Here is a 55027-nt window from a genome sequence, read left to right on the forward strand (position 1 = left end):
ATCAAAGGCCGTCTGAAATTCAGACGGCCTTTTTGAATCATGAATGCATTTCTTGTTCAAACGACAGCAGAATCTGTTTTACTTCATCCGCTTCTTTGACGGCGCGGATGCGGTCAAACAATACCTGCGCCTGTTCAAACTCTTTTTTCATCATGCCCAGCCACTGTTTCAAACGGGCAACCGGATATTTGTTGTTGGCTTCTTTAGCAAGGCATAAGTCGAAGAATTGGACTATCCATGAGGAGACTTCGGCAAAGTCGGTGTCTTTCACTGTTTCGCCGTTTTCATATTGTTTGATTTGCCGCGCCAAGTCGGGACGGATCACCGCGCCGCGCCCGAGCATCACGCTGTCGCAGCCGCTGACGGTTTTAATATCGAGATAGTCTTGAAGGCTGAACACATCGCCGTTGGCGGTAACGGGAATACTGACTGCATCACGGATTTTGCGCACCCATTCCCAATGTGCCGGCGGTTCGTAGCCTTCGACTTTGGTGCGCGCATGGACGGTTAACGCGCATGCGCCGCCATTTTCAATCGCGGAGGCGCATTCCAATGCCAGACTTTTGTCTTCATAACCGAGCCGCATCTTGGCAGTCAGCGGAATGTGTTGCGGCAGGCGCTGGCGCAGGGTGTGGACGATGTGGTAAATCAAGTCCGGCTCTTTGAGCAAGACTGCACCGCCTTTGTGTTTATTGACCGTCGGCGCGGGACAGCCGAAGTTAAGGTCGATTTTGTCCGCACCGAAACGCACGGCTTCCAAAGCATTGACGGCCATGTTTTCCGCATCGCTGCCCAAAAGCTGGACAGTGCAGGGCGTGCCGGCCGGCGTGCGGTTGGCATGGGCGATTTCGGGAACATATTTAAGCCAAGTGGCGCGTGAGTGGACCGTGTGCGTAATGCGGACAAATTCGCTGACGCATTCGTCAAATCCGCCGATACTCGTCAACAGGTCGCGCATCACATCGTCCACCAGCCCCTGCATGGGGGCAAGAATAAGCTGCATGGGTCAGGCCGTCTGAAAAAAAGGAGGACATATTGTAGCGGTATATCGGTTAAAATACAGCTTCCTTTTTCAGACGGCCTTTTTATGATGCACACAATTCCGGCAACCGCCGCCATGTTGGTAAAAAATTCAGAACGTTATCTTTCAGAAGTTTTGAGTGCGCTGAAAGACTTTGACGAAGTCCTGCTGTTGGACAACAGCTCGACCGATCGTACTTTTGAAATTGCCAAGGGATTTTCCAATGTCAGCTATTACAAGCATGACTTTATCGGGTTTGGCCCGATGAAAAATCTGGCGGCCAGACTGGCGCAAAACGATTGGATTTTCAGCATAGACAGCGATGAAGTGGCGGATGAGGCTTTAATCGAATCCATTCGTGCGGCCGTTTTGGAAAATGAGAAGGAGCATATTTTTTCACTTTCCCGTCTGAACCATTACCACGGCAGACTGATTAAAGGCTGCGGCTGGTATCCAGATATTATTCCACGCCTTTATCATCGCAGATTTAGCCGTTTTTCCGACCGTCAGGTGCATGAGTCTTTGGTGTTGCCGCAGGAAGCTAAGGTTAAACAACTCGATGGCCATCTGAAACATTATTCTTTTGAAAACGCCGAAGGGCTGATTCAAAAAATGCAGCAGTATAGCTCGCTGTATGCGGCAGAAAATCGTTTTAAGAAAGACAGTTCGCCGTTTAAGGCTTTGCTGCATGGCGGCGTATCGTTTGTGAAAAATTACCTGCTCAAGCGCGGTTTTGCCTATGGCGCAGACGGCCTGACGATTTCGGTTTCCAACGCACAAGGTTCGTATTACAAATATGTCAAACTCTACGAGCGCAACCGCACGATAACCGTCTCCCTCATCATCACCACCTACAACCGCCCCGATGCTTTGGAGCTGGTGTTGAAATCGGCTTTATCGCAAACCCGTCTGCCGGATGAGATTATTGTCGCGGATGACGGCTCAAGGCAGGAAACTGCCGAAGTGGTTGATTTTATCCGCCGCAGGACAAGTATTCCCGTTAAGCATTCATGGCAGCCGGATAGAGGCTTTCGTGCCGCAGAATCGCGCAACCGTGCGCTGGCGCAGGCGAAAAGCGATTATATTGTGTTGATTGACGGCGATATGGTTTTGGATCCGTCTTTTATCGCCGATCATTTGAAGATTGCCCGCAAAGGCCGTCTGATACAGGGTTCCCGCGTGATTTTGACTGAGGATAAAACGCAGGATATTTTAGACGAAGGCGATTTGCCTGCCTTGTCTATGTTCAGCTCGGGGATAGAAAAACGGCTTTCCGCCCTGCGCTGCCGTTGTTTGGCCAAATTGGCAGGCCGAAAAGGCAACCGCAAACACAAAGGCATCAAAACTTGCAATATGGGCTTTTTCCGCAGCGATGCGCTGGCCGTCAACGGGTTTGACAATAGCTTTGTCGGTTGGGGCAGGGAAGACAGCGAATTTGTCGCCCGTTGCTATCATAACGGGATGAAACGCCATAATTTGAAATTTGCCGGCATTGCGTATCACCTCTGGCACAATGAGGCAGAACGCGATTCCTTGCCGCAAAACGATGCTTTATTGGAGGCAACGTTGTCGGAACGCAAAATCCGCTGTGTCCATGGCGTATCGGATTTTATAAAAGATGAAGAAGTAGCCGGAAAATAACCTTATCATCTTTTTGAATCATAAAGGCCGTCTGAAAATCTTCAGACGGCCTTTTTTGTGTTTTTAAAAACCTAACGGTTAAATGAGAATATTATTTATTTGATGTAAATCAGTATGTATAGTTCGGTAAAGTATGGTTAGGAAAGAGGGTTTGCTCTATAATTTGACCGTTTGTAATTTTATTTCGGTTAATGCCGGATTTTGGGAGTTGTGATGTCAACTATGTTTTTTATCCAGTTTGCCGTTGTGCTGCTGTGTATCCTGATTGGTGCGCAGGTTGGCGGTATTGGTTTGGGCGTGCTCGGCGGCATCGGCTTGGCCGTATTGTCTTTTGGTTTCCATCTTCAGCCGACCAGCCCGCCGATTGATGTGATGCTGATGATTATGGCGGTAGTGTCTGCCGCGGCGGCGATGCAGGCCAGTGGCGGTTTGGACTATATGATTAAGATTGCCACGCGCGTGTTGCACCGCAATCCGAAATACATCACCTTTATCGCGCCGGCGGTAACTTACACCTTTACCGTCTTGGCAGGTACGGGCCATGTGGCTTACTCGGTCTTGCCCGTGATTGCCGAAGTCAGCCGTCGCAATGGCATCCGTCCTTCCCGTCCGCTGACGATGGCGGTTATCGCTTCCCAATTTGCGATTGTTGCCAGCCCGATTGCCGCCGCGGTTGTTGCCTGCGTTACCATGCTTGAGCCGCAACACATCACGATGGCAGACGTGTTGAAAGTAACCGTTCCGTCCACGATTTTGGGTATCGGTTTGGCTTGCGTGTTCGTAAACAAACTGGGCAAAGAATTGAAAGACGATCCGCATTATCAGGCTTTGCTGAAAGACCCGAACTATGTGAAAGAATACATTGATGTGGAGGAACAACAAACCGATGTTGCCATTTCGCCGAAAGCCAAATTGTCGGTCGGTATTTTCTTGACTGCGGCATTGCTGGTGGTTGTGATGGGTGCACTGCCTGAACTGCGTCCTGCTTTTGAACACGATGGCGCGATTAAGCCTATGGGCATGGCGCATACGATTGAAATCGTGATGTTGTCTGCTTCTGCGCTGATTATTTTGGCGTGTAAACCCAATGGCGATGCGATTACCCGAGGTTCGGTATTCCATGCCGGTATGCGTGCCGTGATTGCGGTATTTGGCGTGGCTTGGTTGGGCGATACCTTGATGAACGGCCACTTAACAGAAGTAGAATCGACCGTCAGCCATTTGGTTGAGTCTGCACCATGGACCTTTGCCTTTGCCCTGTTTGTCTTATCGGTATTGGTCAACAGCCAAGGCGCGACAGTGGCGACGCTGTTCCCAATCGCCATCAAACTGGGGATTCCAGCGCCCATCATCATCGGTACATTTGTTGCGGTAAACGGCTATTTCTTCATTCCGAACTACGGTCCGATTATTGCCGCTATCGACTTCGATACAACCGGCTCGACCAAAATCGGCAAATTCATCTTCAACCACAGTTTCATGATTCCGGGCTTGTTGAGCATGGCATTTAGTCTGGCGTTCGGTTTGTTGTTGGTTCAACTGTATTATTGATGGACTGAAAAATGAAGGCCGTCTGAAATTAAATTTCAGACGGCCTTTTTGATATTGTTATTTGGGAGCTTAATTGCAGTATTTATTAACGTCGTTTTGGTATTGCTTAATCAGGCTGTCGCGATTGGCCAAGCGTGCGCTTTCGGCGACTTGGCGGTTGATTTTGGCGATTTTGCAGTTTTCCAGCTTGTTTTGGCGGTTTTGCTCTTCGATTTTTTTATTGCGCTCTTCGATTTGTTTGTTTTGTTCCGCGACCTGTTCGTTGGGCTGCTCGGCAACCGGTTCAGATGCTGCAACAGCAGGCGCAACGGCAGGTTTGACGTTGTGCGTGCGGATGTTGACCACGCCGGAACGCTTCGGTTGCAGACGGTTTGGCGTATCGGAATAGCTGTTGCCCGATGTGCCTTTCCAAGTGTAAACCTCGGCCGCGCCGGTCAGGGCGGCGGAAGAGAGAAGGGCTGCTATCAGACAGGTTTTGAGTACGGAAGATTTCATGGGTTTCCCTTATGTAAATGATGTTCTCATGCGGCTTATTTTACTTGAAACTGCAATGCGTTGGCATATTTTTGTACGCCAAATCAAATCATGTAAAAAAATAACGTTAAAACGTGTATTGCCAATGTTAGCATCAAGCCGGTGTGATATAATGCCGTGCATCTTGCACAAACTGAAAGACCGAGCATCATGCGTATTGTAGAAAAAGCCTATACTTTCGACGACGTTTTGTTGGTTCCAGCGCACTCAAACGTGCTGCCTCGAGATGTCAAACTTCAAACCAAACTCACCCGCGATATCACGCTCAACCTCCCTCTACTTTCTGCTGCAATGGATACCGTTACCGAAGCGCGTCTGGCCATCTCTATGGCTCAAGAAGGCGGCATCGGCATTATCCATAAAAACATGACGCCGGAGTTGCAAGCGCGTGCCGTTTCCAAAGTGAAGCGCCATGAGAGCGGTGTGGTGAAAGATCCCGTTACCGTTGCGCCGACCGCATTGATCCGCGAAGTCTTGGAAATGCGCGCACAACGCAAACGCAAAATGTCCGGTCTGCCTGTTGTTGAAAACGGCAAAGTGGTCGGTATCGTGACCAACCGCGACCTGCGTTTTGAAAACCGTGTCGATCTGCCGGTTTCTGCTATCATGACTCCCCGTGACCGTTTGGTTACCGTTCCTGAAGGTACCAGCATCGATGAAGCCCGCGAAATCATGCATGCGCACAAAGTTGAGCGCGTTTTGGTGTTAAATGACCAAGACGAACTCAAAGGTCTGATTACAGTTAAAGATATTCTGAAAACAACCGAATTCCCTAATGCCAACAAAGATGCCGAAGGCCGCCTGCGCGTCGGTGCCGCGGTGGGTACCGGCGGCGATACCGAAGAGCGCGTCAAAGCATTGGTAGAAGCAGGCGTGGACGTGATTGTGGTTGATACTGCCCACGGTCATAGCCAAGGCGTTATCGATCGCGTGCGCTGGGTAAAAGAAACCTACCCACACATCCAAGTCATCGGCGGCAACATCGCGACTGCTAAAGCTGCTTTGGATTTAGTCGCTGCCGGTGCGGATGCCGTTAAAGTCGGTATCGGCCCGGGCTCGATTTGTACGACCCGTATCGTGGCCGGCGTGGGCGTGCCTCAACTGACTGCGATTCACAATGTTTCCGAAGCCCTGAAAGGTACAGGCGTTCCCCTGATTGCTGACGGAGGTATCCGCTTCTCCGGCGATATTGCCAAAGCTCTGGCAGCAGGTGCATACAGCGTCATGCTGGGCGGTATGTTTGCCGGTACGGAAGAAGCTCCGGGTGAAATCGAACTTTACCAAGGCCGCTCTTACAAGTCTTACCGCGGCATGGGTTCGTTGGGTGCGATGAGCCAAGGCTCTGCCGACCGCTACTTCCAAGACAAAACCGACAGCACAGACAAATATGTTCCTGAAGGCATCGAAGGCCGCGTTCCTTACAAAGGTCCGATCGTGAACATCATCCACCAGCTGACCGGCGGCCTGCGCTCCAGCATGGGTTATTTGGGTTGCGCCAATATTGCTGAAATGCACGAGAAAGCAGAATTTGTGGAAATCACTTCTGCCGGTATGAGCGAATCTCACGTTCACGACGTACAAATCACCAAAGAAGCGCCTAACTACCATCGTTAAACGAGTATAAAAAGGTCGTCTGAAAATATTTCAGACGGCCTTTCTGTTTTTATAAGGTTTTAAAAATGAAGCAAATATTGCTTGCTGCCGTTATGCTTAGTATTTGGGGTGTGGTATTTGCCGAATAATTGGGAAGACAAACGCTTCACGCGCTCGAGCCAGAGTGCATCTGTTGAAATAATATGTATCAACCAGTACGTTCTGATCTAGGCGATTAAACCGAGTTTCAGACGGCCTTTTAAAAATCGTATTACAATAAGCCAAAATTAAAAACACATTCCATTATGTCCAAAAAAATCCTGATTATTACCCCAAGCTGGATTGGGGACTGCGTCATGACCCAACCGCTTTATCGCCGTTTGCATGAGCTGCATCCCGGCTGCACTATTGATGCTTTTGCGCCCAAATGGTCGATGGCCGTATTTGAGCGTATGCCTGAAATCAACCGTGTGATGGAAAACCCGTTTGGACATGGTGCGTTGGAATTGAAAAAACGCTGGCGTATCGGGCATGAATTGGGAAAAGAAGGCTATGATCAAGTGATTGTTTTGCCCGGTTCGCTCAAATCCGCCATTATTGCCTTGGCTACGGGCATCAAGCAGCGTACGGGCTACGTCGGCGAGTCGCGCTATTTTTTACTGAACGATATCCGCAAGTTAGATAAGGTCGCGTTGCCCCTGATGGTTGACCGCTATACTGCGCTGGCGCATCCGACCCAAGCGGATTTTAACGGGCATTCCGATAATCCGTGTTTTAAGATTGATCCCGAAAGCCGTCAAGCCGCTTTGGCAAAACATGGTTTGACGACAGATAAACCGATTTTGGCATTTTGTCCCAGTGCGGAATATGGCCCAGCCAAGCGTTGGCCTGCGCGTCATTTTGCCGAACTCGGCCGCCGATATTTGGCTAAAGGCTGGCAGGTTTGGCTGTTTGGTTCGCAAAAAGATTTTGATATTGCAGATGAAATCAACCGACTTTCAGACGGCCTTTGCACCAATCTTTGTGGCAAAACCAATCTTTCTGAAGCCATTGATTTGTTGTCTTGCGCCGATACGGTTGTGTGCAACGACAGCGGTCTGATGCATCTTGCGGCCGCGCTTGATCGGAAATTGGTTGCGGTTTACGGCTCATCCAGCCCTGACCATACGCCGCCTCTCAGCCAAAAGGCAAAAATCGTCAGCTTGAATTTGGATTGTTCACCTTGTTTCAAACGTGAATGTCCGTTGGGGCATACGGATTGTTTGAACAAGCTGACGCCGGATAGGGTGCAAAAAGCAGCGGAAGAGCTGGCTCGTTCGGCGTAATCTAATAAAGGTTAGATGGAAAACAGTAAAGGACAGATTTGAGTCTGTCTTTTTAATCTTTCGTTTCTTTTATTTTTTAACAAAAGGCCGTCTGAAAATCATATTTCAGACGGCCTTTTTTGGTTTGAAATCAATACATCTGATTATTTTTGATGCAGATTATAAACGTATTCTACTTCTTCGCGGCTGCCCATGGATACGGCAACACGTTGGTGCAGGCCGGTAGGTTGAATGTCGAGCATGGCTTCGATGGCGTTGTTTGATGCACCGCCGGCTTGTTCCATAATCAGGCTCATCGGGTTGGCTTCGTACATCAGGCGCAGTTTGCCCGGTTTGGATGGGTCGCGTTTGTCTTGCGGATACATGAATACGCCGCCGCGCATCAGGATGCGGTGGATTTCGGCAACCATGCTGGCTACCCAGCGCATATTGTAGTTTTTGCCGCGTACGCCGGTTTCGCCTGCCAGCAATTCGTCAATGTATTGTTGAACAGGGGCGAACCAATGTCTTTGGTTGGACATATTGATGGCAAATTCTTTAGTAGATTCTGGAACGCGCGGATTTTCTTTGGTCAGCAGGAATTGGTTGGCATCGTCCAGAGTGAAGACGAACACGCCGTGACCGACAGTCAGTACCAGTTGGGTTTGAGGACCGTATAAAACATAACCTGCGGCCACTTGGTCGCGGCCTTTTTGCAGGAAGGATTCGGTAGTCAATGCGCCTTCAGGTTTCGCCAAGATGGAGAAGATGGTGCCGACGGAGATGTTGACGTCGATATTGGAAGAGCCGTCCAACGGGTCAAACAATACCAAATAGCCGCCGTTTTCGTGTGTGGCGACATAGGTGTCTTCTTCTTCGCTGGCAAGGCCTGCGATGTTGGCATTGGCTTTTAAAACATCAATCATGATGTTGTTGGCAATGACGTCAAGTTTCTTTTGGTCTTCGCCTTGGATGTTGCCGGTACCTGCCATGCCCAAAACGCCGGAAAGCGCGCCGAGGCGGACTTTGGCGTTGATGTCCAAACAGGCGGCGGCTACGGATTCCAGTACGCTGGCCAGCTCTTGCGGCAGTTTGTGTTCGGGCAGGTGTTGGGCTAAGAATTGGTTCAGTGTCTTCATGGTTTCACTCTTTTCCTAAGTTTGAATCGAATATTTTTCAATTTCAGGCCGTCTGAAAACGGCGTGTTCATTTGGTTTTGCTCTCGGCCATGCCTAAAACTTCTTTAGTGCAGGCGATGCTGGTGTCTTTGATGCGTTTTTTCAGCTCGTCGCTCATGGAGTCGCTGCCGCCCAAAAGCGATGTCGCTTCTTCAGGATTGATTTGGTCGACTGTTTTTTCGCCGATGCAGCGGCAGATTTTTTCAGTGGTCGCGGAATCAAACGGGCTTTTTCCGGAGGCTTTTTCCACGCAGGCTTCGGTTGCCGAGCGGACAAATTCGGTGCGGAAACTTTGGGTAAATTCTTCTTTAAATTCGTTTTTTGCTGATTCGCTGCACGCGCAAAGCAGGAGCGTGCAGGCTAGGGGTGTGCGTATATTCATGAGTGGACGGCCGTTAATTGTTATGTTGTGAATTGTAGTGGAAAAAGGCTTAAGTATAAAGGGTTAAGGCCGTCTGAACGGGTATGGCGGCAAAATCGAAGCGCTTGGTATGCGTTCAGACGGCAGCGCTTATTTCGTTTTGCTTTCCAATACATAATGCGCGCCGGCATTTTGCGCCAAAATTTTGGCAAGTTCGGGCAGATTGTTTTGCAACTGTTCGGCAAGCATATAGGGCGGGTTGATGACGAACATGCCGCTGCCGTGCATACCGAAGCCGTCGCTGCGCGGCGTATGGACATGAAGCTCGGCGTGCAGATAATTGTCGGGAGCGATTTTTTTGAGTTCGTCCGGAAGTTTGCGGCTTTCTTCGCGGCTCAAGCAGGGATACCAAACCATGTAGCAGCCGGTTTCAAAGCGTTTTAAAGCATCTTTCAAGACTTGGACGACACGGCGGTAGTCTTGTTTTTCTTCGTAGGGCGGATCAATCAAGACGGCGGCGCGGCGCGGCGGAGGAGGCAGAAGTGAAATCAAACCTTGATAACCGTCCGCTTGGCTGACCTGCACTTTACGCGCAGGGCGAACTTCGCGCATATTGTTTTGTAAATGGACAAAATCGGCAGGGTGCAGCTCAAAGAGGCGCATTTTGTCGCTGTCGCGCGTGAGCGCCTGTGCTAGCCAAGGCGAGCCGCAGTAAAGGTTGTCTTGCGGCAGTATTTGTTTCAGACGGCCCACAAATTCGGCCAATTCGGCAGGCAGCTTGTCAGCTTGTTCCAAGAGCACAAAGCCTTGTTTGTATTCGCCGACTTTTTGCGCTTCATCGCCGCTCAAATCATACAAACCGGCACCGCTGTGCGTATCGATATACCAATAGGGCTTGTCTTTGCGGTTGAAATATTCGAGGACGAGGAAGAGGGTAAAGTGCTTGAGCATATCGGCATGGTTGCCGGCATGGAAGGCGTGGCGGTAGCTGAGCATGATCGGGCTGCGGAAATAAAAATTCGATTATACCCCAAACCATCGCCATCACCGCTTTCAGACGGCCTTTGTGCCTGGAAAATGCTACAATATCCGCCTTATCGTACCATCGGAAAGAAGACATCATGTTTACAGGCATCGTACAAGGTATGGGCAAAATTACAGACATCGCCCAACCTTCGCCCGACTTTCGTACCCACACAGTTGAGCTGCCCCCCGAAATCGCCGACAATCTGCAAACCGGCGCCTCTGTCGCCAACAATGGTTGCTGCCTGACCATTACCCGAATCGACGGCAACAAAGTCAGCTTTGATTTGATGGACGAGACCTTACGTAAAACCAATCTCGGCAGCTTGAAAGTCGGCGACAGTGTCAATTTGGAACGCGCGGCGCGGTTTGGCGACGAAATCGGCGGTCATGTGATGAGCGGCCATGTGATGGCGGTTACCCGAATTTCCCGTATCGAATCCAGCGAGTTCAACCGTACCGTTTGGTTTGAGCTGCCGGAAAATCTAAAGCCCTATATCCTAACCAAAGGCTTTGTCGGTTTGGACGGTTGCAGCCTGACCATAGGCGAGGTCAGCGACAGCGAATTTTGCGTACACCTGATTCCGGAGACTTTGGAGCGTACCCTGTTTGGCAGCCGCAAAGAAGGCGACCTCATCAATATTGAAATCGATCCGCAAACCCAAGCCGTTGTCGATACCGTGATGCGAGTATTGGCACAAAAGGCCGTCTGAAAAAAAGAAAGCCAAAATGAAATTATCCAATTTTTTGAAAAAAGCTAATTCCGTTTTAAACCGGCTGGATTTAATCCTGCCTGACGAAGCCGGTAAAACCGACTGGCGCGCTTTGGCCTACCGTTGGCACAGCGTGGGAAAAAAAGGCATTTTGGAAAGCCTGCCGCGTCCGCATACGTTTCCTTTGAGTAGATTGGCGGCAGTCGGTTCGCAAACCGACAGGCTGAAACGTAATACCGAGCAATTTTTGGCAGGCCGTCCGGCAAATAATGTCTTGATGACCGGCGCGCGCGGTACGGGTAAATCCTCCTTGGTTAAAGCGTTGTTGCACGAATACGCCGAGCGCAGCCTGCGACTGATTGAGGTGGATAAAAGCGATTTAATCAGCTTGCCGGCTTTGTTGACGCTGTTGTCCGAACGTCCCGAGAAATTTATCGTTTTCTGCGATGATTTGTCGTTTGAAACCGGCGATGAAACCTATAAAGCCTTGAAAACTGCTTTAGACGGTGGACTGTCGCAACGTTGCACCAATGTTTTGGTTTATGCCACTTCCAACCGACGTCATTTAATTCCCGAATACATGGATGAAAACGGCGGTACTACGGGCACTCGCGGTGAAATTCATCAGAAAGAAGCCGTCGAGGAGAAAATCTCCCTTTCCGACCGCTTCGGCTTATGGCTGAGTTTTTATCCTTTCGACCAAAATGATTATCTGACCGCTGTTGCCAACTGGTTGGAAGATTTCAATGTTCCTTTTGACGATACGGTACGCCAAGCCGCGTTGCAATGGGCGCAAATGCGCGGCAGCCGTTCGGGCCGCTCGGCATGGCAGTTTGCCTGCGACTGGGCAGGCCGGTTGCCGGAAGAAAGAGTGCTGGATTAAGGCTGAAAAAGTAAAGGCCGTCTGAATATGGTTTCAGACGGCCTTCTTGTATTTTTATTTATCCATCAACGTAAGCATGAAGACAACCATTGCTGGCGTTGGCGCGGATTTAGCAGATGATAGAGGCGGTATTGGATTTCCATTTCATCCACCGCATAGTCCATGCTGGAGAGGTAGCGGTTTTCAACATAATCGCGGGCGGCGTTTGAGTCGAATGAATCACCGGAAAGGATTTTGATGATGGTTTGACGGCGGTTGCGGTCGGAGCGTACAGTTTTGCGGTAGGCTTTATCGTTGATTTGTTTGAAGTCGGTACGCAGGCGGCGCAGGGCGGCGTGTTGGTCGGCGGATAAATTAAGCTGTCGGATGTCGCAATTCGGGTGGAAGTCGTCCAAAGTGGCCAGAAACGGACCGGCGTGTGCAGGAAGGCTGGAACAGAGTAGGGCGAGTGCTAAGAAAATAAAAGTCGGATAGCGGGAAAGTGCAACAGACACGGTGTTTTCCTAATGTTTCATCAGGTTTGGAAATATAACCGATAAGCGTGTGAAAGGCAGTATCAATGCAGTTAACTTTTGTTAATGATGTTAGATTTTTTTGAATGTGTATGTAATCTAATAATTTATTTTCAAAGCCTTACTATGTGATTATAAGTTTCATTAATGTATATGAAATGTAAATTCACAAAAATGACGGCAGAGACGTTGTCGGCGGCATACAACATAGGGTTAAAAATGCGATAATGACATCAGCTTTACTACAACAGAATAATGAAGTTCCATTAAAACTAAAATTCCCAGTAAAAAGTGAGATTAAGTAATGTTAAAGCAAAGTTATTTGTTTAATATGTATGAGAAATTGCAATGGTGTTCTGATATTGAGCTTGGGATATCTAACTTTTTCCCTATGACATTAGATATGAATCTTGAAAATAGAAAATATTTATTTCAGGTCGGTATTGAGTTTGTTTATAGAGCTATAAAGTGTGGTTTATTAGAGTCATTAATTGATTTAGACTTTCCTTCTGGGGAATTGAACTCTTTGGAACATGAGTTTTCGATTATTGCTAATATAGAACTTACATCATTTGCCGATAATAATGAAATGTCATGCCAAGAAAGAGATATTTGGACAACAGAAATGTTAGAGGGCACTGATAAATTAAAATCTATTTGCCAGGATTGTTGTTTAATCGGATATGAAGAGTTTGATGAGAATGATCATAGGTGGGAGATTTTTGTTCAGAAAATAGAAAAAATATTTTCTGAACAAAATTTGCCTTGGAATTTAGAACAGCCTTTGTTTCCAGTAAAATATAAAAGATAGTTAAATTTCTAGGTATATGACAAAAGGAACACACTTTAGGAGAATAAACATGACCGACTACCGTATTGCACCCAGTATTTTGTCTGCCGATTTTGCCCGCTTGGGCGAAGAGGTTGCCGAAGTTATCCGCGCCGGTGCGGATTTGATTCATTTTGATGTGATGGACAATCATTATGTGCCGAATCTGACTTTCGGCCCTATGGTTTGCGCGGCTTTGAAACCGTATGCAACCGTGCCGGTCGATGTGCATTTGATGGTTGAGCCGGTGGACGATTTGATTCATGCGTTTGCCAAAGCCGGTGCCAATATCATTACCTTTCATCCGGAAGCCAGCCGCCACATCGACCGCAGCTTGGGTTTGATTAAAGAATACGGCTGTCAGGCAGGTTTAGTATTGAATCCTGCTACGCCGGTCAATATTCTGGAAAACGTTTTGGACAAACTGGATATGGTGTTGCTGATGTCGGTCAACCCTGGCTTTGGCGGACAAAGCTTTATCCCGAATACGCTGGTGAAAATCCGCAAAGTGCGCGAGATGTTGGACGAGTATGAACGGCAAAGCGGCCGCCATATCGCCTTGGAAGTCGATGGCGGCGTGAAGACAGACAATATTGCTGAAATTGCGGCGGCAGGTGCGGATACGTTTGTGGCCGGTTCGGCGATTTTTGGCAAACCGGATTACAAAGCCGTTATCGATGAAATGCGTCAACAGTTGGCGCAAGTCGGATAACTAAGCCGGGATATTCTTGGTTTCCAAACTTTAAATAATCAATGTTTAATATAAAAGGCCGTCTGAAATGATTTTCAGACGGCCTTTTGTTTTAGCCTAAACCCTTACAGCGGCCATTTCAATGCAGGATTGCTTTCAATGACTGCTTTGAATTGGTTTTGAATACGCTCAATCGCTTCTTGCGTATCCGCTTCAAAACGCAATACCAAAATCGGTGTGGTATTGGAAGCACGCATCAGGCCGAAGCCGTCAGGGAATTCAACGCGCAAGCCGTCGATGGTGATGATTTCGGTCGCACCTTCAAACTTGGTATTGGCAGCCAGCTCTTCAATCACTTTGTGGCCGTTGCTACCTTCCGGCAGGTCGATGTTGAGTTCCGGAGTGGAAATGCTTTGTGGCAGGCTGTTCAACACTTCGGACGGATTGTCGAAGGCAGACAGGATTTCCAAGAGGCGTGCGCCGGCATACATACCGTCGTCGAAGCCGTACCAGCGTTCTTTAAAGAAAACGTGACCACTCATTTCGCCGGCAACCAGTGCGCCGGTTTTTTTCATGGTAGACTTGATGAAGCTGTGGCCGGTTTTTTCCATCACAGGTTCGCCGCTGTGTTCTTTAATCCAAGGCGCGAGCAGACGGGTGGATTTGACGTCGAAAATCACTTTGGCTTTAGGATTGCGGCTCAACACGTCTTGCGCGAAAAGCATCAGTTGGCGGTCTGGATAGATGATGTTGCCGTCTTTGGTGACCACACCCAAGCGGTCGGCATCGCCGTCAAATGCCAAGCCGATTTCGGCATCGCCGTTTTTGAGTTCGACGATGAGGTCTTGCAGGTTTTTCGGTTTGGAAGGATCAGGGTGGTGATTAGGGAAATTGCCGTCTACTTCGCAGAAAAGTTCGGTCACTTCGTTGCCCAAACCTTTGTAGAGTTTGCCTGCAAATGCGCCGCCGACACCGTTGCCCGCGTCAATCACGATTTTCATCGGGCGTTTGAGCTTGATGTGGCCGACGATGTTGTTGTGGTATTCGCCGGAGATGTCTTTTTCGGTTACGCTGCCTTGTTTGTCGGCGGCAACAAAACCGTCTTTCTCAACGACGGCTAAAAGTTCTTGAATGGCTTCGCCTGCGAGCGTGTCGCCGCCGAGCATCATTTTGAAACCGTTGTAATCGGGCGGATTGTGGCTGCCGGTAATCATCACGCCGCTGCCGCCGCATTCGTTGATGGCTGCGAAGTAAAGCATAGGAGTGGCAACCATGCCGACGTTGAGGACATCGATGCCGCTGTCTGTAAAACCGCGTTGAATTTGTGCCATCAGGCCGGGTCCGCTCAAACGGCCGTCGCGACCGAGTGCGATGCGGGTAATGCCTTTTTCGGAGGCTTTGGTAGCAATAGCTTTACCGATTAAGTAGGCAGCTTCGTCGGTCAGGGTTTTACCGACGATGCCCCGGATGTCGTAGGCTTTGAAAATGTCGCGGGCGATATTTGCCATGTGGATTTCCTTTAAATTTAAGGGGAAATAATGGGGCTTATTCTAACACGGCTAAAAGGCCGTCTGAAGAATTCAGACGGCCTTTTGTCGTTACATCAAAGAACAGTGTTGCTTGGACGAATCAATTGTTGAAAGTGTTGCACTGGTTGATGTCGCCGCTTTCCAAGCCGCGCTTGAGCCAAGTCATGCGTTCTTCGGACGAGCCATGGGTAAAGCTGTCGGGAACGACATAGCCCTGAGCCTGTTTCTGCAAGCGGTCGTCGCCGACAGATTCAGCGGCCAGCATCGCTTTTTGAATGTCTTCTGCTTTGAAGATATTGTTGTTGACGGCGTAGTGCCCCCAAATACCGGCGAAACAGTCGGCCTGCAATTCGAGTTTGACGGAAAGGGCATTGGCCTCTTTTTTGCCGACTTGTTGTTGCATTTTGTGGACTTTAGGCAGGATGCCGAGCAGGTTTTGAACGTGATGGCCGACTTCGTGGGCAATAACGTAGGCAAATGCAGCATCGCTGGCGGATTTGAGCTTGGTGCGCATGTCTTCATAGAAGCTCAAATCCAAATAAACTTTTTGGTCGCCCGGACAGTAAAACGGACCCATGGCAGATTGGCCCGTACCGCAGGCGGTGGACGTACCGCCTTCATACAACACCATGGTTGCCGGTGTATAGCGTTGGCCGTGTTGTTGGAAATATTTGCTCCATGCTTTTTCCGTATCGGCAAGGACAACGCGGGACAGTTCGTTCAATTCGGCTTCTTGTTGGCTGTCGAGTCGGGAGGCTTGCTGGGTAGGGATGCCCATCGAAGATGAGCCGCCAACCAAACCGCTCAAATCTACGCCGTAATATGCACCAACCAAAACCACGATAATGCCGAGTATGCCCGGCGTTTTGCCGCCACCGCCGCCGCCACGGCTTCCGCGGCGATCTTCTACGTTTTGGCTTTGTTCACGACCTTTCCAATCCATAATGCGTATCCTGTGTAGTTTTCATGCGGCGGATTATACTATGGAATGTCAAATGTGTTTGATCGAATTGTGAATATTGCTTGAGGCCGTCTGAAAATGCGACATCGGGAAAGTGAAAACGGCAGTATCTTTCAGACGGCCTTGGTGTTTGTTAGAATGAACAAACCTACTATTGGGAGATATAAGATGAAAATCAGCAGTAAAGCTATTGTCAACGGCGAATTTGAAGATAAATACGGCAAGCGCGGCAGCCAGTTCAGCCCAAGCGGTATGCCTTCTTATTCGATTCCTTTTGAGATCGAAGATGCACCTGAAGGAACAAAATCGTTTGCCGTTGTGTTGGAAGACAAAGATGCCATTTCAGCATCGGGTTTCGTATGGACGCATTGGTTGATTTCGGATTTGAAACGCACTTCCGTGGCAGAAAATGAGAGTATTTCTGCAACAGATTTTACGCAGGGTGCGAACACTTGGGCGAGCGCGTTGGGTAAATTTGAAATCGAAGAGGCCTCGTTTTACGGCGGTATGGCACCACCGAACAACCGCCATCGTTATGAACTGATTGTGTACGCGCTGGATACTGTTTTGGATTTGCCGCGCGGTTTCCGCTTTAATGAGCTGCATTTTGCCATGCAGGGCCATGTATTGGATTCGGCATGCGTGGTCGGTACTTATAATGTGTGACGGTATGCGTCATTATTGAAAACAGCCTGTCCGGTTTTAATTCGGACAGGCTGTTTTTATGGGAAATCAAATCAATTAAACCACTTCGGCTTTAGTGATGATGACAGGTTCGCTCGGTACGTCGTCGTGGTAGCCGTGGCGTTTGGTAGAAACGCCTTCGATGGCATCGACCACGTCAAAACCGTCAACGACTTTACCGAATACGGCATAGCCCCAGTCTTGGACTACGGTTTTGCCGTACAGCTCTTTAGAACGGAAGTTCAGGAAGGCGTTGTCGGCAGTGTTGATGAAGAATTGCGCGCTGGCAGAATGAGGATCGGAAGTACGCGCCATGGCGATGGTGTATTTTTCGTTAGGCAAACCGTTGGACGCTTCGTTTTGAATCGGATCGCGGGTTTCTTTTTCGTTCATGTTTTCATCCATGCCGCCGCCTTGAATCATAAAGCCTTTGATGACGCGGTGGAAGATTACGCCGTCGTAGAAGCCGTCTTTAACGTATTGCTCGAAGTTTTTAGCAGTAACGGGGGCTTTGTCGAAATCGAGTTCGATTTTGATGTCGCCTTTGTTGGTGTGCAGGATAATCATGGGTTTCCTTTCGTTAGAATCCGGTTTTGAATCATTCGTTAAATTGTGTCTGAACGACAAACTTCAAGGCCGTCTGAAAAATATTCTTTCAGACGGCCTTGTTGTTTAGGTTGATGGTTTACATCAGTACAGCATAAGCCCACAGAGCAACCAATACCACGCAGAGGATGTTCAGCAATAAGCCGACATTCATCATTTCGCGTTGCTTGATTAAGCCTGTACCGAACACAATTGCGTTAGGTGGTGTGGCAACCGGCAACATGAAGGCACAAGATGCACCGACACCGATGACGAATACCAAGACTTGTTCAGGCAGACCCATTTGCGCGGCAATGCTGGCGAAAATAGGCACAAGCAGGGCGGCGGAAGCCGTGTTACTGGTGAACTCGGTCAGGAAGATGATGAAGGTGGCAACAACGAAAATCACTAGTAATGCAGGAGAATGGGAGAACGTGGAGGCAACTTGCTGACCCAGTGCTTCAGATGCGCCGGAAGATTGCAGCAATGCGCTCAAGCTGATACCGCCACCGAAGAGCATCAATACACCCCAGTCGGTATTGCGGGCAACTTCTTTCCATTGCGCCACGCCGAATACGACGACGGCAACGGCGGCAATCAGGGCAATAACGGTATCAGGGTTGGAAATACCGAATGCGGCTTTGATTTTGGAGCTGAATACCCAAGCGATGGCGGCAGCCAAGAAGATTAACAGCGCGATAACGCGGTGCAAGGTCCAAGGGATAGATTCGGCTTTGACTTCCACGCGCTCGTTCAAATTAGGTTTGAGGATGACATACATGGAGAACAGCATCAGCGGCAGAATCAACAGCATCATCGGCAGGCCGAGCTTCATCCAGCCGACGAAGTCCAAGTTCAGCGCTTTGGCGGCAATCATGTTCGGCGGAGAACCGACCACGGTACCCAAGCCGCCGATACTGGCGCAGTAGGCGATGCCGAGCAGGACGAAAACGTAGGTTTTGCGTTCTTTTTCTTGATCGAGGTGGCTCATCATGCCCATTGCCAAAGGCAGCATCATCGCGGCAGTCGCAGTGTTACTGATCCACATAGACAGGAAGGCGGTAACGGCAAACAGCATCAACACGGCCACTTTCATATTGCCGCGGGACAGGCGCAACAGGCTGACGGCAATTTTACGGTCGAGACGTTGCATGTGCAGGGCGGTTGCAAGCGCGAAGCCGCCGAAGAAAATATAAATCGTCGGGTCGGAGAAACCTGCCATCGCTTTTTTGATGTCCATATCCGGGAAGCCGAGTACAACGGCAAGGATAGGGATCATCAGTGCGGTAACGGTAATGTGTACGGCTTCGGTAAACCAAAGTGCCGCAACAAAAATCAACAGCGCGATACCTTTGTTGGCGTCGGGGCTGTAAGGAAGGATGTAATAAATGCCGAAGCAGACAACAGCAGAGATAATGGTCGTCAGCAGTCCTTTAAAGTCGGTAATCGGCTTCTGTGCACTGAGAAGCTCGACGTTTTCCGGATGCTGAGTTTTGTCCTTTGCGTGCAGATCCATAGAATGTTCCTCTGAAATTTGCTGGTTTTTCTTTTACGCTTGTGCCGGCCGTTTTCAGACGACCTGACAGCGACAGTATATTTGTAATTTAATGTAGTGTAAATAAATTGTAAATTATTTTTTAAAATAAAATAAAAAACGGACAAACAGCAGGAAGGCTGTTTGTCCATTCGATTAGGAAAGTGATTGGATTTTAAATGTTTTGTGTTGGGTTGCCTTGTGCTTTAACCAGCAGGCTGCACACGGCCAAAGCGGCCGCAGCCAAGAGCGCGCCTGCAATGCCGATATTGGAAAGACCGAACCAGACGGTTACATAATGTCCCAAAAGCGCACCGCCGCCGATACCGACATTGTACAAACCTGAATAAATCGAGTTGGCCACATCTGTTGCATCCGAGGCAAATGCCAAGACTTTCGACACCATGCCCAAGCTGACGATGACGATGGCCACGCCCCAAATAAACACCAGCGCATATACTGCATACGGGAAAGAGGCAAGCGGCAGAAGCAGTAGGGCGGAAAGCAGAATGACCGCCACCGCACCAAGCATAAACAAACGTTGCGCTTTGGCAAACCATTTGCCAAACAGATAAGAAGCGGCAAATCCTGCCAAACCGTACAGGCTCAAAACGATGGTAACTTGTTCTGCCTTAAATCCGCCAACTTGCAACACAAAAGGCTCGATATAGCTGTATGCCGTGAAGTGTGCCGTAATAATCAACACCGTCATGGCATAAAGCAACATCAGATTACGGCGTTTGAACAAACTCGGCAGGCTGCTTAAAGAGCCGGTATTTTGGCTGGGTAAAGCAGGCAGATTTTTGGCCAACACCAGCATTACGCCGGCAGCGCAGACCCCGATCAGCAGGAAGCTGAGCTGCCAGCCGAAGTATTGCCCGACCACGCGCCCCAGCGGAATACCCAAAACCATCGCCAAAACCGAACCCGTACTGAGCAAGCCCAGAGCCTGATTGGTTTTGCCGGCGGGGGCAAGCCGTACCGCCAAAGAAGCCGTAATCGACCAAAAGATCGCGTGTGTCAGCGCAATCCCGACACGGCTGACCAAGAGGATGGTGAAGTTCCAAGAAAAGAACGACAGCGCGTGAAACAGCGCGAACAGTGCAAACAGCATCAGCAATAATTTGCGCCGTTCGATGTTTTTCGTCATCAGCATCAGCGGTAGCGATAGGAGCGCAACAATCCACGCATACACCGTGATCATCATGCCCACTTCCGTTGCCGGTTTGCCAAAGCTTTGGCCGATGTCGCTCAAAAGCGCAATCGGAATGAATTCGGTGGTATTGAAAATAAACGCTCCCACCGCCAGCGCGCATACACTAACCCATTGTTTCAATGTTGAAGTCATTATTATGTCCGTTTGATGAAGTAAGGGACGTTATTATACGCCTATCTGCATTTTTCAGACGGCCCTAATGAAGAATTTGCAAGCTGTTTATGTAAGGAGTAAAGTATTTGGCAACCATATTTGTTTGAATGAAAGGAAATACAAATGCAAACTGTTACCCTCAACATCGATGGCATGACCTGTGGCGGCTGTGTTAAAAGCGTAACCCGTCTTTTGGAAGGCGTAGAAGGCGTGGAAAAAGCAGAAGTCAGCTTGGAAAACAAAAATGCAGTGATTACTTTTGATGAAAGCAAGACAGATACCGATGCGCTGATTGATGCCGTAGAAGATGGCGGCTACGATGTGGCTTTGTAACCGATAAGCGTATTTTGAAAAGGCCATCTGAAACGCTTCAGACGGCCTCTGTCTCTCGATAACTTACTTTTTGCCATTATTTGGATTACACCGCCACACGGGTAAACAAAAGTTTTCGCGCATATCTGAAGCAAAGCGGCGGCAAGTGGCTGCCGTATTACGACGAGGCCTGTACCAAACCGTTAGTGGCCGACTAAGGCTACCTGAAACTTTTCAGGTAGCCTGTTTCTATTCTGCCCAAGCCGCCTAACGATCCTCCAGTCCGGCCAAAATCGCACAATCCGGGCAGTCGTCTCCCGCGCAGGCATCGTGCCAACGTTGCAGCTCGGCCACCATGCCCTGCAAGCGTTCGATTTTGGCTTCCAGCTCGGCGATGTGCCGCGCGGTGAGCGTTTTCACTTCGCGGCTGGTACGCTGCGGGTTGTGTTGCAGGCTCAAAAGCTGCCCGATCTGCGGCAGCGAAAAGCCCACTTCCCGCGCATGGCGGATAAAGCACAGCCGGACAAGGTCGGCCTGTCCGTAGCGGCGGTAGCCCGCTTCGCTGCGCGCGGCCGGGGCGATTAGGCCGTGCTTTTCGTAGTCGCGGATTTGTTTGGCGGAAAGGCCGCTCTCGGTCGCGGCCTGGCTGATGTTCATCATGATGCTTGACCTTTACTTCGGGTAAAGCTTTATAGTGGTGGCACTTAGCGGGAAAGCAAGAGCAGACCCATCATTTCAGGTTACCTGAAAGCTTTGGCTGCAACGGGCTTTAAAACCTCAGCCTCATTCCAACAGAAAGGAAACCCTATGCAAACCATCACATTAAACATCGAAGGCATGACCTGCGGCGGCTGCGTGAAAAGCGTTACCAGCATCCTCGAAGGCGTAAACGGCGTGGACAAGGCCGAAGTGAGCCTGGAAAACAAGAATGCCGTCGTGGAATTCGACCCCGCCCAAACCAACCCCGCCGCGCTGATAGAAGCGGTGGAAGACGGCGGCTTTGATGCGGCTTTGTAAATCGAATCGCAACAAATCGACTGCAACACCCCAAAGGCTACCTGAAAACCCTGCTCCGCTTTTTTCAGGTAGCCCAACCACATTCAGAAGGAAGAAACCATGCAACAAAAAGTCCGTTTTCAAATCGAAGGCATGACCTGTCAGGCCTGCGCTTCGCGTATTGAAAAAGTGTTGAACAAAAAAGATTTTGTCGAATCGGCAGGGGTGAACTTTGCCAGCGAGGAAGCGCAGGTTACGTTTGACGACAGCAAAACGTCGGTTGCCGACATCGCCAAAATTATCGAGAAAACCGGCTACGGCGCGAAGGAAAAAACGGAAGACGCGCTGCCGCAGCCCGAAGAAGCAGCGCATGTAAGCTGGAGGCTGTGGCTTTTGTTGGCCATCAATATTCCGTTCCTTATCGGCATGGCAGGGATGATGATCGGGCGGCACGATTGGATGATTCCGCCTGTATGGCAATTTGTACTGGCAAGCGTGGTGCAGCTTTGGCTGGCGGTGCCGTTTTACAAAAGCGCGTGGGCGAGCATTAAGGGCGGGTTGGCGAACATGGACGTGCTGGTTACCATCGGCACGGTATCGATTTACCTGTATTCCGTTTATATGCTGTTTTTCAGCCCGCACGCGGCGCACGGCATGGCACACGTGTATTTTGAAGTAGGCGTGATGGTGATCGGTTTTGTGTCGCTGGGCAAATTTTTGGAACACCGCACCAAAAAATCCAGCCTGAACAGCTTGGGCCTGCTGCTGAAACTTACGCCGACCCAAGTCAACGTGCAACGCGATGGCGAATGGAAACAGCTGCCCATCGACCAAGTGCAAATCGGCGACCTAATCCGCGCCAACCACGGCGAACGCATTGCCGCCGACGGCATTATCGAAAGCGGCAGCGGCTGGGCGGACGAGAGCCACCTCACCGGCGAATCCAATCCCGAAGAGAAAAAAGCAGGCGGCAAAGTGTTGGCGGGCGCGCTGATGACCGAGGGCAGCGTGGTTTACCGCGCTACGCAGCTCGGCAGCCAAACCCTGCTCGGCGACATGATGAATGCGCTGTCCGAAGCACAAGGCAGTAAAGCACCGATTGCACGCGTGGCGGACAAGGCGGCGGCGGTGTTCGTGCCTGCCGTCGTGGGCATCGCGCTTTTGACTTTTATCGCCACTTGGCTGGTAAAAGGCGATTGGATGGTCGCGCTGATGCACGCCGTTGCCGTTTTGGTGATTGCCTGTCCGTGCGCACTCGGTCTGGCGACGCCCGCCGCGATTATGGTCGGCATGGGCAAGGCGGTGAAACACGGCATTTGGTTTAAAGACGCGGCAGCGATGGAAGAAGCCGCCCACGTCGATGCCGTCGTGTTGGACAAAACCGGCACGCTGACCGAAGGCAAACCGCAGGTTGCCGCCGTTTATTGCGTTCCCGACAGCGGCTTTGATGAAGACGCTTTGTACCGCATCGCCGCCGCCGTTGAACAAAACGCCGCTCATCCGCTTGCCCGTGCCATCGTTTCTGCCGCCCAAGCGCGCGGCTTGGAGATTCCCGCCGCACAAAACGCGCAAACCGTTGTCGGCGCAGGCATTGCCGCCGAAGTCGAAGGCGTGGGTTTGGTGAAAGCGGGCAAAGCCGAATTTGCCGAATTGACCTTGCCGAAGTTTTCAGACGGCGTTTGGGATATTGCAAGCATTGTCGCAGTCTCAGTCGATAACAAACCGATCGGCGCATTCGCACTTGCCGACGCGCTGAAAGCCGATACCGCCGAAGCCATAGGCCGTCTGAAAAAACACGGCATCGACGTTTACATCATGAGCGGCGACAACCAAGGCACGGTCGAATACGTCGCCAAACAACTGGGCATCGCACACGCCTTCGGCAATATGAGTCCGCGCGACAAAGCCGCCGAAGTGCAAAAACTCAAAACCGCCGGCAAAACCGTGGCGATGGTCGGCGACGGCATCAACGACGCGCCCGCGCTCGCCGCCGCCAACGTCAGCTTCGCCATGAAAGGCGGTGCGGACGTTGCCGAACACACCGCATCCGCCACACTGATGCAGCATTCGGTCAACCAGCTCGCCGATGCCCTGCTGGTGTCGCAGGCAACTTTGAAAAACATCAAGCAAAACCTGTTTTTCGCCTTCTTCTACAATATTTTGGGCATTCCGCTCGCCGCGCTCGGCTTTTTAAACCCCGTTATCGCAGGCGCGGCAATGGCGGCAAGCTCGGTTTCCGTGTTGAGCAATGCCTTGCGCCTGAAACGGGTGAACATTGAGTGATAATATAAAGGCCGTCTGAAGATTGTTTTTTCAGACGGCCTGTCATCAAATATTTTTGGAGAAATAATCAGATGAAAACACTTCGTTTATTGTTTGGCTTGGCATTGGTTGCCACTGCATTTAGCGTGCAGGCTGAGGATTACAGCGAGAAGCAGCACGATAAGCTGATACGGGAATGCAATCGGAACAATCTGGAGAGTTGCGTCACTGCGGCCATTTGGATGCGCGATTATCTTGAAGCGCCTGCTCATGCGTATCCGTTTCTGAAAAAAGCCTGCGATGGCGGCAATATGCGCGGCTGCAATGTTTTGGGTAATCTGTATCTCAATCCGTCCAGCGGTTTGGGCATGGATTATGCCGCCGCAGTCAAGCTCTACGAGCGAGCCTGTAAAGGCGGTTATGAAAATGCCTGTACCAATTTTGAAGAAACTAAAGCAGAGATGGCGCAAGGCAATACACCAGACCGCGACAGCCGTTTAAACCAACTGAGCGAATCTTGTGCTTTGGAAAACGAATCCGCTTGTCAGGCGTTAATGATGGAAATGCAACGTTGAGCGTCACGCTGAGGCCGTTTGAAGATTGTTTTTCAGACGGCCTTTAATCCATATTTTCTGATTTCGAGACTTAAGCGGGAGTATGTCGTATGGACATGATGTTGTTTACCAATATTGTATTGATTGTTTTATGTATTTTTACCATGTTGCTGGTGTGGTCGCGTAACTGGAAACGCAAGCAGGCGTATTTTGAGAAAATCAAAAGCAATCCGGAAAACCTCAAATGGGTTGGGCAGAATCTGACTGGTCAGGAATGGAAGGATTGGAAAGCCGTGAGCGACCGTTTTGGGCTGCCCATGTTGCAGGCCAAGCAATTAATTGATTTTTATAAAAACAGTCAGCTCTAATTGATGATTTGACGATAGAACTTGACTGAAGTTAAGGCCGTCTGAAATAGCACTCTTATAATAATATAAGTGATATTTCAGACGGCCTTGCTGTTGGTTCAAATAAAGGGAGGAGAACAAAAATGACCGTTTACTTAATCGGCGACTCCGTTCGGCTTGCTTCGGAGCCTTACACGCGCGCCGCTTTGCCTGAGGTGGATATTGTTTCTCCATCGGAAAACTGCCGTTCGTCGCATGATGTGTTAGAGCATATCAGGCAATGGACAGAGGGCGCGACTGTGGGAGACATTATCCACATCAATTGCGGTTTGCACGACATCCGCCATAATCAAGGCTGTAATGAGCCGGTGGCCGATATAAAAACCTATCGCAGCAACCTGATTCAAATTTTCGATTATCTGAAACAGACAGGGGCAAAAATTATTTGGGCGAGCAGTACGCCGTTTTTGGAAAGCGTACACAATATCGTCAAACCCTCGCGCCGCTATCTGGCCGACTTGAAGGCCTATAACCGTGTGGCGGAGGATTTGGCAAGGCAATATGGTTTTACCGTCAATGATTTATACAGTCTGATGTTTGAGCAGGATTTGACCGATGTGATGCTGTGCGATGGACTTCATTTCAATGAGTTCGGCAGCAAGATGATAGGCGAGGCAGTAGCCGAAGCGATATTGAAACAGTTGTGCTAACTTGACGTAATCCATTTTTATTATGTTTTTAATATTGAGACAGACTTTAAGTTGCAACCCAATATCTATTGGGGTATAGTGATTACTCTTATCAACATGAAACTAAGAAGGAATAAATGATGACTGGCAAATTAGATCAAATCAGCGGTGAAGTAAAAGAGAAAGCCGGCGAAGTTCTTGACGATTCCAAACTCAAAGCTGAAGGCGTAGTTCAACAAGGCGTCGGTAAGACAAAAGAAGTTGCTGCGGATGCTAAAGAAAAAGCAGAAAACTTTGCAGGCGAGGCTAAAGAAAAAGTAGAAAACTTTGCAGGTGAAGCTAAAGAAAAAGCAGCTCATTTAGCCGGTGAAGCCAAAGAGAAAGTAGCACACTTGGCTGAAGAAGCCAAAGAAAAAGCTGAAGGCTTGATTAATGATATTAAAAGCAAATTTTAATATTTAAAGAATAAAAGGCCGTCTGAAAGATTTTTCAGACGGCCTTTGTTTATGGTTTTAAAGTTTAGGCAAACTGTTTGCCAAATTCGATAAACTCGTCTTTTTTGGCTTTGGCTTTGCCGGAGTCGATGGCTTCTTGCGCGGCTTTGACACCGTCCGCCAGCGATGCGACCACATTTCCTGCGTAGAGCGCGGCGGCTGCATTGAGGACGACGATGTCGCGTGCGGCACCGACTTTGCCATCCAGCACTTCGTTCATTTTTTGCAGGGATTCTTGCGCGTTTTCGACTTTGATTTCGTCCAAATTGCGGCGGATTTCCATGCCGAAATCGGCCGGGCTGATATCGTATTCGGTGATTTTGCCGTCTTTCAGTTCGGCAACGCGGGTTTTGCCGGTCAGCGTGATTTCATCCAAACCGCCTTCGCCGCACACAACCAAAACATGTTTGGAACCAAGCTGTTGCAATACGCGGGAAAGAATGCCGCACAAGTCGATGTGGAACACGCCCAAGAGTTGGTTTGCCGCGCCGGCAGGATTGGTCAGTGGGCCCAAGATATTGAAGATGCTGCGGAAGCCGAGCGAACGGCGGACGGGGGCAACATAGCGCATGGCGCTGTGATGGTTGGGCGCGAACATAAAGCCGATGCCGGTTTGCTGGATGCTTTGGGCAACCTGTTCGGGGTTGAGGTTGAGGTTGGCGCCCATTTGTTCCATGACATCGGCGGCGCCGCTGGATGAAGAAACGGAGCGTCCGCCATGTTTGGCGACTTTCGCGCCTGCCGCAGCCGCGACAAACATGGAAGTCGTGGAAATATTGAAGGTTTTGGCACCGTCGCCGCCTGTGCCGACAATATCGACCAAGTCATCGGCGTTTTCCAGCGGCACTTTGGTGGCAAATTCACGCATCACGCTGGCTGCGGCGGTAATCTCGGAAACGGTTTCAACTTTAATCCGCAGTCCGGTCAGAATGGCGGCGATTTGCTCGGGCGGAACTTGGCCGCTCATGATTTGGCGCATGAGGTCGGTCATTTCATCGTAGAAAAGTTCGTTGTTGCTGATGAGGCGTTCAATCGCTTGTTGAGGGGTAATCATGATTTTTCCTTTGTTCGTGTCCGATGTGATTCAGGCCGTCTGAAAATGCGGTTTGAACATTGTCAAACACCTTTCAGACGGCCTTTCATTAAGATTTTTGCGGACGATAGTCTTTGAATTCTTCCAAGAAGTTTTTCAGCATATCGTGGCCGTGTTCGGTCAGCAGGGCTTCGGGGTGGAACTGTACGCCTTCGACGGCATATTCTTTATGGCGTACGCCCATGATTTCGCCGTCTTCCGTCCATGCGGTAATTTCGAGGCAGTCGGGTAGGGTGGCGCGGTCGATGGCGAGGCTGTGGTAGCGCGTGCAGTTAACCGGATTGGGCAGGTCTTTAAACATGCCTGTGCCGTGATGGAAAACGGGGGAGACTTTGCCGTGCATCATCGTTTGCGCGCGCACGACATTGCCGCCGAACGCTTCGCCCATGGTTTGATGCCCGAGGCACACGCCCATGACGGGCAGCCTGCCGGCAAAGTGCTGCATGGCTGCAACAGAAATGCCTGCTTCTTTAGGGGAACAAGGGCCCGGGCCGATGACCAGATATTGCGGTTTCAGGGCTTCGATTTCTTCGATGGTGATTTCATCGTTGCAACGTACCAAAACTTCCTGCCCCAATTCGGCAAAGTATTGGACGATGTTGTAGGTGAAGCTGTCGTAATTGTCGATAAATAAAAGCATTTGCAAACCTTTAATGACATTTTGGCAGACAGGGTAAGGCCTGCCAAAAGTGTAAAAATCGTTTATGTTTGCATAATATCACAATCTTTACCTAAAGGCCGTCTGAAACGGCGGATAAGACAAAACAGCTAAAAAATGCTATGCTTTACGCTTTGAACCTAATCTGTTTGAAGTGATGAAAAAGTATCTTATCCCGACTGCCGCCGTCGTTGTCGCCGCTGCGCTTGGCACGCCTTATTATCTTGGTGTCAAAGCGGAAGAAAGCCTGACCGAGCAACAAAAGCTGTTGCAGGAATCCGGTTTTTTGACCGTTGAGTCCCACCAATACGATCGCGGCTGGTTCAGTTCAACCGAGACGACCGTCATCCGCCTCAAGCCGACCCTGCTTCAAAATACGCAAAAATACCTGCCGGACAATTTGAAAACTGTCCTGCAAGAGCCGATTACGGTCATCAACCACGTGACACACGGTCCGTTTGCCGGCGGCTTCGGTACGCGCGCCCACGTGGAAACCGAGTTCCAATACCATCCGGAAACCAAAAAGGTTTTGGACCGCTTCTTCGGCCAGCAAACGCCGTTGACCATGACCAATACGGTTTACCTTTCCGGTGACGGCAAACTCAGCCTCAATATTCCCGCCTTCGACTATGAAGAGCTTTCCGGTATCAAACTCAACTGGAAAGGCTTTAGCGGCAATACCGATTACAGCCAAGGCTTCAAAAGCTATCGCCACGATTATCTTGCGCCGTCTTTACAAGTCAAATTGGCCGACAAAGGCGATGTGTCTTTGGAAAACCTGCGCTTCCAATCCGAAACGGAAGACGGCCTGACCAAGCTTGCTTTGGGCAAGAGCAGCATTACGCTGGATAAATTTCTGCTGCAATGGAAAGAAAACATCGATTACAACGTTAAGTTGAACGAGTTGGTCAACCTCGTAACCAACCTGCAAATCGGTGCATTTATCAATCCGACCGGCACGATTGCTCCGTCTAAAATCGAAGTCAACAAACTGCGTTTCGATACCCAGACCGGCGAAGTCGATAAATTCATCAACAGCGAAGGCCGCTTCCAATTTGAAAGCCTGACCTATGGCGAAGACAAATACGGCCCTCTGGACATCAATGTCGCTGCCGAGCATTTGGATGCGGCATCACTTTTGGCATTGAAAAACAAAATTGCCGAAGTGTCCGTGAAGAAAATGAGCGAAGAAGAAATTCAGGCTTCCTTGATTCAGACGGCCAAAAACGAGGCTTCGGGCCTGTTTACCAATAATCCGGTTTTGAACGTCAAAACCTTCAAATTCACCATGCCTCATGGTGATGTCGATGTCAGCGGCAAACTCGCGTTTAAAGGTTTGGCAGCTAAAGACCTCAACAATTTGGGCGATATGCTGAAGAAAACCGAAGCCGACTTCAACATGAGCGTACCGCAAAAATTGTTGGAGCAGCTCGCCGTTAACCAAGTAAGCAGCCTGTTTAGCGTCAATGCCGAAGATGAAGCCGCAGGCCGTGCCAGCATCGACGATATCAACGAGACCTTGCGCCTGATGGTAGACAGCACCATCAAAAGTATGGCAAGAGAAAAATATTTGACCTTAGAAGACGATAATGTCAAAACCCATCTGACTCTGCAAAACAGCGAGTTGAAATTAAACGGAAAAGTCCTTCAAAGCGACCCGGAACCCGAGTTTGACGAAGCAGACTTTCCCAATAACTAATCCTCAATCACACAAACAGCGGTTTTAACTTCCCGGAAGTTAAAACCGCAAATCAACCCACAATCAAAAAGGAAACCCATGTTCCGTACCATGCTCGGCGGCAAAATCCACCGTGCCACCGTTACCGAAGCCGACCTTAACTACGTCGGTAGCATTACCGTTGACCAAGACCTGCTGGATGCAGCAGGTATTTGCGTTAACGAAAAAGTTGCCATCGTCAACAATAACAACGGCGAACGTCTTGAAACCTACACCATCCCCGGCGAACGCGGCAGCGGCGTCGTTTGCCTGAATGGCGCGGCCGCACGTTTGGTTCAAAAAGGCGACATCGTGATTATCATGTCTTACGTTATGTTGTCCGAACCCGAAATTGCAGCGCATGAGCCGAAAGTCGTCCTCGTCGATGAGAACAATAAAATCCGCGACGTGATTTCTTATGAGCCGCCGCACACCGTGTTGTAATATTCAAACAAAGGCCGTCTGAAACGTTTCAGACGGCCTGTTTCCCAAATTCAACTTATCTGAAAGGCTTTGCCGTGAATATCCAAATCAACAACATCACCGTCAGCAACGATGCGCCCTTTACCCTTTTCGGCGGCATCAATGTCCTTGAAGACCTTGACTCTACGCTGAAAGCCTGTGAGCAATACGTTAAAGTAACCGATAAACTCGGCATCCCTTACGTGTTCAAAGCCTCTTTCGACAAGGCAAATCGCTCTTCCATCCACTCTTTCCGCGGTGTGGGTTTGGACGAAGGCATGAAGATTTTTCAAGCGGTGAAGCGCGAGTTTAACGTTCCCGTGATTACCGACGTTCACGAGCCTTACCAATGCCAACCGGTTGCCGAAGTCTGCGATGTCATCCAGCTGCCTGCCTTCTTGGCGCGCCAAACCGATTTGGTGGTGGCAATGGCGAAAACCGGCAATGTTATCAACATCAAAAAGCCGCAATTTCTCAGCCCATCTCAAATGAAAAACATCGTCGAGAAATTCCAAGAAGCAGGCAACGAACAAATCATTTTGTGCGAACGCGGCGCAAATTTCGGCTACGACAACTTGGTGGTCGATATGCTCGGCTTTGGCGTGATGAAAAAAACGTGTCACAACCTGCCCGTTATTTTTGACGTAACCCATTCCCTGCAAACGCGCGAATCCGGTGCCGCAGCATCAGGCGGCCGTCGCGCCCAAGTATTGGACTTGGCGCTTGCCGGTATGGCAACCCGATTGGCCGGTTTGTTCCTCGAATCCCATGCCAATCCCGACCAAGCCAAATGCGATGGTCCAAGCGCATTGCCGCTTGCCCAATTGGAAGATTTCCTGACCCGTGTTAAAGCAATCGATGAAACCGTAAAATCGTTTGCACCTATGGATATTCGCTAAGGGCAAATAAGTTAAAAGGCCGTCTGAAAGCATTTTCAGACGGCCTTTTTATCGGCGTTACTGTCCGCGTAAAAACAACGCATCCAATTCTTTTAAAGTCAGTTTGACCCAAGTCGGACGGCCGTGGTTGCACTGGTTGCTGCGCGGTGTGTTTTCCATATCGCGCAGGAGCGCATTCATTTCCGGCAGGGTAAGCTGGTGGCCGGCGCGGACTGAGCCGTGGCAAGACATGGTGGCGAGAATGTGGTTTTCGTGTTCTTCGATGGTTTGGCTGCTGCCAACTTGGGCGAGTTCGCCCAAAACATCTTTGGCCAGTGAAACGACGTCGGCTTTGCCGAGCATGGCGGGAACTGCGCGGACGGCAAGGGTATTGCCGCCCATGTCGGACAATTCCAAGCCAAAGCCTACCAGTGTTTCGGCATGATCTGCAAGGGCGGCGCATTCTTCGTGGGACGCGGCAAAGGTTACGGGAATAAGCAAGCGCTGGCTTTGCAGGTTGCCGTTTTCCTGACGTTGGCATTTCATTTTCTCGTAGTTGACGCGTTCGGCGGCAGCGTGCATATCGATGAGCAACAGGCTGTCTTCGGCTTGGGCAAGGATGTAGATGCCAAGTAATTGTGCAATGGCAAAACCGAGCGGCGGCAGTTCGGATTGTGATGGAAGGCCGTCTGAAAGCAGCGTTTCTGTTTTTTGGGTAGGCATTTCAGACGGCATATTGCCGAAACGTGCTTGCTCGAATTGGCTTAACTCAAGGTCAATGTCGTCGGTTTTTTTGTAGAGTTCGGCGTAAGTATTCATTGCCGCGCGACTTTCGCGCAGGGATAGGCTGCGTTGTTGCGGCGCGCGCGCGGCTTGGTAAGGCATGGGCGCGGTTTTGCCTGATGAATCAAAGGCATTGCGTGTATCGGATTTGTTGCCCGTCGGGTAGTTGGATGCGCTATCAAACAGATTTTCAGACGGCATTGGTGCAGGCGTAACGCCGGTAATGTCATGCAGTACTTCGCCTGCGTTGCTGACGCTTTCGGTCAAGTCGGCGCGCGTGTCGGCAAGGGCTTTGTTGAGCGTGTGGAACACGAGTTGGTGTACTTGTTGGCTGTCGCGGAAGCGGATTTCGGTTTTGGTTGGGTGTACGTTGACATCCACGGCTTCTGGCGGCAGGTCGAGAAAGAGGACGAAAGCAGGCGTCAGTGCGTTGTGCAATACGTCTCGGTATGCCTGCTTGACGGCATGGAGCATGACTTTATCGCGGACAAAACGATGGTTGACGAAGCAATATTGTTTGTCGGTTTTGCCTTTGGCGAAAGTTGGCTTGGCAATCGCTCCATAGAGCCGTAGCGCGCCATTGCTGCTGTCAATTTCTAATGAGGCCGTCTGAAAATCATCGCCGACAATGGCGGCAATCCGTTCATGCAGGCTTTGGGCAGGAAGTTTGAACACTTGTTTGCCGTCGCGTTTGAGCGAGAAGGCGATGTGCGGATGCGCCAGCGCGAGGCGTTCGAGCATGGTGGCGCAGTGAGCGTATTCGGTGTTTTCGGATTTGAGGAACTTGCGCCGCGCGGGGGTATTGAAGAAGAGTTCGGCGGCTTCGATGGTGGTGCCGACGGGGTGGGCGGCAGCGGTGGGGCTGCTGAGTTTGCCGTCTTCGGCTTTGACTTGGGTTGCGTGCGAACTGTCTTCTTGACGGCTGGTCAGGGTCAGGCGACTGACGGAGGCGATACTGGCCAAACCTTCGCCGCGAAAGCCCATGCTGGCAACGTGTTCCAAATCGTTTAAGGTTTTGATTTTGCTGGTGGCGTGGCGGTGGAGCGCGAGTTCGATGTCGTCGGGGTGGATGCCGCCGCCGTTGTCGCTGACGCGGATGAGGCGGATGCCGCCGCCGGCCAGCTCGACATCAATCGCCGTTGCGCCTGCATCGATACTGTTTTCAACGATTTCTTTTAAGGCGTTAGCAGGGCGTTCGACCACTTCGCCGGCGGCGATTTGGTTGACAAGATGGTCGGGCAGGGCGGCAATTCGGGACATCGGTTTCTTTCAAAAAAGCAACGGCGGAAGAGAAAATTACAGGTATTTGCGCATCAATTCGCATTCGACGCGGACGGTTTTGTTCAGCTGCAACACGGCAGTACCGAGCGATTCGTAGCGGTTAAGTCGATAAAAAGGTACGGAATTGAGCGAGGCATACAGTTTGAGAAAGCTGAGGCCTGCATTTCGTGCCATTTCTTCGGCGCGGCTGAGCAGAGCCGTGCCCAAGCCGAGATTGTGGAAGAGCGGATGGACGTATAAGGCGTCCAGTTGCGCTTCTTTGAAATCGACTTGGAAGAAGCCTTGAATCAGCCCTTTGTATTCGACCACCCACAAAGCTTTGTTTTTATCGGAGATGGTTTCCAAATAGCTGTTGATATCGAGCAGACTTTCCCATGTGTGCATGATGGTTTCATCGTAACTGCGGATGCAGGCGTATTGAACGGCGTGCAGATGGGCGTTGTGTATGGCTTGGCAGTCTTTTTCGGTTGCCGGACGGAGGATGGTCAGAAGGCTCATGGCGGATGGTCTGAAAAAGTGGGTATGGTTACAGGCTTTGATGCAAGGTTTGAGCGGTTTGGAACGCGTTGTCCGCATCGTTGGCCAAGACGGTAAAGTGGCCCATTTTTCGGCCTTTGCGCGCGGCTTTTTTACCGTAAAGATGCAGATGTGCATTCGGGTTGCTTTGCAGCGGCAGCCATTCGGGTTCGCCGCCGTCTTCCTTCCAAACGTCGCCCAAAATATTCGCCATACAGCAAGAGCTCAGTGATTTGGTATCAGCCGGAGGCAGGTTGCACATCAGGCGGACCTGTTGCTGGAATTGGTCTGTCGCGCAGGCGTCGATGGTATGGTGGCCGGAGTTGTGCGGACGCGGCGCGATTTCGTTGACGACCAATTCATGTGTATCGCCGACAACAAACATTTCTACTGCCAATACGCCGACGTAGTTCAATTCATCGGCCAAACGCTGCGCCATCTGCCGCGCCTGTTGCTGCACGTCGGCACTCAGTCGCGCAGGGACGATGGAGTAGGCGAGGATGCCGTTTTCGTGAATATTTTCGGCAGGGTCGAAAGTTTGCACGTTGTCATTGTTCAGACGGCATACGATAACGGAAATCTCGCCGCGCAAGTCCACCATTTTTTCTAAAACGCAATCCACGCCTCTGTGTTCGGCAAATGCGGCTTTGAGTTCATCCAATGTTTTTACGCGGATTTGGCCTTTGCCGTCGTAGCCTAAAGTGGCAGTTTTTAAGATGCCGGGTAGAAATTGTACGCTTTCTTCAGTGATGTCTTCGGCTTTGCAAACCGCTTGATACGGCGCGGTTTGCAGGCCTGCTTTGCGTATCCATGCCTTTTCCTGAATGCGGTTTTGCGCGATGGCAACGCAGTCGCCGCTGGGGGAAACATTGGTATGTTTGGCGAGAAAACGCATCGCGTCGGCATTGACGTTTTCAAACTCGGTTGTAACCGCCGCGCATTTTGCCAATTCTTCCAAAGCTGCTTCATCGTCAAACGGCGCGCATAAATGACGGTCAGCAAATTCCGCCGCCGGCGCATTCGGGTCGGGATCGAGTACGGTTACTTTGTAGCCCATGGTTTTGGCAGCAACAGTAAACATTCTGCCTAATTGTCCGCCGCCAAGAATGCCGAGCATAGCAGGAGGGAGGATGGGAGATGTGTTCATGGATAATCGCTTTATGAAGAAATTGGGTAGGGTGTTTGCAGGCCGTCTGAACATGGTTTTACGGCTTCAGACGGCCTGATGTTTTAAAGCTTGCCGATAAATTGCGGCGGAACGTTTTCAGTTAACCATACGCCGTTGTCCGCCAGATAAAATTGGTGTCCTGCCGCAAGCATGGCGACAGTGTCGATGGTTAATACAAGCGGCTTGCCGTGTCGGGAACCGACGTTGACGGCTGTTGCGGCATCGGCAGACAGATGGACAAAATGGCGCGAAGCAGAATGCAGGCCTTGCTCCAAAATAGACGGAACAGAGCGCTCAGCCGTACCGTGATACAAAATCTGAGGAGGCGTTGCCACTTTGTGTTCGACCTGAACTTGTGCCGTCGAATGACCTTGCGCCGCGCGGATGCGTTTGCCGTCTTTAGAAAGGGTAAACCGTTTTTTATCGTTGTTTTCGACCACTTCCAACAATATTTCGTAGGTCAGCGGATTGCCCGTAAAGCCGCGCTCGGGATGATTTACCTGTGTCAGCAGGGTATCAATATCTACCCAGCCGTCTTTATCCAAAGTAATGCCGATTTGCTCGGGATGATGGCGTAAGATAAAGCTGAGGAATTTGCTGATGGATTTTAGTTGTTTTTCGTTGAGTATCATAATCTTATTGTTTAGTCATTTCAGAGCGCAGGCCGTCTGAAAATTATTTATCCAACCCTTCTTGCACCATTTGCGCTGCGCGGATTACTGCGCGGGCTTTATTTTGAGTTTCCAGCCATTCGGATGTTGGGTCGGAGTCGGCAACTACGCCGGCGCCGCTTTGGACGAAGAGGGTATTGTTTTTAATCACGGCAGTGCGGATAGCAATGGCCAAATCCATGTCGTTGTTGAAACTCCATACGCCGACTGCGCCGCCGTAGATGCCGCGTTTGCTCGGTTCGACTTCTTCGATGATTTCCATAGCGCGGACTTTGGGGGCGCCGGAAAGTGTGCCTGCGGGGAAGGTGGCGGCGAGGATGTCCATGTTGGTCATGCTGTCTTTCAGACGGCCTTCGACGTTGGAGACGATGTGCATCACATGGGAGTATTTTTCAATCACCATTTTGTCGGTGACTTTGACTTCGCCGGTTTTGCTGATGCGGCCAACGTCGTTGCGTCCTAAGTCAATTAGCATGACGTGTTCGGCAATCTCTTTGGCATCGCTCAGCAGGTCTTGCTCGTTGGCGAGGTCTTCGGCTGGTGTTTTGCCGCGCAGGCGTGTGCCGGCGATAGGGCGGACGATGACATCGTCGCGTTCGCGGCGGACGAGGATTTCGGGCGAAGAGCCGACAATATGGAAATCGCCGAAATCGTAGTAGAACATATACGGCGATGGGTTCAGCGTACGCAGGGCGCGGTAGAGGGCAAGCGGATTGTCGGTAAATTCCATGCTCATGCGTTGGCTGGGAACAACCTGCATGCAGTCGCCTGCAAAGATGTAGTCTTTGATTTTGTTGACGCAGGCTTTGAAAGGTTCTTCTCCAAATTCGCTGACTGCTTGGGTTTGTTTGCTGCCGAGGGAAAGCGGGATGGCGCAACTTTGGCGTAGCTGGGTACGGATGTCTTCAAGACGTTCGCGTGCGCGTTCGTAGCCGTTGGCTTGAGACGGATCGGCATAAACAATCAGGTAGATTTTGCCGCTTAGGTTATCCACTACGGCAAGCTCTTGCGAGAGCATCAGGAGGATGTCGGGCGTACCGAGCGGATCGGCTTTGGCCGTATGTTTCAGGCGGTGGGCAAAATGTTCGAAATTGTAGATGGTTTCATAACCGAAGTAGCCGACCAGGCCGCCGGTAAAGCGCGGCAGGCTTGGGATTTCTGGCGTTTTGAAGCGGTTGTGGAAGGCTTCGATAAAGGGCAGGGGATTGCCGTCGTGTTGTTCGACGATTTCGCCGTTTTGATACACATCGACATGTTTGCCTCTGGTTTTGAGATAGTGGTTGCAAGGCAGGCCGATAAAGGAATAGCGGCCGAAGCGTTCGCCACCGACAACGGATTCGAGCAGGTAGGTGAAAGGCTTGTTGGCAAGTTTGAGGTAGATTGAGAGCGGTGTGTCCAAGTCGGCAAGCAGCTCTTGAACGAGTGGAATGCGGTTGTAACCTTGTGCGGCTTGGGCTTGGTATTCTTGTTTGCTGATCATCTTGATAAGTCTTTCAGACGGCCTGTTTTAGGGTGTTAAATCGTGTGAAGAGTATAGCATTTTATTGGGATTGTTGACAGTCTGAGCGTTATGTCAGATATGGAAAACGCCGTCTGAAAAAGACGGCGCGAGGTATCAGGCAATGGTGTTGGAGATTTTGTTTTTTCGGCTCCGTTTCCACTTGAAGATATAAGCGGCCACAACGGGAATCAAGGCGATAATGGATTTGAATGTCCAGCCTGAATACCATGTGCCTTCAGGAACGTCGCTTGCAAGCCAAGTGAAGTATGGCCACCAGCAGGCAACCAGGCTGCCGAGGAACAGCGGCCAAATATGACGGCTTAAGTTGCGCTGCCATAAAAGGAAACAGATGGCCGCCCAAACAAAAGTCAGTACGGTAATCAGGAGAATGGTGTAGGCATCTGAAATCAGGATGGCGGCAAAGTAGTAGCTGAGTGCGACCCATAATAGGGCAAGTACCAAAACAATAATTTCTTCCGGGCGTTTAAACATATTTTCTCTCTTTTATAAGACTGGCAATGCGTTAATACTATACCCTAAACACGAAGCGATGATAAGAGTCTTTCAGACGGCCTTGTAATCGGGTTTGCTATAATGTGTGCAATCAATTTTTGGGAAAGGACAAACCATGACGGCAAACTTTCAAGAAACGCTGAAGGCTTTGGGCAAACAGGCGAAAAAGGAAGCTACAGAGCGGGAAGCGGAAGCGAAGGCTAAAAAACAGGTAGAGGATGTGGATTTCAGCAAGGCGGTTGGTAAGGTTACGCCGTTGAAAAATGCCGGCAACTATTATGAACAGCCCCGCGATAAATCGCCTATCAAGCCGCGACCTAAAGAAATGGCGACTTTGGAGCAGGAAGATTATTTTTATGTGGGCAGTGGCAGCTGGGAAGAACCGCCGGCTTCGTTCAGTAAAAACGGGCAGGGTAAAAATGATTTGATGCGTTTGCGAAACGGCCATTATTCCGTGGTGGCGGATGTGGATTTGCATGGCTATACGCAGGAAGAAGCGCAGCAGGTATTGAACGAATTTATTGAATTTACGAAAAAACGTGGCGTTTGCGGCGAGATTGTCCACGGTAGCGGCTTAGGTTCCTCAGGCTATAAACCGGTTTTGAAAAATATGACGCGCCGCTGGTTGATGCAGCATCCTGATGTGTTGGCTTATGTCGAGCCTCGACAAGGCAATGATGGCGCAGTCAGGATCTTGTTAAAACGCCAACGCCGAGACGATGATTGGAAGCAGTAAAATAAAAAAAGCAGTGTCGATAAAATGACACTGCTTTTTTATGGTTGTCAGACTAAGAAGATTTCTTTTTGGAAACCGATTCACAACCTTTGCCATTGGTCATTGTAGTTTTGGAATCCTTGGCAGAATTAATATCAGTACATTTGTAAGCATTGCCCAAACTATCCATCCAAACGGAAAGGGTATAGCCTGTTTTGGTGGGTATGGCTTTCAAACGATAGGCTCGGCTTTTATTGGCATCAATCATTTCGGCAGAGTATTTGTATTTGTCTGCCAAATCTTTATGGCCTTTATATGAGGAAATAAAGTCATCCAACTGAGTTTTAACCTCATCAGTTTTCCACTTTGGATTTTTAACCATCTGGTTTTTAAAAGCGGAATTGATGGCGACTAACTCGGCATGCGCTTGTGATTGGTAGCCGCGTTCAATGTAGCGGTTGTAAGAGGGAATGGCAATGACGCTCAGGATGGCTAAGATGGCGACGGCAATCATCATCTCAACCAGCGTAAAGCCTAGTTGTTTGGTAGAGGTGGTATTCATTATATTATTCGCTGGCAACGTAAGACTGAAGAACGACTTGGGTATTGGCATTCTTACCCCATGCTTTGGCAGTAACGCGGTAGGTAATTCGACCCTCAGTAGTTTTGCCTAAATATTCGATAATGTAGCGTGGATTGTTTGCGATGCCGCTTTTTTTATCTAGAGAGTATTCTTTACCGTTGGTGTCAATGCAAAGATTTTGATTTTTATCACATTTTCTTTTCCAGGCATCTTCAGTAGAGGTTTCTTCAATGGCTTCGTTGTCAGATTTCACGTTAGGTGTGGCGCAAAAACCATCTTTACACTCTTTGGTAAAATTAGTCTTTTTACCTTCAATATCAAAAATTTGATTTTCACCTTCACGCAGTGCCGCTTCGGCGAGGGTGGTTGCCAGTTTGCGGTCGGCATCATTGGTGCTGATACGCTGTTCAGTATTGTAGGACTGGGTGGCTGTGACCACGAGCAGGGCGATGACGACCATCATCATTAAAACGATAAACAAAGCATAGCCCCGCTGCTGGTTAGGTTTGTTTAGAGTGATCGGTCGGCGCATACGTTTCCTCCGCGAATGGTAGCATTAATATTGTAGATATCGACTTTATTGTCTTGTTCTTTCGATGGGTCAATACTTCCGTTATTCAGTACGATTTGGATAGAGGCTGGAGACGTAGCCTCAGCTGAGCTATCCAATGCGTTTTTGTAATCAAATGATTCTGTATTTACTCCGCTGGCAGAGGCATTTTCAGAATGAGGACATTCTGCATAGATATAGTGAATATCCATAGCAGTGATGCCTTTAATCAACAGCTGCGGATTACTCCATGAACCATCATTTGATAATTGGAAACGGAACAAACCGCTCTCTTCACCAAGTTTACCGACAGCGTAGGCAATCATTTCATGTTTCATGATGGCGATACTGCCATTTTGATTAGAGTCGGTAATTTTCAAAGCTGTTTTTGCCGCATCTAAATCTTTAATTTCTGTTTGAGGTTTGGCAATGCCGAAACAGCTGCTGACAATGGCAGTTTTTGCAACAGGGTTTGCTTTGTCGATTCCATATTGAAACAGCAGTGCTTTGCCGGTTTGAGCAAAACCTGCATAGCCTAATTTATTGATTTCTTTAACTGGTAACAGCTTATTTACACCAGCTGTTTTCAATGTGTATTCATCCGAGCTTTTGTCTTCTATCACTGCAGAGACAGGAAAATTCGACATATTGAAGCAGCCGAAATTGCCTGCCATACGCGCATCGCGGACGATCATGTTGGCGGTGTTGCGCAAATCTTGCTGGATACCGATGCGGGAGTTGGCAGATTTGTTCAATCCGCGTGCAGTAAAGTAGGTGGAGCTGACAGCCATTAAGACGATCATGCTGAGCAGGCTAGCAACCAGAAATTCAAGGATGCTGAAGCCGCGAATGGCGGTTTTATTGGGAATATGATTGAGTAAGCGTTTATTGTTCATTGTTAGTCTCTTACACGTGATTGGTAGGTATAGACAACTCGATGCCCCGATGTGTTGAGATTTTTTGCGCTATTTTCTTCTTCGACATCTTGCAACCATAAAACTTTCACGATGGTCGTGTCGCCTTTGCCATCGCATTTTGCGTTAAACCCATTTTCGTAAGTCGGCTCTGCACCGGAAGAATCTTTGCAGATGGTTGAGAACACTTGGGCTTCGGGAAGGGCTTTGGCTAAGTCGGCCTTAAACTGGGCAATTTGAGCCTGTGCAAGTTGGGCTTTGCTCATTTTGGCTTCAAATTTTCCAGTTTGTTTAGAGTCGGATTTTAGATAGGCATCATAGGATTTTTTATAACGGGTAGTTTTTTCACCTGCAGTATCGGTTTCTTCAGAGAGCGTTGGGTTAATGAGCATGCCTTCAATCAGATTTTGCGTAATTTGGGCGACGGTGGTTTGATTTTCAGACTCGCGCACGTTGGATACGGTACGCAGTTGGACAGCCAGAAGGGCCAGCACACCGATGGCAAGGACAAACATGGCAATCAAAACTTCAATCAGGGTCATGCCTGATTGAAGTTTTGGGGTAAAGCTTGATGAGCTTGTTTTCAGACGGCCTTTAAATGATCTGAGATGAGTAGGATTAGTAATGTTCATAAGATACCGTTGTTATTCTTTGGAAGTGTATTTGCACATTTTGCGCTCATCGTTTTTAGCACAGATTTCGACATGCCCATTGCCATTGATTAAAAGTACGGTAGCACGGGCTTTCTTGGTTTCAGCATCGGTAGCAGATTTATCCGTCAGGCTGATTTTGATGTGGCCGTCTGAAAATTGATAATTCTTGCCATCGGTTGAATGGCCAAATGTACCATTGGGCAGGAATCTCCACCAGACTTCTTTTGAAGCTGAAGTAGAGAGGGCAGAACGGTCATTGCCGATAGGGATATAGTTGAAGCTGTATTCCACTTTGTCGGTATCTCCATTAAGGATAATGGAGCGGATGGATAAATCGACAGTATCGTTTTGATAGCGTAAGTCTTCGTTTTTATCAGCGTAGGCCAACATACCATTACCAGCATATTTGGAATCGCAACCATTATTGGGCGAGCCATCGGATTTAATTTTGACCGGGCAAATGTAAACGGGAAGATTGAGACGGACGGCCTCATTTCGCGCGAAGCGCAGCAGATTGGCAATTTGCTCTGCTTGCGATGCCGCACGTCTGGAGGCAATCCATTGATTCATATTGGGAAGTGCGATGACGGCCATTACTGCTGCAATAGTAATGACGATCAGCAACTCAATTAGAGTGAAGCCTTTTTGTGTCTGATACATGAGTGATTTTTGGTAGTAATGTGTTGGGGTAACCGACGTTTTCTCTTTTGCATTTGCCTGTGGCAATGCTTTTGCTTTTATTAGATTTATTTTAAACGATTTTGTAATGCGTGACTAATGAAATATGAAATTCGGTTAGTTTTTCAGACAATCTGTCTCAATCTTCCATCAACATGGATTCTGGAACATAGGCAGCATTATCAAATTTGGTAAATTGACCCATCCAAGTGAGGAATACTTTCCCGACGGGGCCGTTACGGTGTTTACCGATAATACATTCCGCCAAGCCTTTTGCGGGTGATTCTGAGTTGTAGTATTCATCACGATACATGAACATAATCAAGTCGGCATCTTGTTCGATTGCGCCGGATTCACGCAAATCAGACATCATCGGGCGTTTGTCGGTACGCTGTTCAACGGTACGGCTCAACTGCGACAGGGCAATAACGGGAACTTGCAACTCTTTGGCCAATGCTTTGAGGGAGCGCGAAATTTCGCCAAGCTCGGAAGCGCGGTTGTCAGAACGGCCGGAGCCTGACATTAATTGCAGGTAGTCGATGACGATCAAACCCAATTTGCCGTTGAACTGGCGCGCAAGACGGCGGGCGCGGGCGCGCAGTTCGAGCGCGGTCAAACCCGGAGTTTCATCGATATACATGGGTGCATCGGAGAGTTTAACGACCGCCTCGTTCAGACGGCCCCAGTGTTCGTCTTGCAATCTGCCGGTTTTTAAAACGCTTTGATCCAAACGTCCTACCGAACCCAGCATACGCATAACCAGCTGCGCACCGCCCATCTCCATCGAGAATACGGCAACAGGTAATTTGTTTTCTACGGCAACGTGTTCGGCGATGTTGATCGAAAAGGCGGTTTTACCCATGGAAGGACGGCCTGCGACGATGATCAAATCGCCCGGTTGGAGGCCTGATGTTTTTTTGTCGAGGTCGATAAAACCTGTCGATATGCCGGTTACTTCGTCAGGATTGTCTCGCGAATAAAGCATATCGATGCGCTCTACCACTTCTTTCAAAAGGTCGGGCATCTCAAGGAAGCCTTGTTTAGATTTGGCGGTACTTTCGGCAATTTGGAATACTTTGTTTTCCGCCTCGTCCAAAAGCTGGCCTGCATCGCGACCTTGCGGATTGTATGCGCTGCGTGCAATTTCCGTGCCGACTTCGGCAAGCTGGCGCATGATGGAACGCTCACGCACGATTTCGGCGTAGCGGCGGATATTGGCAGCAGATGGCGTGTTTTGCGCCAGCGTAATCAGATAGTTGAATCCGCCAGCCGCTTCCAATTCTTCATTGCGTTCCAAACTTTCTTGAACGGTAATGACGTCGGCAGGGCGGCTTTCGTTAATCAGGTTGGCAATGGCACGAAAAATCAGGCGGTGTTCGTGGCGGTAGAAATCCTCGCCGGAAACGACATCGGCAATACGGTCCCAAGCAGAATTTTCCAGCATCAGGCCGCCCAAGACGGATTGCTCCGCTTCTGTGGAATGTGGCGGCAGTGACAATGCGCTGATTTCACGGTCTTCAGACGGCATATCGGAATAATTGCTCATGACGGGCATCTCTGGCTGGAAAATTGTAATCCACTATTATAGCGCAGTGTAAGTTCAATTGGTTTGTTTAGGCTAAAGCAGGTAAAATAGCAATGTTGTCGATTTGACAACACACACTACCAAAATATAAATATCAATAATTAGGAGCATAAAAATGGAACACAAGCTGCCACAATTGCCTTATGAACTGGATGCGTTGTCCCCTCATCTGACCAAAGAAACTTTGGAGTTTCACTACGGCAAACACCATCAAACTTACATCACCAATTTGAACAATCAAATCAAAGGCACTGAGTTTGAAGAAATTCCTTTGGAAGAAATCGTGAAAAAATCTTCCGGCGGTATGTTCAACAACGCTGCCCAAACTTGGAACCACACTTTCTACTGGCTGGGCTTTACCCCTAAAGGTCAAGGCAAACCTGCCGGTGAATTGGCTGCAGCCATCGACGCCAAATGGGGCAGCTTCGAGAAATTCCAAGAAGCGTTCAATGCCTGCGCGGCTGGTACTTTCGGCTCCGGTTGGGCATGGTTGGTGAAAACGCCTGCCGGTGAATTGGATCTGGTTTCTACTTCCAATGCAGGTACTCCGCTGACTACTGAAAACACTCCGCTGTTGACTTGCGATGTATGGGAACACGCTTACTACATCGACTACCGTAACAGCCGTCCTAACTACCTGAAAGGTTTCTGGGAAATTGTTAACTGGGATGAAGTTGCCAAACGCTTCGCCGCATAAAACGATATGAGTGAAAAGGCCGTCTGAAAATTTTTCAGACGGCCTGAAACCTTTGAACAATTAGCAGTACGTGCAATGGCCGCCCTTTACGACATCATTAAGGTACATCAATCGGGCGCTAATATTTTAGTGGTATCGCATGGTCATACCTTGCGGCTTTTATTGTCCTTACTAGGCGGAGCGACTTGGGAAAACCATCGTGATGAGGGTAAATCCGTGTCATTGTTGCATACTTCAATCAGTATTGTGAAATATGATAGTGAAAGCGGTTTTCATATTGAGCAGCTTAACGATGTGGCTCATTTACAATGATCACACCCATTCATCAATAATAAAAAAGTGGGCATTTTACCCACCTTTTTTGCCATTAGCCGAATACTTTTTCTAAGTGTGCTTGGTAGTCTGCTAAGTATTGTTCCACTTGTGGATTTTTAATCACATCGTTACATAAGAATGTCGGCAGACGGGTCAAACCGATGAACTCATTGAGTTTGTGGAAGTGCATATACAACGCATCCACGCCTTTGCCTTCGAAAAAATCGCCTTCTCGGGTGAAGGCCTCAATCGGCGCATTCCAAGTAAGCGAGAGCATGTGTTTTTTGCCTTGCAACAAACCACCTGTGCCGTAGCCTTCTGTCGGATTGACACGATGGCGGCCATCACTGTGGTAAAGCTTGCCGTGTCCGGAAGTTAATACTTCGTCTATGTATTTTTTCACTGTCCAAGGTTCGTGCATCCACCAGCCTGGCATTTGCCAAATCACGGCATCCATCCACAAGAATTTTTCGATTTCTGCTTCAACATCATAGCCCGCATTAATCACGGTTTCTTGTACATTGTGTCCAAGTGCGGTCAAAACTTCTTTCGCTTTTTTATGAAGCATATGGTTCAACTCACCATGCGAATGACCAAACTCTTTTCTACCGTCTAGTAATAAAATATTCATCTTTTTGCCCCTAAAATAAATAATTATAAAAATGGGGCTATCATTATGCCTTTTTACTGCATCTTTATCACTGTAAGTTTAGATTCTTTAAAAGGTTATGTAGGAACTGGACAGCAGTTGGGAAAAACTGAAATTGGGCTTCCTGGTTCTAAAGAAAGGGTGAACTTCAATAAAAATATCGGTATTTATATCGATCCTGTTACAGGAAATCAAACTCCAACAACTATGGGGATTATTCATTATAGTAAAAATGGATATCATGTAGTTCCGGCTAAACCAAAGGAATAATAGTCTATGAATAATGACATTATAAGATTAAGAATTGTTACCCAAAATGCCTTGATAGGTAAAATTACCAAAGAGGTTAGAGGTGTTTATGTAAGAATCAATGAAAATTGTATAAGTATTTATATCGTTATTGATGGAGATATCTCTACCTATTGGAATGAAGAGATTTATGAAATTGGTACAGATATTATTTCTAATTTTGGTGAGGATTATACTATTGATGAGAATTTAGTTAGGATTGATTACCCTAAATATTTATCTTTTGATAATTATATATGTGTATATAAGCGCCATGAAAAATATGAATAAGATTGGAACTATTTATTTATGACAGGGATTTAAAAAGAATTAAGGATTAATAATGTTTGGTATTTTCTTTAAAGATAAAGGTACATCTTTTGATAATGGATATGGGATGCATATTTTGGCTTCAATCTCTTTAGGTGAATATGTAGAAGAATTACATATTCCAATAGACTATTGGGTATTGAAGAATATAAAAATAGCTGGGCTACATCTATAGCTGATGGGATAGAAAAAAAGCAACATTCAGTACTTATTACATCTATGCATGAGCCAGAATCTTTAAATTTTGTTTCTACATGGATTATTTATTATGATGGGGAAATTTCTTATAAAAGTGCATTCACCTACCAATAGACGCAAGTCATTTTGTAGTAATTTTGGTGCGCCACCCAAATATCCTTGCCCCGAACTGCGATTATTTGCCGAATTTTATGCATACTGTTCAACAACTCCCTGAAAATGCCCTTACTACGCGTTTGAATTTTTTCCGCCAATACGGTCAACTTGAGACTTTTGCAAAGGTCTCGGCCTTTTTGTCGATATTGGCGTGAAGAAATGGTTTAGATGAATGTTTTTTCTGTCTGATACGCAAAATTATCATGGAGCAGAAAAAAGGATAAACGGGAGATTATGCTAAAATATTGTCAACAATTTTCTGATTCCACATGATATGGAATCAGCGTTTGACACACATAGACAAGAGGATTTTATGAAATTTCTAGACCGTGAGGCGACCATTGCCAAACCCGGCTTTAATCGTTGGCTGGTACCGCCTGCCGCTTTGGCCGTGCATCTTGCCATCGGGCAGATATACGCTTATTCCGTGTTCAATGCGCCGCTGACCAAGCTTATCGGTATCACTGAGTCGGCTGCAGGAGATTGGAAGCTGACCACAGTCGGTTGGATTTTCAGTATTGCCTTGGCGATGTTGGGCGCGTCAGCGGCCATGTTCGGTACATGGATGGAGCGCGTTGGGCCGCGTAAAGCAATGTTTGTTGCTGCCTGCTGCTTTAGTTTGGGCTTTTTTGTGTCGGCGATCGGCGTCTATACGCACAATCTGTTTTTGCTTTATTTGGGCAACGGTGTGATTGGCGGGGTTGGTTTGGGCTTAGGCTATATCGGGCCTGTATCGACGCTGATGAAATGGTTTCCTGACAAACCGGGCATGGCGACAGGTTTGGCGATTATGGGTTTCGGCGGCGGCGCGATGTTGGCTTCGCCTTTATCCGTGTCGCTGATGAGTTTTTTCTCCAGTGAAACTTCGGTTGGTGTAGCGCAGGCTTTTGTCGTTTTAGGATTGTTTTATCTGGTGTTGATGATGTTCGGCGCGTTTACCATCCGCATACCTGCCGATGGCTGGAAACCTAAAGGTTATGTTGCGCCGAAAAACAAAAGCAAATTGGTCAGCAGTAATCACGTCAATGTTTCCGAAGCCATGAAAACACCACAATTTTGGCTCTTGTTTTGGGTATTGTGTTTGAATGTAACGGCCGGTATTGGTGTGTTGGGACAGGCTTCCGTCATGATTCAGGAGCTGTTTTCTGAAACTTCTGTCGGTAAACAGGCTGCCGTTGGTGCGGGTGCGGCGGCAGGTTTTGTGAGTCTGTTGAGCCTGTTTAATATGGGCGGCCGTTTTTTGTGGTCCAGCGTGTCCGACAAAATTGGCCGTAAAAATACTTATACTATTTTCTTTGTACTCGGCTCGCTGTTGTATTTTGCCATTCCGTCTATTGGCGATAGCGGTAACAAGGCTTTGTTTGTTATTGGTTTCTGCGTCATCATTTCCATGTATGGCGGCGGTTTTGCAGCGATTCCGGCGTATCTGAAGGATTTGTTCGGCACTTATCAAGTCGGTGCAATCCACGGCAGGATTTTGCTGGCATGGTCAACTGCGGCTGTTATTGGCCCGGTGTTGGTCAACTATATCCGCCAAAGTCAAATTGAAAGCGGTGTTCCGGCTGCTGAAGCTTATAGCATTACCATGTATATTATGGCGGGTTTGTTGATTGTCGGCTTATTGTGTAATTTGAGTGTCCGTTCGGTTCATGAAAAGCATCACGAAAAAGACATTAAGGTCGCGGCACATAGTGGTAACCCCGATGATGAAACCGCTGTATCCGATGCTTATCTGATCAGCAAGAAAGTATCAGCAGGTGGTATCGGCGTATGGTGGCGCTGGGCTTTGGTTTGCATTCCTTTGGGCTATGGCGTCATTATGGTGTTTGTTAAAGCCTTAAGTTTGTTTAATTGATTGTTGAAAATTAGAGGCCGTCTGAAAGTTTCAGACGGCCTTTTTTACATGTTGAACAATTAATCTTTTGATACGCTGATGGTATGTTTGATGTGTTTTAAATTCGCAACGATGGTAAAAGTCATCATCACCAGTAATGCCCATGAACTCCATTTGCTGATGTGTACCGATGCCCAAGCGCCGATTTGGTTGGGATAGCGCCAAACGCCGAATAGGGTTCCCAAATTTTCCGCCAGCCAAATAAAAAATCCAATCAGGACGAAAGCGAGCAGGAGCGGCATTTTGCGAGTGGTGTCATAGGGTGTGTACAAGACCGTTGTCCGGGCGTATAGGCCGAGAGCAAAAGCAGCGAGATACCAGCGATAGTCGCCGATATAGTGATGGGTGAAAAAATTGATATAAATCGCCAGTGCGCACAAAGTGCCCAACCAATACGGCGGATGGCTTTTGATTTTTAAGTCAAACAGCCGCCATGCTTGAATGATATAGCTGCCGACCGCAGCATACATAAAACCCGCAAACAGCGGTACGCCGCCGATTTTGGTGTATGCCTCATCCGGATAACTCCAAGATTGGATATCGCCAGATGTTTTGAACCACTCTAAAGCAAAGCCCACCAAGTGAAACAGCGTAATCGATTTGACTTCATCCCAAGTTTCCAGCTTGAAATACAGCATGGCTACTTGTACGGAGACGGCAAAAATCAGCAGCAGGTCGTAGCGGGAAATTCCCAACCAGCCTGTTTTCGGAATGAGGAACATGGCAATGAAAAACAAGCCTGCAAATAAGCAGGCTCGTGCTTCTTTTAAACCAAAAAAACAAAATTCAACGATAAAGCGTCGCCAACCATGCAAATCCTTGCGTTTGGGATGCTCAGTCAGCCAAGTATCCAGTTTGCCCAACATGTTTTCAGACGGCCTCTTTATCTTAAAAATGTTTTAGGCAGATTGAATCGGAATGACACGGTTTTGCTTACGCTTTGCGCCACCTTCGCAGTAGTTGGTTTTGACATAATCTTCAACGATTTGTAAAAACTCGGCAGCGATATTGTCGCCTTTGAGGGTGACTTTCCGCTCGCCGTCTACATAAACCGGCGCAACCGGTGTTTCGCCTGTACCTGGCAGGCTGATACCGATATCGGCAAGTTTGCTTTCGCCCGGACCATTTACCACGCAACCCATTACAGCGACGTTCAATGATTCAACGCCTGGATACTCAGTGCGCCAAATAGTCATTTTTTGACGTAAATAGTTTTGTACGTCTTGCGCCAATTCTTGGAATACGGTACTGGTGGTGCGGCCGCAACCCGGGCAGGCTGTAACCATTGGCGTAAAGGAGCGCAAGCCCATGGTTTGCAGAATTTCCTGACCGACAATGACTTCTTGAGTGCGAGAACTACCGGGCTCGGGGGTTAGGGAGATTCGAATGGTGTCACCGATACCTTCTTGCAGCAATACGGCTAAGGCCGCGGTAGATGCTACAATACCTTTGCTGCCCATGCCTGCCTCAGTCAGACCGAGATGGAGCGGGTAACGGCAACGGCTGCCTAATTCGCGGTAAACCTGAATCAAGTCTTGTACGGCGCTGACCTTGCACGACAAAATGATTTTGTCTTCGGGTAAGCCCAAAGCCACGGCTTTTTCTGCCGATTCCAGCGCAGAAACAATCAAAGCCTCTTTCATGATTTCTTCAGGCGGCTTCGGTGTGGCAGAAGCTAGGTTGGCATCCATCATGCGCTTGGCAAGGCTTTGATCAAGCGAACCCCAGTTCACACCGATGCGTACGGCTTTATTGTTTTCTGCGGCAGTACGAATCATAAAGGCAAATTTTTCATCGCCTTTTGCACCTTTGCCGACATTGCCCGGGTTGATGCGGTATTTAGACAGGGCCTTGCCGCACTCAGGAAATTCGGCTAATAAGCGTTCGCCATTAAAATGGAAGTCGCCGATCAGGGGCGTGGTGTAGCCCATATCGTCTAAGCGGCTGCGGATTTCGGCGACTTTGGAAGCCGCTTCCGGAGTATTGACCGTGATGCGTACCATTTCTGAGCCGGCATCGCTCAACTCTTTGACCTGTCGGGCGGTTGCTTCTGCATCTGCGGTGTCGGTATTGGTCATAGATTGCACAACAACGGGCGCATCGGAGCCGATGATGAGATGGTCAATTTTAACTTGATGTGTCTGACGGCGTTTAGGTGTGGTCATTTTAGTTTTTTCCTGCAACAAAAGAGGCGGATTTTTCACCGGCAACACGGTATTTCAAAGGTTCGATAGGTGTGCCGCCGTAATTGGCTTCCGAGCCGGCTGCAATACCGATCCAAACATTGTAAGGCGCGCCGCCTCTCAGACGTTGTTCGCTTCCGGCCGGAACGATACGGCTGAGGACAACTTTTCCATCTTTGTCTGTAATAATCAGATTGCTTCGGTATTGGACTTTAATCCAAAGTTCGTCTTTCTCAACTTTGACGGCAGGCTTCTCATCTTGTACGACGGCGGAAGCTGCTGAGGTTGCTTGATCATTGGCCGTTTCAGGCTTATTGGTGATTTCTTTTTTGCCGTCTTCCGTCATTTCGCTAACGGCAACATTATCCGTTTTTAAGGCAGGCGTTTTCATCGTATCAGCAACATCTTTGCTGTTTTGAATATTTGCCTGTTCATTTTCAAAACTGGATTTGCTTTGCCAAAAGTAAACGCCGCCTACAGCCAAAGCTAATGCGGCTACTCCCAATATCCATTTTGGGAAGCCTTGTTTCTCAGTGTCTTTGTAGCTTAAGCCGGTGTTGGCACTGCGTGTTACCGCGTATACATGGTCTTCAAGTTGCGGAGTAATGGAGAGTAAATGTTTGGCGATGGTTTGTTCATCGATTTTCAGAAATCGTGCATATGAACGCAGATAGCCTGAAACAAAGACTAAACCGGGAAAGCCTGAATATTCCCCTTTTTCCAAAGCATCAATTTGTTCGGCAGATAGTTTCAAACGTGAAGCAACATCTTGAATATCGATTTTGGCATCAGTTCTGTGTTTGCGTAATTCATCCCCCAATGTTTTGGCGGCTTGTGTGTCGTAGTTGATTTTATCGTTATTTTCCATTTAGTGGCCTGTTGTGACGGTTTGTAGTTCGTCTGAATATGGGAAGTTTGCCCTAAGTTGGGCTTCGTATTCGTATGCGGCGTGTTTATTGCCCAAGGCGGTAGCCAAACGCCAGCCTAAGAGCAAATCGTCAGCCTGCAGGACATCGACTTTACTTTGGTATTGGCGGAAATAATAGTCGGCATCGTTGAGATTGCCTGCCATCATTTTGGTTCGGGCAAGTTCTTTGAAAGCAGGGAAGAATTGCGGATTCGCTGCTAAAGACCTTTCCAAATAGGCTTGGGCTAAAGAGTATTGGCCTAATCTTGCGCTGCAAATGCCTTTATTCATATTGGCAATAAAGGGACTCGGGTAAGTTGGGTCGGCCAGTGCTTTGTCAAAATAAGCCAAAGATTCGGCTGGTGCATTCATTTGATTGCACAAGAACCAACCGTAGTTGTTGTTGACTTCTGCGCTATCAGGTTTTAAAGACAATGCTTTAAGAAAGCTTTCCTGAGCTTTGTCTTTGACCTTCAAATACTGATAAATCTCGGCGCGTACCAGCCAAGCAATATCGTTTTTTGAATTGAATTTAAGTGCCTCTTCGATACTTTCGGTAGCTTGGCGGTAGTTTTGGCCGCGCATATATTCCACGGCAAGCTGGGTTTTGATATTGGAAACCTGAATGGCACGTTCTTTGGGGCTTGGTCCGGAAGAGGAAGCGCAGGCAGAAAGAGTCAGTGCGGTAAGTAAAGCGAATCCGAACTTGATTTTCATAATTAACCTTATTGTTCGACCAAAATCTGTTGCCATTTTTGTTGGCGGCGTGTTTTATCTTGTACTTGTCCAGCCAGTTGTCCGCAAGCGGCATCGATATCGTCGCCGCGAGTTTTGCGGACAGTAACGACAAAGCCGGCTTGTTGCAGAATATCGCGGAAGACACGGATATTTTCGTTGGTAGAACGTTCGTAGCCGGAATTTGGGAAAGGATTGAACGGAATCAGATTGAATTTGCATGGTACGTCTTTAACCAACTCAATCAATTCGCGCGCATGTTGCGCTTTATCGTTGATACCGTCGAGCATAACGTATTCAAAGGTAATAAAGTCGCGGGGGGCTTTGACCAGATAACGTTGACAGGCTGCCATCAATTCTTTGAGCGGGTATTTTTTGTTGAGGGGAACAATCTGATCACGCACTTCATCGTTGGATGCGTGTAAAGATACAGCCAAAGCAACAGGCATTGCATCACGCAGTCTATCCATTTGTGGAACCATGCCCGAAGTGGAAACAGTCACGCGGCGGCGGCTCAAGCCGTAGCCGTGATCATCCAGCATAATGCTCAAAGCGGTAACAACATTGTCAAAGTTTGCCATGGGTTCGCCCATGCCCATCATCACCACGTTGGAGATAACGCGTTCGTTTTTAGGGGTAACGCCCATGGCTTTATTGGCCCACCAAAGCTGACCGATAATTTCAGCTGCAGTCAGGTTGCGGTTGAAACCTTGTCGGCCGGTAGAGCAGAAGGTGCATTCCAATGCGCAACCGACTTGGGAAGAGATACACAAAGTACCGCGTTCGGCTTCGGGAATGAAGACGGTTTCTACACCGTTGCCCGTGCCGACATCCAGCAACCATTTGCGTGTGCCATCAGTAGATTCTTGTGCCATCATTAATTTAGGCACTTCGATTGTGGCTTGTTCATTCAGCTTGGCGCGTAATGATTTGGCCAAATCAGTCATTTCTTCAAAGTTTTGTGCACCGGCTTGATGCATCCAACGCATTACCTGTTTGGCGCGGAAAGGTTTTTCACCCATTTCGGCAAAGTGTTGCGTCAGTCCGTTTAAATCGTAATTCAGTAGATTGGTTTTCATGTATTTTTATGTTTCTCAATAAAGCTTTTAAAGTAAAGAGGCCTATCGGTCAGCTTTGCTTTAAAAGCCTTTAGGGGTTTCAGACAGCCTGTCATTTGCAGGGCATACAAAGCAGTTTTGCCGTCCGATATGGAGTCGGACGGCCGTAAAGCGGCTACAGGATTTTTGCTTTTATCGTGGGCAGATTTCGCTTTGGCTGAAGAAGTAGGCGATTTCAATCGCAGCATTTTCCACGCTGTCAGAACCGTGTACAGCATTGACGCTGACAGATTCTGCAAAGTCGGCGCGGATTGTGCCTGGAGCAGCATCAGCCGGATTGGTTGCGCCCATCAATTCACGATTTTTAGCAACGGCGTTTTCACCTTCCAATACTTGAATCATGACAGGATTACGTGTCATGAATTTAACCAAGTCTTCATAAAAAGGGCGATCTTTATGTACGGCATAAAACTCTTTTGCTTCACGCTCAGAGAGATGTTTCATTTTTGCCGCAATAATGCGCAAGCCGTTTTCTTCAAAGCGGCTGTAAATCTTGCCGATGACGTTTTTTTCTACTGCATCGGGTTTGATAATGGAAATCGTACGTTCGATGGCCATGTTATGTCCTTGTTTTTATTGATAGGTAAGTTGTCGCAGCCAAGAGGCAAGGGAAGTGTATTCTACCAAATTTCGCCCCTTTTTGGGAAAGGCATTATTTGCTTAAAGTTAGGTGTGGTTGTTCCAAATAGACTTCGGATTGCATTTCGATCATACGGCTGGCTGTACGGGTAAATTCTTCGGCGAAATCGCCTTCAACGTAAATATCATTTACGCCAACTGCGCTGGTAGCACACAATTTCACACGGAAATCGTATAAAACGTCAATCAACCATGTCAGACGGCGTGCTTCTGCTTTTTCTTGCGGGGTTAGACGTTCCAATCCTGAAAGGAAAACCATCTCGTAATGTTCAGCCAAGTACAGATAGTCAGCTTGTGAGCGCGGGCCGAAACATAATGCGCGGAAATCAAACCAGATGGCGCGTTCTGACTGGGCTTTATGAGGAATTTCCCGTCCATGAATAATGCTGATGCCTGGGTTTAATTCAGAGATTCCACTCATTTCCTTAAATAAAGCAGCCAGTTTTTGCTCATTTTCTTCATTATTGGGGACAAAGAAAATTTCGGCAGGACGCAGCGTACGCAAGCGGTAATCTTCGCCGCCATCCACATTTAAAACGGTCAGGTTGGACTCGATAAGGGCGATGGTTGGCAGAAAACTGCTGCGGTTTTGGCCTTGAGGATAGAGTTCGGATGGGGCGTAGTTGGAAGTTGCTACCAAGACTACACCTTCACTCAACAGGTTTTCCAATAAACGGCCTAGAATCATGGCATCGGCAATATCGCTGACGTGGAACTCGTCAAAGCATAATACGCGTGTTTCTTTGGCAATTTCTGTTGCAACGGCTTTTAAGGGATTGGCTTCGCTTTTCAAGACTTTAAGGCGTTGATGGATTTCGGCCATAAAGGCATGAAAATGCACGCGACGCTTACGACGATAAGGGAGGCAGCCGAAAAAAGCATCCATCAAAAAGCTTTTACCGCGTCCTACGCCACCATAAAAATAGAGTCCTTTCGGCACTTGGGGGGAACGCAAGCTACGGCCGAGAAAACGGTTGCGTTTGCGTTTGAACATCATCAGCTCGGTCCATAAACGATCCAAATATTCAATGGCTCGCGCTTGGGCTTCGTCGCGGATAAAGTTGGGCTGTTCGGCTGCAGCTTGATACCAAGTCAATGGGCTGTGGTTTTCAAATGGAGGTGGTGTGAATAGTTGGTCTCTATTGCTCATGTGTAACCTTTATTATGCTTTACTGGCGATAGTTGAAACATCATCCGCAATAGTTTGGACAGTAGTTGGAATGATGTTTTCATTACAGAATAGTCGGTCTATTATAAATGATTTCAGACGGCCTGCGTTTTTTGCACAAGCATTGTAGTAAATATAGTTGAAATAGTGTGCGATTAAGGTATGCGTGAAAAGAGCCGGCTTTGGTATTTCTTGAGAAAACAAAAAAAAACGCCGCATTTCTGCGGCGTTTTGCTACTAAGTATTAATGAGCACTTTCTTGCAATGCCAAGTCTACACGCTCACGCAACTCTTTACCCGGTTTGAAGTGAGGAACATGCTTTTCAGGCACTTCCACGCGTTCGCCGGTTTTTGGGTTGCGCCCGATACGGGCAGGGCGGTGGTTCAAGTCGAAGCTGCCGAAGCCGCGGATTTCGATACGTTGTCCACGAGCCAGTGAGCGGGTCATGGTATCAACCAAGACTTTTACACTGTATTCGACATCTTTAGCCAGCAGTTGGTTGCCATTTTTTTCGGCAAACACTTCTGCAAGGCGAACCATCAATTCAGACTTCGTCATGTCTGCAACCTTATTCTTGGTCGCCGGACAGTTTGGCTTTCAGCAAGTCGCCCAGGCTGGTAGTACCGGCATTGGCAGTTGCAGCGGCGTTAACTGAATTCAGCGCTTCGCGGTTTTCTTTA

General features: G+C 48.6%; 61 protein-coding genes and 1 pseudogene (1 of these 62 running past the window's edge). 26 read left to right on the forward strand and 36 right to left on the reverse strand.

All coding sequences use genetic code 11. The annotated features are described in order from the left end of the window. Positions 1–37 precede the first annotated feature (37 nt). On the reverse strand, positions 38–1003 hold the full coding sequence (locus tag HMPREF3022_RS07705; RefSeq protein ID WP_070765399.1) for a tRNA dihydrouridine synthase: 966 nt from the start codon (positions 1001–1003) through the stop codon (positions 38–40). An 84-nt stretch (positions 1004–1087) separates the two neighbouring features. Between HMPREF3022_RS07705 and HMPREF3022_RS07710 the strand changes: the two genes are divergently transcribed. Together HMPREF3022_RS07710 and HMPREF3022_RS07715 are read left to right on the forward strand one after the other, a co-directional pair. Continuing rightward, on the forward strand, positions 1088–2662 hold the full coding sequence (locus tag HMPREF3022_RS07710; RefSeq protein ID WP_070765400.1) for a glycosyltransferase family 2 protein: 1575 nt from the start codon (positions 1088–1090) through the stop codon (positions 2660–2662). Between the two features lie 222 nt (positions 2663–2884). Next, on the forward strand, positions 2885–4213 hold the full coding sequence (locus HMPREF3022_RS07715; RefSeq protein ID WP_049333380.1) for an anaerobic C4-dicarboxylate transporter family protein: 1329 nt from the start codon (positions 2885–2887) through the stop codon (positions 4211–4213). A gap of 69 nt (positions 4214–4282) precedes the next feature. On the opposite strand, the gene HMPREF3022_RS07720 is transcribed toward HMPREF3022_RS07715, so the two are convergent. Then, positions 4283–4708 carry a DUF4124 domain-containing protein gene (locus tag HMPREF3022_RS07720; protein WP_070625407.1) on the reverse strand — a complete coding sequence of 142 codons (426 nt, stop codon included), beginning with the start codon at positions 4706–4708 and terminating at the stop codon, positions 4283–4285. Positions 4709–4897: 189 nt separating this feature from the next. Between HMPREF3022_RS07720 and guaB the strand changes: the two genes are divergently transcribed. Together guaB and waaF are read left to right on the forward strand one after the other, a co-directional pair. Continuing rightward, positions 4898–6361, forward strand: a complete 1464-nt coding sequence (guaB, locus tag HMPREF3022_RS07725) for an IMP dehydrogenase (RefSeq protein ID WP_003678893.1) — start codon at positions 4898–4900, stop codon at positions 6359–6361. A gap of 284 nt (positions 6362–6645) precedes the next feature. Continuing rightward, positions 6646–7665: a lipopolysaccharide heptosyltransferase II gene (gene waaF / locus HMPREF3022_RS07730; protein WP_070765401.1), complete on the forward strand. Its 1020-nt coding sequence runs from the start codon at positions 6646–6648 to the stop codon at positions 7663–7665. Between the two features lie 143 nt (positions 7666–7808). On the opposite strand, the gene HMPREF3022_RS07735 is transcribed toward waaF, so the two are convergent. The 3 genes from HMPREF3022_RS07735 to rlmJ form a co-directional block, all read right to left on the reverse strand. After that, on the reverse strand, positions 7809–8783 hold the full coding sequence (locus tag HMPREF3022_RS07735; protein ID WP_070765402.1) for a class 1 fructose-bisphosphatase: 975 nt from the start codon (positions 8781–8783) through the stop codon (positions 7809–7811). A 67-nt stretch (positions 8784–8850) separates the two neighbouring features. Then, a complete protein-coding gene (locus HMPREF3022_RS07740) occupies positions 8851–9204 on the reverse strand; it encodes a hypothetical protein (RefSeq protein WP_070765403.1) in 354 nt (117 codons plus the stop codon). A gap of 129 nt (positions 9205–9333) precedes the next feature. After that, on the reverse strand, positions 9334–10179 hold the full coding sequence (gene rlmJ, locus HMPREF3022_RS07745; RefSeq protein ID WP_070765404.1) for a 23S rRNA (adenine(2030)-N(6))-methyltransferase RlmJ: 846 nt from the start codon (positions 10177–10179) through the stop codon (positions 9334–9336). A 125-nt stretch (positions 10180–10304) separates the two neighbouring features. Between rlmJ and HMPREF3022_RS07750 the strand changes: the two genes are divergently transcribed. Further along, complete coding sequence (locus HMPREF3022_RS07750) at positions 10305–10919, forward strand: riboflavin synthase (protein ID WP_003683409.1); 615 nt, start codon at positions 10305–10307, stop codon at positions 10917–10919. A gap of 16 nt (positions 10920–10935) precedes the next feature. After that, the gene (locus tag HMPREF3022_RS07755) at positions 10936–11802 is read left to right on the forward strand and encodes an ATP-binding protein (RefSeq protein ID WP_070765405.1); all 867 of its coding nucleotides are present in this window, start codon (positions 10936–10938) and stop codon (positions 11800–11802) included. A gap of 65 nt (positions 11803–11867) precedes the next feature. On the opposite strand, the gene HMPREF3022_RS07760 is transcribed toward HMPREF3022_RS07755, so the two are convergent. Next, the gene (locus tag HMPREF3022_RS07760) at positions 11868–12296 is read right to left on the reverse strand and encodes a Spy/CpxP family protein refolding chaperone (RefSeq protein WP_049336552.1); all 429 of its coding nucleotides are present in this window, start codon (positions 12294–12296) and stop codon (positions 11868–11870) included. A gap of 322 nt (positions 12297–12618) precedes the next feature. Here HMPREF3022_RS07760 and HMPREF3022_RS07765 point away from each other — a divergent pair, with 322 nt between their 5' ends. Further along, entirely contained in the window at positions 12619–13125 is a 507-nt protein-coding gene (locus tag HMPREF3022_RS07765) for a hypothetical protein (RefSeq protein WP_049333358.1), read from the forward strand. Positions 13126–13174: 49 nt separating this feature from the next. Then, positions 13175–13855, forward strand: a complete 681-nt coding sequence (gene rpe, locus HMPREF3022_RS07770) for a ribulose-phosphate 3-epimerase (protein WP_036490579.1) — start codon at positions 13175–13177, stop codon at positions 13853–13855. A 104-nt stretch (positions 13856–13959) separates the two neighbouring features. Here the strand turns inward: rpe and HMPREF3022_RS07775 are convergent, their stop codons facing one another. Both HMPREF3022_RS07775 and HMPREF3022_RS07780 read right to left on the reverse strand, forming a co-directional pair. Then, entirely contained in the window at positions 13960–15342 is a 1383-nt protein-coding gene (locus tag HMPREF3022_RS07775; RefSeq protein ID WP_049333356.1) for a phosphomannomutase/phosphoglucomutase, read from the reverse strand. A 121-nt stretch (positions 15343–15463) separates the two neighbouring features. After that, on the reverse strand, positions 15464–16306 hold the full coding sequence (locus HMPREF3022_RS07780; RefSeq protein ID WP_049333354.1) for a KPN_02809 family neutral zinc metallopeptidase: 843 nt from the start codon (positions 16304–16306) through the stop codon (positions 15464–15466). 186 nt (positions 16307–16492) lie between these two features. Here HMPREF3022_RS07780 and HMPREF3022_RS07785 point away from each other — a divergent pair, with 186 nt between their 5' ends. Next, positions 16493–16990 carry a YbhB/YbcL family Raf kinase inhibitor-like protein gene (locus HMPREF3022_RS07785; RefSeq protein ID WP_049333340.1) on the forward strand — a complete coding sequence of 166 codons (498 nt, stop codon included), beginning with the start codon at positions 16493–16495 and terminating at the stop codon, positions 16988–16990. Positions 16991–17065: 75 nt separating this feature from the next. On the opposite strand, the gene HMPREF3022_RS07790 is transcribed toward HMPREF3022_RS07785, so the two are convergent. From HMPREF3022_RS07790 to HMPREF3022_RS07800, 3 genes are all read right to left on the reverse strand, one after another. Continuing rightward, on the reverse strand, positions 17066–17575 hold the full coding sequence (locus HMPREF3022_RS07790; protein WP_004519830.1) for a peptidylprolyl isomerase: 510 nt from the start codon (positions 17573–17575) through the stop codon (positions 17066–17068). A gap of 118 nt (positions 17576–17693) precedes the next feature. Further along, complete coding sequence (locus tag HMPREF3022_RS07795; protein ID WP_049333338.1) at positions 17694–19109, reverse strand: SLC13 family permease; 1416 nt, start codon at positions 19107–19109, stop codon at positions 17694–17696. A gap of 193 nt (positions 19110–19302) precedes the next feature. Further along, positions 19303–20475 carry a sugar transporter gene (locus HMPREF3022_RS07800; RefSeq protein WP_049333336.1) on the reverse strand — a complete coding sequence of 391 codons (1173 nt, stop codon included), beginning with the start codon at positions 20473–20475 and terminating at the stop codon, positions 19303–19305. Positions 20476–20619: 144 nt separating this feature from the next. On the opposite strand from HMPREF3022_RS07800, the gene HMPREF3022_RS07805 reads away from it, so the two are divergent. Next, on the forward strand, positions 20620–20829 hold the full coding sequence (locus HMPREF3022_RS07805; RefSeq protein ID WP_004519826.1) for a heavy-metal-associated domain-containing protein: 210 nt from the start codon (positions 20620–20622) through the stop codon (positions 20827–20829). A gap of 246 nt (positions 20830–21075) precedes the next feature. Here the strand turns inward: HMPREF3022_RS07805 and cueR are convergent, their stop codons facing one another. Next, positions 21076–21468, reverse strand: coding sequence for a Cu(I)-responsive transcriptional regulator (cueR, locus tag HMPREF3022_RS07810; protein ID WP_070765406.1), 393 nt, complete (start codon positions 21466–21468; stop codon positions 21076–21078). Between the two features lie 147 nt (positions 21469–21615). Between cueR and HMPREF3022_RS07815 the strand changes: the two genes are divergently transcribed. From HMPREF3022_RS07815 to HMPREF3022_RS07840, 6 genes are all read left to right on the forward strand, one after another. Further along, positions 21616–21825, forward strand: a complete 210-nt coding sequence (locus HMPREF3022_RS07815; RefSeq protein WP_003674677.1) for a heavy-metal-associated domain-containing protein — start codon at positions 21616–21618, stop codon at positions 21823–21825. 99 nt (positions 21826–21924) lie between these two features. Next, positions 21925–24087 carry a heavy metal translocating P-type ATPase gene (locus HMPREF3022_RS07820; protein ID WP_070765407.1) on the forward strand — a complete coding sequence of 721 codons (2163 nt, stop codon included), beginning with the start codon at positions 21925–21927 and terminating at the stop codon, positions 24085–24087. A gap of 71 nt (positions 24088–24158) precedes the next feature. After that, on the forward strand, positions 24159–24641 hold the full coding sequence (locus HMPREF3022_RS07825) for an SEL1-like repeat protein (protein WP_070625391.1): 483 nt from the start codon (positions 24159–24161) through the stop codon (positions 24639–24641). 89 nt (positions 24642–24730) lie between these two features. Then, the gene (locus tag HMPREF3022_RS07830) at positions 24731–24988 is read left to right on the forward strand and encodes a thiol-activated cytolysin C-terminal domain-containing protein (protein WP_070765408.1); all 258 of its coding nucleotides are present in this window, start codon (positions 24731–24733) and stop codon (positions 24986–24988) included. 122 nt (positions 24989–25110) lie between these two features. After that, entirely contained in the window at positions 25111–25677 is a 567-nt protein-coding gene (locus HMPREF3022_RS07835; RefSeq protein WP_070460885.1) for an SGNH/GDSL hydrolase family protein, read from the forward strand. 119 nt (positions 25678–25796) lie between these two features. After that, positions 25797–26111, forward strand: coding sequence for a CsbD family protein (locus tag HMPREF3022_RS07840; protein ID WP_070460884.1), 315 nt, complete (start codon positions 25797–25799; stop codon positions 26109–26111). A gap of 64 nt (positions 26112–26175) precedes the next feature. On the opposite strand, the gene trpD is transcribed toward HMPREF3022_RS07840, so the two are convergent. Continuing rightward, positions 26176–27204 carry an anthranilate phosphoribosyltransferase gene (trpD, locus tag HMPREF3022_RS07845; protein ID WP_003747072.1) on the reverse strand — a complete coding sequence of 343 codons (1029 nt, stop codon included), beginning with the start codon at positions 27202–27204 and terminating at the stop codon, positions 26176–26178. Between the two features lie 88 nt (positions 27205–27292). Further along, positions 27293–27883 (reverse strand): aminodeoxychorismate/anthranilate synthase component II, encoded by a 591-nt coding sequence (locus HMPREF3022_RS07850; protein WP_003683598.1) that lies wholly within the window; start codon positions 27881–27883, stop codon positions 27293–27295. 175 nt (positions 27884–28058) lie between these two features. Between HMPREF3022_RS07850 and HMPREF3022_RS07855 the strand changes: the two genes are divergently transcribed. The 3 genes from HMPREF3022_RS07855 (at position 28059) to kdsA (ending at position 30979) form a co-directional block, all read left to right on the forward strand. Next, on the forward strand, positions 28059–29600 hold the full coding sequence (locus tag HMPREF3022_RS07855; RefSeq protein WP_049333319.1) for a YdgA family protein: 1542 nt from the start codon (positions 28059–28061) through the stop codon (positions 29598–29600). A 78-nt stretch (positions 29601–29678) separates the two neighbouring features. Beyond that, positions 29679–30062: an aspartate 1-decarboxylase gene (panD, locus tag HMPREF3022_RS07860; protein WP_003678944.1), complete on the forward strand. Its 384-nt coding sequence runs from the start codon at positions 29679–29681 to the stop codon at positions 30060–30062. A gap of 74 nt (positions 30063–30136) precedes the next feature. Continuing rightward, positions 30137–30979 carry a 3-deoxy-8-phosphooctulonate synthase gene (kdsA, locus tag HMPREF3022_RS07865; protein ID WP_003747068.1) on the forward strand — a complete coding sequence of 281 codons (843 nt, stop codon included), beginning with the start codon at positions 30137–30139 and terminating at the stop codon, positions 30977–30979. 57 nt (positions 30980–31036) lie between these two features. Here the strand turns inward: kdsA and mutL are convergent, their stop codons facing one another. The 6 genes from mutL to HMPREF3022_RS07895 form a co-directional block, all read right to left on the reverse strand. Beyond that, positions 31037–33001: a DNA mismatch repair endonuclease MutL gene (gene mutL, locus HMPREF3022_RS07870; protein WP_070765409.1), complete on the reverse strand. Its 1965-nt coding sequence runs from the start codon at positions 32999–33001 to the stop codon at positions 31037–31039. Positions 33002–33037: 36 nt separating this feature from the next. Further along, complete coding sequence (locus HMPREF3022_RS07875; RefSeq protein ID WP_003678948.1) at positions 33038–33520, reverse strand: GNAT family N-acetyltransferase; 483 nt, start codon at positions 33518–33520, stop codon at positions 33038–33040. A gap of 28 nt (positions 33521–33548) precedes the next feature. Continuing rightward, complete coding sequence (locus HMPREF3022_RS07880; protein WP_049333317.1) at positions 33549–34685, reverse strand: 5-(carboxyamino)imidazole ribonucleotide synthase; 1137 nt, start codon at positions 34683–34685, stop codon at positions 33549–33551. A gap of 83 nt (positions 34686–34768) precedes the next feature. After that, complete coding sequence (locus tag HMPREF3022_RS07885; protein ID WP_049333315.1) at positions 34769–35338, reverse strand: RNA 2'-phosphotransferase; 570 nt, start codon at positions 35336–35338, stop codon at positions 34769–34771. Between the two features lie 43 nt (positions 35339–35381). Beyond that, positions 35382–36857, reverse strand: a complete 1476-nt coding sequence (gene trpE, locus HMPREF3022_RS07890) for an anthranilate synthase component I (RefSeq protein ID WP_049333313.1) — start codon at positions 36855–36857, stop codon at positions 35382–35384. Positions 36858–36992: 135 nt separating this feature from the next. Then, positions 36993–37370, reverse strand: coding sequence for a hypothetical protein (locus HMPREF3022_RS07895; RefSeq protein ID WP_049333311.1), 378 nt, complete (start codon positions 37368–37370; stop codon positions 36993–36995). A 136-nt stretch (positions 37371–37506) separates the two neighbouring features. Here HMPREF3022_RS07895 and HMPREF3022_RS07900 point away from each other — a divergent pair, with 136 nt between their 5' ends. After that, positions 37507–38127, forward strand: coding sequence for a Smr/MutS family protein (locus HMPREF3022_RS07900; RefSeq protein ID WP_049333309.1), 621 nt, complete (start codon positions 37507–37509; stop codon positions 38125–38127). A gap of 52 nt (positions 38128–38179) precedes the next feature. Here HMPREF3022_RS07900 and HMPREF3022_RS07905 read toward each other — a convergent pair whose 3' ends face one another. The 6 genes from HMPREF3022_RS07905 to dnaB form a co-directional block, all read right to left on the reverse strand. Further along, positions 38180–38668, reverse strand: coding sequence for a PilX family type IV pilin (locus tag HMPREF3022_RS07905; protein ID WP_049333307.1), 489 nt, complete (start codon positions 38666–38668; stop codon positions 38180–38182). A 4-nt stretch (positions 38669–38672) separates the two neighbouring features. Beyond that, a complete protein-coding gene (locus HMPREF3022_RS07910; protein WP_049333305.1) occupies positions 38673–39221 on the reverse strand; it encodes a pilus assembly PilX family protein in 549 nt (182 codons plus the stop codon). Then, the gene (locus tag HMPREF3022_RS07915; protein ID WP_049333303.1) at positions 39200–40135 is read right to left on the reverse strand and encodes a PilW family protein; all 936 of its coding nucleotides are present in this window, start codon (positions 40133–40135) and stop codon (positions 39200–39202) included. Before HMPREF3022_RS07915 ends, HMPREF3022_RS07910 begins: the two co-directional genes overlap by 22 nt. A 2-nt stretch (positions 40136–40137) precedes the next feature. Beyond that, positions 40138–40785: a type IV pilus modification protein PilV gene (gene pilV, locus HMPREF3022_RS07920; RefSeq protein ID WP_192832388.1), complete on the reverse strand. Its 648-nt coding sequence runs from the start codon at positions 40783–40785 to the stop codon at positions 40138–40140. 12 nt (positions 40786–40797) lie between these two features. Continuing rightward, positions 40798–41466, reverse strand: a complete 669-nt coding sequence (locus HMPREF3022_RS07925; protein ID WP_049333298.1) for a GspH/FimT family pseudopilin — start codon at positions 41464–41466, stop codon at positions 40798–40800. Between the two features lie 157 nt (positions 41467–41623). Continuing rightward, positions 41624–43030: a replicative DNA helicase gene (dnaB, locus tag HMPREF3022_RS07930; protein ID WP_036493702.1), complete on the reverse strand. Its 1407-nt coding sequence runs from the start codon at positions 43028–43030 to the stop codon at positions 41624–41626. A 154-nt stretch (positions 43031–43184) separates the two neighbouring features. Here dnaB and HMPREF3022_RS07935 point away from each other — a divergent pair, with 154 nt between their 5' ends. Both HMPREF3022_RS07935 and HMPREF3022_RS07940 read left to right on the forward strand, forming a co-directional pair. Continuing rightward, positions 43185–43766 (forward strand): superoxide dismutase, encoded by a 582-nt coding sequence (locus HMPREF3022_RS07935; RefSeq protein WP_070765410.1) that lies wholly within the window; start codon positions 43185–43187, stop codon positions 43764–43766. A gap of 54 nt (positions 43767–43820) precedes the next feature. Further along, positions 43821–44078, forward strand: a pseudogene (locus tag HMPREF3022_RS07940) (histidine phosphatase family protein); the annotation flags it as partial. 55 nt (positions 44079–44133) lie between these two features. Here HMPREF3022_RS07940 and HMPREF3022_RS07945 read toward each other — a convergent pair. Next, on the reverse strand, positions 44134–44712 hold the full coding sequence (locus HMPREF3022_RS07945) for an NAD(P)H-dependent oxidoreductase (protein ID WP_070765411.1): 579 nt from the start codon (positions 44710–44712) through the stop codon (positions 44134–44136). A gap of 45 nt (positions 44713–44757) precedes the next feature. Here HMPREF3022_RS07945 and HMPREF3022_RS11375 point away from each other — a divergent pair, with 45 nt between their 5' ends. The 4 genes from HMPREF3022_RS11375 to HMPREF3022_RS07955 all read left to right on the forward strand — a co-directional run bounded on the left by HMPREF3022_RS11375 (position 44758) and on the right by HMPREF3022_RS07955 (position 47557). Then, positions 44758–45000 (forward strand): polymorphic toxin type 50 domain-containing protein, encoded by a 243-nt coding sequence (locus HMPREF3022_RS11375; protein WP_079454241.1) that lies wholly within the window; start codon positions 44758–44760, stop codon positions 44998–45000. A 6-nt stretch (positions 45001–45006) separates the two neighbouring features. Beyond that, positions 45007–45309 carry a MafI2 family immunity protein gene (locus HMPREF3022_RS07950; protein WP_049332258.1) on the forward strand — a complete coding sequence of 101 codons (303 nt, stop codon included), beginning with the start codon at positions 45007–45009 and terminating at the stop codon, positions 45307–45309. Between the two features lie 52 nt (positions 45310–45361). After that, on the forward strand, positions 45362–45523 hold the full coding sequence (locus HMPREF3022_RS11750; RefSeq protein ID WP_168166416.1) for a hypothetical protein: 162 nt from the start codon (positions 45362–45364) through the stop codon (positions 45521–45523). A gap of 492 nt (positions 45524–46015) precedes the next feature. Further along, complete coding sequence (locus HMPREF3022_RS07955; RefSeq protein WP_049332254.1) at positions 46016–47557, forward strand: L-lactate MFS transporter; 1542 nt, start codon at positions 46016–46018, stop codon at positions 47555–47557. Positions 47558–47616: 59 nt separating this feature from the next. Here HMPREF3022_RS07955 and HMPREF3022_RS07960 read toward each other — a convergent pair whose 3' ends face one another. From HMPREF3022_RS07960 to rpsA, 9 genes are all read right to left on the reverse strand, one after another. Continuing rightward, the gene (locus HMPREF3022_RS07960) at positions 47617–48462 is read right to left on the reverse strand and encodes a DUF817 domain-containing protein (protein ID WP_049332252.1); all 846 of its coding nucleotides are present in this window, start codon (positions 48460–48462) and stop codon (positions 47617–47619) included. Between the two features lie 33 nt (positions 48463–48495). Then, positions 48496–49761, reverse strand: coding sequence for a flavodoxin-dependent (E)-4-hydroxy-3-methylbut-2-enyl-diphosphate synthase (ispG, locus tag HMPREF3022_RS07965; RefSeq protein WP_063068149.1), 1266 nt, complete (start codon positions 49759–49761; stop codon positions 48496–48498). Position 49762: 1 nt separating this feature from the next. Further along, complete coding sequence (locus tag HMPREF3022_RS07970; RefSeq protein WP_049333696.1) at positions 49763–50647, reverse strand: helix-turn-helix domain-containing protein; 885 nt, start codon at positions 50645–50647, stop codon at positions 49763–49765. After that, positions 50648–51403, reverse strand: a complete 756-nt coding sequence (gene pilW / locus HMPREF3022_RS07975) for a type IV pilus biogenesis/stability protein PilW (protein ID WP_049333698.1) — start codon at positions 51401–51403, stop codon at positions 50648–50650. 8 nt (positions 51404–51411) lie between these two features. After that, positions 51412–52500 carry a dual-specificity RNA methyltransferase RlmN gene (gene rlmN, locus HMPREF3022_RS07980; protein ID WP_003683577.1) on the reverse strand — a complete coding sequence of 363 codons (1089 nt, stop codon included), beginning with the start codon at positions 52498–52500 and terminating at the stop codon, positions 51412–51414. A 171-nt stretch (positions 52501–52671) separates the two neighbouring features. Beyond that, a complete protein-coding gene (ndk, locus tag HMPREF3022_RS07985) occupies positions 52672–53097 on the reverse strand; it encodes a nucleoside-diphosphate kinase (RefSeq protein WP_004519785.1) in 426 nt (141 codons plus the stop codon). A gap of 94 nt (positions 53098–53191) precedes the next feature. After that, the gene (gene zapE / locus HMPREF3022_RS07990; RefSeq protein ID WP_049333700.1) at positions 53192–54328 is read right to left on the reverse strand and encodes a cell division protein ZapE; all 1137 of its coding nucleotides are present in this window, start codon (positions 54326–54328) and stop codon (positions 53192–53194) included. Positions 54329–54590: 262 nt separating this feature from the next. After that, entirely contained in the window at positions 54591–54905 is a 315-nt protein-coding gene (locus HMPREF3022_RS07995; protein ID WP_003678992.1) for an integration host factor subunit beta, read from the reverse strand. A gap of 10 nt (positions 54906–54915) precedes the next feature. Then, positions 54916–55027 carry the 3' end of a 30S ribosomal protein S1 gene (rpsA, locus tag HMPREF3022_RS08000; RefSeq protein WP_141756512.1) on the reverse strand. 1574 nt of this gene lie beyond the right edge of the window, so only the last 112 of its 1686 coding nucleotides appear in the window; its start codon lies off the right edge, out of view; the stop codon is at positions 54916–54918.

Source organism: Neisseria sp. HMSC065C04, assembly GCF_001815375.1.
GTDB lineage: Bacteria > Pseudomonadota > Gammaproteobacteria > Burkholderiales > Neisseriaceae > Neisseria > Neisseria flavescens_D.

Coding starts and splice junctions, on each gene's coding strand:
- HMPREF3022_RS07705 (WP_070765399.1), bottom strand. CDS start 1,003: ATGCAGCTTATTCTTGCCCCCATGCAGGGGCTGGTGGACGATGTGATG.
- HMPREF3022_RS07710 (WP_070765400.1), top strand. CDS start 1,088: ATGATGCACACAATTCCGGCAACCGCCGCCATGTTGGTAAAAAATTCA.
- HMPREF3022_RS07715 (WP_049333380.1), top strand. CDS start 2,885: ATGTTTTTTATCCAGTTTGCCGTTGTGCTGCTGTGTATCCTGATTGGT.
- HMPREF3022_RS07720 (WP_070625407.1), bottom strand. CDS start 4,708: ATGAAATCTTCCGTACTCAAAACCTGTCTGATAGCAGCCCTTCTCTCT.
- guaB (WP_003678893.1), top strand. CDS start 4,898: ATGCGTATTGTAGAAAAAGCCTATACTTTCGACGACGTTTTGTTGGTT.
- waaF (WP_070765401.1), top strand. CDS start 6,646: ATGTCCAAAAAAATCCTGATTATTACCCCAAGCTGGATTGGGGACTGC.
- HMPREF3022_RS07735 (WP_070765402.1), bottom strand. CDS start 8,783: ATGAAGACACTGAACCAATTCTTAGCCCAACACCTGCCCGAACACAAA.
- HMPREF3022_RS07740 (WP_070765403.1), bottom strand. CDS start 9,204: ATGAATATACGCACACCCCTAGCCTGCACGCTCCTGCTTTGCGCGTGC.
- rlmJ (WP_070765404.1), bottom strand. CDS start 10,179: ATGCTCAGCTACCGCCACGCCTTCCATGCCGGCAACCATGCCGATATG.
- HMPREF3022_RS07750 (WP_003683409.1), top strand. CDS start 10,305: ATGTTTACAGGCATCGTACAAGGTATGGGCAAAATTACAGACATCGCC.
- HMPREF3022_RS07755 (WP_070765405.1), top strand. CDS start 10,936: ATGAAATTATCCAATTTTTTGAAAAAAGCTAATTCCGTTTTAAACCGG.
- HMPREF3022_RS07765 (WP_049333358.1), top strand. CDS start 12,619: ATGTTAAAGCAAAGTTATTTGTTTAATATGTATGAGAAATTGCAATGG.
- rpe (WP_036490579.1), top strand. CDS start 13,175: ATGACCGACTACCGTATTGCACCCAGTATTTTGTCTGCCGATTTTGCC.
- HMPREF3022_RS07775 (WP_049333356.1), bottom strand. CDS start 15,342: ATGGCAAATATCGCCCGCGACATTTTCAAAGCCTACGACATCCGGGGC.
- HMPREF3022_RS07780 (WP_049333354.1), bottom strand. CDS start 16,306: ATGGATTGGAAAGGTCGTGAACAAAGCCAAAACGTAGAAGATCGCCGC.
- HMPREF3022_RS07785 (WP_049333340.1), top strand. CDS start 16,493: ATGAAAATCAGCAGTAAAGCTATTGTCAACGGCGAATTTGAAGATAAA.
- HMPREF3022_RS07790 (WP_004519830.1), bottom strand. CDS start 17,575: ATGATTATCCTGCACACCAACAAAGGCGACATCAAAATCGAACTCGAT.
- HMPREF3022_RS07795 (WP_049333338.1), bottom strand. CDS start 19,109: ATGGATCTGCACGCAAAGGACAAAACTCAGCATCCGGAAAACGTCGAG.
- HMPREF3022_RS07800 (WP_049333336.1), bottom strand. CDS start 20,475: ATGACTTCAACATTGAAACAATGGGTTAGTGTATGCGCGCTGGCGGTG.
- HMPREF3022_RS07805 (WP_004519826.1), top strand. CDS start 20,620: ATGCAAACTGTTACCCTCAACATCGATGGCATGACCTGTGGCGGCTGT.
- cueR (WP_070765406.1), bottom strand. CDS start 21,468: ATGATGAACATCAGCCAGGCCGCGACCGAGAGCGGCCTTTCCGCCAAA.
- HMPREF3022_RS07815 (WP_003674677.1), top strand. CDS start 21,616: ATGCAAACCATCACATTAAACATCGAAGGCATGACCTGCGGCGGCTGC.
- HMPREF3022_RS07820 (WP_070765407.1), top strand. CDS start 21,925: ATGCAACAAAAAGTCCGTTTTCAAATCGAAGGCATGACCTGTCAGGCC.
- HMPREF3022_RS07825 (WP_070625391.1), top strand. CDS start 24,159: ATGAAAACACTTCGTTTATTGTTTGGCTTGGCATTGGTTGCCACTGCA.
- HMPREF3022_RS07830 (WP_070765408.1), top strand. CDS start 24,731: ATGGACATGATGTTGTTTACCAATATTGTATTGATTGTTTTATGTATT.
- HMPREF3022_RS07835 (WP_070460885.1), top strand. CDS start 25,111: ATGACCGTTTACTTAATCGGCGACTCCGTTCGGCTTGCTTCGGAGCCT.
- HMPREF3022_RS07840 (WP_070460884.1), top strand. CDS start 25,797: ATGACTGGCAAATTAGATCAAATCAGCGGTGAAGTAAAAGAGAAAGCC.
- trpD (WP_003747072.1), bottom strand. CDS start 27,204: ATGATTACCCCTCAACAAGCGATTGAACGCCTCATCAGCAACAACGAA.
- HMPREF3022_RS07850 (WP_003683598.1), bottom strand. CDS start 27,883: ATGCTTTTATTTATCGACAATTACGACAGCTTCACCTACAACATCGTC.
- HMPREF3022_RS07855 (WP_049333319.1), top strand. CDS start 28,059: ATGAAAAAGTATCTTATCCCGACTGCCGCCGTCGTTGTCGCCGCTGCG.
- panD (WP_003678944.1), top strand. CDS start 29,679: ATGTTCCGTACCATGCTCGGCGGCAAAATCCACCGTGCCACCGTTACC.
- mutL (WP_070765409.1), bottom strand. CDS start 33,001: ATGTCCCGAATTGCCGCCCTGCCCGACCATCTTGTCAACCAAATCGCC.
- HMPREF3022_RS07875 (WP_003678948.1), bottom strand. CDS start 33,520: ATGAGCCTTCTGACCATCCTCCGTCCGGCAACCGAAAAAGACTGCCAA.
- HMPREF3022_RS07880 (WP_049333317.1), bottom strand. CDS start 34,685: ATGAACACATCTCCCATCCTCCCTCCTGCTATGCTCGGCATTCTTGGC.
- HMPREF3022_RS07885 (WP_049333315.1), bottom strand. CDS start 35,338: ATGATACTCAACGAAAAACAACTAAAATCCATCAGCAAATTCCTCAGC.
- trpE (WP_049333313.1), bottom strand. CDS start 36,857: ATGATCAGCAAACAAGAATACCAAGCCCAAGCCGCACAAGGTTACAAC.
- HMPREF3022_RS07895 (WP_049333311.1), bottom strand. CDS start 37,370: ATGTTTAAACGCCCGGAAGAAATTATTGTTTTGGTACTTGCCCTATTA.
- HMPREF3022_RS07900 (WP_049333309.1), top strand. CDS start 37,507: ATGACGGCAAACTTTCAAGAAACGCTGAAGGCTTTGGGCAAACAGGCG.
- HMPREF3022_RS07905 (WP_049333307.1), bottom strand. CDS start 38,668: ATGAATACCACCTCTACCAAACAACTAGGCTTTACGCTGGTTGAGATG.
- HMPREF3022_RS07910 (WP_049333305.1), bottom strand. CDS start 39,221: ATGCGCCGACCGATCACTCTAAACAAACCTAACCAGCAGCGGGGCTAT.
- HMPREF3022_RS07915 (WP_049333303.1), bottom strand. CDS start 40,135: ATGAACAATAAACGCTTACTCAATCATATTCCCAATAAAACCGCCATT.
- pilV (WP_192832388.1), bottom strand. CDS start 40,785: ATGAACATTACTAATCCTACTCATCTCAGATCATTTAAAGGCCGTCTG.
- HMPREF3022_RS07925 (WP_049333298.1), bottom strand. CDS start 41,466: ATGTATCAGACACAAAAAGGCTTCACTCTAATTGAGTTGCTGATCGTC.
- dnaB (WP_036493702.1), bottom strand. CDS start 43,030: ATGAGCAATTATTCCGATATGCCGTCTGAAGACCGTGAAATCAGCGCA.
- HMPREF3022_RS07935 (WP_070765410.1), top strand. CDS start 43,185: ATGGAACACAAGCTGCCACAATTGCCTTATGAACTGGATGCGTTGTCC.
- HMPREF3022_RS07945 (WP_070765411.1), bottom strand. CDS start 44,712: ATGAATATTTTATTACTAGACGGTAGAAAAGAGTTTGGTCATTCGCAT.
- HMPREF3022_RS11375 (WP_079454241.1), top strand. CDS start 44,758: ATGCCTTTTTACTGCATCTTTATCACTGTAAGTTTAGATTCTTTAAAA.
- HMPREF3022_RS07950 (WP_049332258.1), top strand. CDS start 45,007: ATGAATAATGACATTATAAGATTAAGAATTGTTACCCAAAATGCCTTG.
- HMPREF3022_RS11750 (WP_168166416.1), top strand. CDS start 45,362: ATGTTTGGTATTTTCTTTAAAGATAAAGGTACATCTTTTGATAATGGA.
- HMPREF3022_RS07955 (WP_049332254.1), top strand. CDS start 46,016: ATGAAATTTCTAGACCGTGAGGCGACCATTGCCAAACCCGGCTTTAAT.
- HMPREF3022_RS07960 (WP_049332252.1), bottom strand. CDS start 48,462: ATGTTGGGCAAACTGGATACTTGGCTGACTGAGCATCCCAAACGCAAG.
- ispG (WP_063068149.1), bottom strand. CDS start 49,761: ATGACCACACCTAAACGCCGTCAGACACATCAAGTTAAAATTGACCAT.
- HMPREF3022_RS07970 (WP_049333696.1), bottom strand. CDS start 50,647: ATGGAAAATAACGATAAAATCAACTACGACACACAAGCCGCCAAAACA.
- pilW (WP_049333698.1), bottom strand. CDS start 51,403: ATGAAAATCAAGTTCGGATTCGCTTTACTTACCGCACTGACTCTTTCT.
- rlmN (WP_003683577.1), bottom strand. CDS start 52,500: ATGAAAACCAATCTACTGAATTACGATTTAAACGGACTGACGCAACAC.
- ndk (WP_004519785.1), bottom strand. CDS start 53,097: ATGGCCATCGAACGTACGATTTCCATTATCAAACCCGATGCAGTAGAA.
- zapE (WP_049333700.1), bottom strand. CDS start 54,328: ATGAGCAATAGAGACCAACTATTCACACCACCTCCATTTGAAAACCAC.
- HMPREF3022_RS07995 (WP_003678992.1), bottom strand. CDS start 54,905: ATGACGAAGTCTGAATTGATGGTTCGCCTTGCAGAAGTGTTTGCCGAA.